Source organism: Bacillus sp. RC240 (genome assembly GCF_044907945.1).
GTDB lineage: Bacteria > Bacillota > Bacilli > Bacillales > Bacillaceae_G > Bacillus_A > Bacillus_A mycoides.
Map to the genome: position 1 here is coordinate 57672 of NZ_JBIYCT010000013.1, position 56311 is coordinate 113982.

Sequence of the window (56311 nt, forward strand, 5' to 3'; positions counted from 1 at the left end):
TATTTCTAACCCCTCTTCACCATCTACAGCTTGTAATACTTCGTATCCTTCATTCTTTAAATAGATAGCGATAAGTTTTCTAATTTCCTTCTCATCGTCCACGATTAGTATCGTTCCTTTACTCACAAAATCTCCTCCAGCATCATTTACCAAACTAAGAATGTTGCTTTATTTCACTCACTACTGCATTCTTCTTATGCATATACACATAAGAAATACTACAAACTACAATAACGATGCCACCAAAATATATACCGTACTCGGTCGCAAGGGTTACTATCACTTCTATATGCTTTCCAAATATAGAACCTAGTACAAAATAAACTAACGTCCAGACAAATCCTGTTACATATGAATAAATCGCATATGTCTTAAAAGACATGTTATTCATTCCTACTAAATACGGTACGATATGCCTCACAACAGGTATAAAATAACTTATAACTAATGCATAATGACCATATTTCCCTATCATCTCTTGCGATTTTAGAAGATACTTCATCTTTTTCTTTTTCATCAATTTATTAAGCACTTTTATGCCAAAGATTTTCCCGAGTATATACCCTAAAGAAAGGCCGGATACAAAGCCTAAATACGTTAATAAAAAGGCGGGAATCAAATTCAATATACCCATCGATGATACAAATCCACCACTCATTACAATCATTTCATCTGGAATCGGCATACCGATAATACCAAGCCATAAACAAAAAAATAGTGCCCAATAACCATACTGCTCAATGTATGACATTAATTCATGTAGCTCCATTATGCATATGCTCCCCTTAGCTCTTTTTTACAGCTAAAGACGTAAGCTGGTGGGAAATTGAACCACACTTTTTCTAGTGTAATTTCAGGGAAGAAATGCTGTATAAATCCTTTTTTCACAAGTGAATATTGGAATGTAATAAATTCTCCATTCTCATGTATCGTTTCCATTACACTGTTTAAAATGCGCTTTGAAACCTCTTCTGGTAAAGAAGTGAAAGGCAATCCCGATAAGACGTAATCAATACATTCTATATTCAATTGTTCCATATACTTCTTTATATTTTCCGCTGAGCCGTGTATAACAATCACGTTCTGCTCATCTTTAAATTTTCTCTTTAACTCTTTGAAAAATACTTCATTAATTTCAATAAGAAGAAATATTGTCTCCTTCTTCTTTCTCTTTATAATTTCTTTCGTAAAGGCTCCTGTACCAGGCCCTAGCTCTACAATGCATTTCGCTCTATTAAAATCAATTACATCTACCATTTTCTTTGCTAATATCTTTGAACTTGGCGCAATCGCACCAGTATGTTTCGGATGTTTAATAAATTCATTTAAGAATGTTATGAGCTGCATATACTCTCTCTCCATTCGTTCAATAGTTTTTAACTTGTGTTTAAGTATAACTATCGTTTCTTAACAAATATTGAGGAGATTTCTTAAGATTTTATGAAGATGAAGGAAATCTTCATCTTTACTATAAACAAACATAAAAAATTGAATTCCAAAGATAAGCGAATCAAACATATACAAATAAGTCAGCTTGTTTATTTACCATGAATGATCATGTTCCTACTCCGATTTTGTATAGCGAAGTTACTATTTTTATGTTAGAATCCTCTAAGATATTTGAAATTAGTATAGAAATCATTTTTGGAGGCTTTATGAATAATCAAAACGATAATAAATCAAATGCATTATTTGCAGCTATACAAATAGTGCTACCACTTTTATTACCTATTCTTGTCCCTACATTTTTAATAGTGGGAATGAAAAAGTGGATGCCCGATGAAGTTAAGTATCCAAGCATAATATCATTGTTCGCATTATGTATGGGATTTTTCATAGTAGGAATTCTCTTCTCTATTGTTTTACGTTTATGTAAATTATCTGAGGAAAAATTAAAGGAATTAGGATTTTTAGGATTTACACTTTCGGCTGTTAGCACATTTCTAAGTTTTTATGTAGGTTACTTTTGGTTGGCAGACCTTAACTTCACATCAGTTGAATTATCACCTCATGCCGTATTAATTTTCGCTATTCTATGTACCTTGCTATTGGAAGGTATTTTTAAAGTAATGGACATGTTTGATAGTTCGGACGAAAATAAAGCTCACGTATAGACAAAAAAGCATTCGACTAACATGTTAGTCGGATGCTTTTTTACTAAGATAAAACAACTCTTTCATTACTTCGCGCTCACAATCTTATAATAAGAGCGAACTGTTAAGAAGTAATATCCGATATAAATAACGCTGTATACTCCGATACTAATTAGAAGCGGAATCATAATTTCAAATGGTAGTATGTTCCCTAAACCTTTTAATGCAAACAAACTGTGTAGAATTCCGATTACTAGTGGAATTGCAAAGATAAAGCTCACTTGTTTTGCAATAGCTTTTTTCATTTCTTGTTTCGTTACACCGACTTTATGAAGGACAACGTAACGCTCACGATCTGCACTTGCTTCTGTTAGCTGTTTGAAGTAAATAATAGAACCTGTTGCTAGTAAGAATACAAGTCCTAAGAACATTCCGATGAACATCATTAGTCCAGTTGCTTCAAGTCCCATATGGAAACCAGTATAGAAGTCTCTAAATGGTGGTGCCATTTCTGATTCACTAGCTGGCATCACTTTTGTTAATTTTTCTGTTAATACTTTACTGTTTCTTTCATCTTTTACATCAATATTTTTTACAACACGTGTTCCAAATGCTTGCTTCGCCTGTTCATACATTTCATCTGAAACGACAACAACTAATTCACCTAAGTTCGTAATTGCATTATTATTTGCACCTTGGATCGTCAATGTCTTCGTTTCATTTCCAATTTGGAATACCGCTTTATTTCCTTTATATTCAGGGCTAAACTCATACCCTTCAATATAAGAACTATCATATATAAATGCTTCGCCAGTAGCTATATTCACTGTTTCCGCATCGATTTTTTTCGCAAGTTTGTTGAATTCAGATTGAGATATAAATTGATATTTCTCTGAGATACTGTAGTTCATATTAAAGATGAAATCGACTTTAGCTCCTTCAAACTTTCCTTTTACAGGAACCATCTCAACTTCAAATTGATCTTTTACAGGGTGATTCTCTTTCTCTTCAGCAAAAATCGCATTTACTTTCTTATCTAGTTCTGCATCTTTCTTCTCATAAGAGTAGCTGTATGGTGCAACTGCTTTTGATTGTGTAAATGTGTTGTAATACATCGTAACTGACGTACCAACCGCCGTTAATGTTACTGCACTTAAAATAGAAATTGTCGCAAGTGACTTTGCATTTCCTTTAATACGATATAGTAACTGTGACGTCGTTATCATATTCATACCGTTATAAAACGATGATTTATTATTTCTTGCACGTTTCAATACGAATACTGTAAAGAACATAAATAGTAAATACGTACCTAATACTGTCGCAAGTAATATATAAAGTGCGACTGCCATAAAGTTTGCATACATAACTGCCTTCATAAACATTAACGCTAAGAAATAACCTGAGCCGATTAAGAAAACTGAAATTAACGCCATAATTACGGATCCTTTTGGCATTGCTTCTCCTTCACGCTCTGCGCGGAAAAGTTCAATTAACTTAAAGCGATAAATTAAACGATACCCTTGAAGTGATGTATATAAAATAATCACAAAGAAAATAATTGCTGTATCAATAATCGCAGCCATCGGTACTTCAAAATGAACATTTAAGTTTAATCCCATCATACTTACTAGTAGTTCAAGGAATAGTTTCGAAAGGACGCTACCGATCGCAATCCCGATAATTAAAGACATTAATCCCATTAACATATTTTCATAAAAGAGCATTTTACCGATCTGTCTTTTTCGGATACCAAGTAACGAATATAGCCCAACTTCTTTTTTACGTTTTCTTGTAAAGAAACCGTTCGAATATATAATAAACACTGCTACGAAAATGATTAGCATTATACTGGAAACTTGGAATGCACCGCTAATCTTTTTTGATGCTTCCGCTGCTTTTTCCATTTGTGAATTATATTGCAGTGCTTTAAATGTAAAGTAAATTACGATACTAAATATCATAGATGCAAAATATACAAAGTAGTCTTTAAAGTTCCGCTGTATGTTGCGGAGGGCAATGCTAGATAAGGTCATCAGCCATACCTCCAGAAATGGAAGACATTACGTCAACGACTTTTTGGAAGAACTGTTTACGTGTTAATTCACCACGGTGTAATTCTTTATATAACTCACCATCTTTAATGAAAATAACTCGTTTACAATAACTAGCCGCAAACGCATCATGCGTTACCATTAAAATTGTAGAATTATCATATTCATTTAACGACTTCATACTTTCTAATAAATCTGTCGCTGATTTAGAATCAAGTGCTCCAGTCGGCTCGTCCCCAAATATCATACTAGGACTTGTAACGATCGCACGCGATGCTGCGCAGCGCTGCTTCTGTCCACCAGATACTTGGTATGGGAACTGGCTTAAAATATGATCAATACCGAATTTCTTTGAGATTTCAAGAACGCGGCGATCAATCTCACTCGCTTTCACCTTCGATAATGCAAGAGGTAACGCAATATTCTCTTTCACCGTTAACGTATCTAATAAGTTATAATCTTGGAAGATGAAACCTAAATGATCACGGCGGAACAACGCCAGCTTATCATCATTCATCTTCACGATATCTTTTCCATCAATTAAAATCTCACCGTTCGTCGCATTATCAATTGTAGAAAGAACATTTAAAAGAGTCGTCTTACCCGAACCAGAAGGCCCCATAATTCCAACGAACTCCCCTTCTTTTACTTGTAAGTTAATACCTTTTAAAGCTGCAAATTTATTCCCACCTGTGTCATATACTTTTTCAATATTTTTTGCTTCTAACACTGTTTTCATCTCGACATCCCTCATTTCTTCTATTCTCTATTTTCAACTATATATACTCTCTACTCTTGCCACTATCGATGTTTCTTACACAAACATGACAGTTATGTAAGGCACATAAGTAAAGACATCAGAATTTAACCTAATGTACTAAAGTACTTTGTTACTATAACATTGGGATATCATGCCATCCATTCATTCTCCTTACATGAACATTACATTTTTGTAAGGTAAAAAACTACCTACAAAGTTGTGCACGAAATGTCGGATGGAGCTATTTCATTCCTGATATTCTATATACAAAGGAGGTCATATAATGGATTCACTTAAAAATATGAATGCGGCAATGCAGTATATTGAAGACAACCTTACACACGAAATTGATTTTAAAGAAGTCGCAAAAATAGCTTTCTGCTCCGAATATCATTTCAAAAGAATGTTTTCTTTTCTAGCTGGCATATCACTATCAGAATATATTCGCTGTAGACGTCTTACCCTTGCTGCCTTTGAACTAACAGATAGCAATGCAAAAGTCATTGATGTTGCTATAAAATATGGATACAACTCACCAGATTCATTTACACGTGCATTTCAAAATTTGCACGGAATAACGCCTTCAGAAGCTCGAAGTACTAGTCGTTCTTTGAAAGCTTATTCACCAATGACCTTCCAACTATCCATTCAAGGGGGAAATGAAATGAACTATCGAATTGAAGAAAAAGGGCCATTTCAAATCATTGGTATACAAAAACGAGTACCGATTGTTTTTAACGGTGTAAACGAAGAAATTGCTTCTATGTGGAAAAGTTTAGACAGCCAATCAATCGAAACATTAAAGTCCCTTTCAAATATTGAACCTACCGGAATTATTAGTGCTTCTACGAATTTTTCTGAAGGAAGAATGGAGGAAAAAGGCGAACTCGATCACTATATTGGAGTAGCCACAACGAAAGATTGTCCAAAGCAATTCAAACAACTTGAAGTCGCAGCTTCAACATGGGCTATATTTGAAGCTGTCGGTCCATTTCCTGATGCATTACAAAATGTGTGGGGACGTATTTATTCCGAATGGTTCCCTTCTTCGAATTATGAACTAGCGGAAGGACCCGAAATATTATGGAATGAAAGTAAAGACGTATCCTCACCAAATTTCAGAAGCGAGATATGGGTACCTGTTTTGAAAAAGTAATATAAGGATCTAAACTGTTTCAAAATAAAGAAGCTGCTCTTCCTCTTTAAAGGAAAAGCAGCTTTTTATTTTATACTTCTTCTCGACTCGTTCTTATACAAGAAAATAGTAATAATCGCAAGCACTATAATAACTACCAAAGTAAATACTCTATAGTTCGAGATCGTAGCAGTACCGATTAACAAGGCAGGTATAACAGCCGTAATTAAGCCACCAAACATACCGACAAACGATCCTACACTTTGTTTTACTATTTGAGTTTCTGATACCCAATCATAATAACCAAATCGATTATTAATAAAAATCCCCCATACTGCCGAAAAGAATGAATATGTTATCGGTGTTATTACGATTAAAAGAGAACTCCAAACATCTAGTTTTAACCCTATTATTAGTAATACGGCACTAATAAGTGATGCAGGTATACTTAATGAAAGATTCATAAGAATTTTACTGTCATAAATCATCTTTGGCGCTATAGGCAACGACTTAATAATCCATACATTTTTTCCTTCTAATGACAATGATACACATGTTGTACACGTCATCGAAATCGCTGCTGCAATAGCAAATGGCGCAACCTTTTGCAACAGGGCCTCAATTCCAGGATACGCTATTAATTGACTTGGTCCTACTACAACTATAGCTAGTGCGAAAGCTAGCGCCATCACAACTCCCATTCCGCTATTTACCACATACACTGTAGAAGAAAAGAAACGCTTCAGTTCTTTTTTATACAATGCGGCCAATACACTTTCTTTTCTCATGCTATGAATTTCATAATTTGAAAGCATATGATAAGTGGTAATCTCTGTATTTATTTGCTTATATTTTAACGAAAGGATTTTTACAAAAAGATAATACCAAATAACCGATATCCCAACGAATAGGATGAAAGCTACAATATCAGCATTAACAATTGCTTTTTGAAACATGTTAGCTAATGGATACACTTTAGTTAGTTGCTCTGAAATAATTGCACCTATTCCGTTCATATCATTAAGACTATATTGAGCATTTCCGCTTTTTAGCATAAAGAAACCGAATGTAATAATTACTATAAAACTTAAAGTCGTAGTTATTTTATTCGTATTTTTAAATTTAGAAGCGATTGCCGTAATAGCAGCTCCAAAAATCGCTGCTATTGTTGTTGGAATTAAAGATGCTATAAACATACTGATGAACCACATAAAGTAAAAAGAAACTGATGGCCTCTCATGTATGCCATAAACAACTCCCATTGGTAGCATGATTATGATTGAAAAGATCGTATTCAGCAAATATAAATACAAAAACCTACTTGTAATAACCGTACTTACACGAATCGGTAATGACATTAAAAGATCGTAATCCTTAAAAGCAAAAATCTCTCCATTTGCCTTAAATATAGTGAAAAACAACGTCAATACACTGCTAATAACTAGTGCATAAACTGGGATAATTTCACTTATTCCTAGTCTCACCAATCCATATGCCGAGGCCCCACAATATAGCATTAACATGACACCAACTAAGGCAATAGATGCTGACAGTAAAATCTTATTCTGCTTCTTCTTTTTATCTTTTTCGTATTTAAAAGTATTTAAACCAAGCTGCGTTATCAAGCGGATTTTTAAAAGACCTAGACTACTAATATTCATTAGCAAGCTCCTTCATAAAGAGCTCTTCCAATGATCCTTCCTTTATTAAAGAATTCACTTCCCCTGAAAGTGCTAATTTCCCTCTATTAATCATCGCTATTTTATTACATAACTTCTCCGCCACATCTAAAACATGCGTAGAAAAGAAAATCGCACTTCCCTTTTCACAAAGCTCCTTCATAATACCTTTCAACACTACAGCAGCCTTTGGATCAAGACCAACGAAAGGTTCATCTAAAACTAATAATTTCGGTTTATGCAAAACCGCTGATATAATCGCCACTTTTTGTTTCATACCATGTGAATAAGAAGATATTAAATCACCTAGGTACGGTGTAATCTCAAAAGCATCTCCATACTTTTGTATCTCCTTTTCCCGATCTTTTGCAGACACTTTAAACACATCCGCAACAAAGTTTAAATATTGAATTCCTGTTAATTGCTCATATAAATCTGGATTATCGGGAATATACGCCACTACTCTCTTACATGCAATCGGATCCTTTTTCACTGAATATCCATCAACAAAAATTTCACCCTCTTCAAAATCTATAACTCCAACTAACGACTTAATTGTTGTACTTTTCCCCGCACCGTTATGCCCAATAAATCCAAAGATATCTCCTGCTTGAACAGTAATATTTAACTGATCTACTGCTTTTTTGCCACCTTTGTATGTCTTGCTAAAATTTATAATTTCTAACATGTGATTTCCCCCAAACTATCCCTTGGATTAAAAACGAAATATTCAGACTGAAAAGCCTTTAATTTTACTCAGTAAGTTTTTTATCCTCACTGAGTATTAGAACCTGTTAACACATAAAAACTATAAATATTAAATTTGATTAGTGTAGTTCAATCGCTTATTGCTCACAATTGCATTTCTTTTTTATAAATAACATATGACTTTATCGTTGATATGAAGATGCATACTAATATTATTCCAATTGCCATAAAAATATTGAATGGATCTGGAAGTAACGCACCAGCATATATACAGAGTGCCCCTATTACAAATACCTTCGAAGCAAATCGATGTGTTTTTCTCCAAACCACAGGATTTTCTAATGTCCAGTCCATTCGAATGCCTACTAAACCGTTCGGCTTCGTTTGTTGCATGTAATTACCGAGTACAAGAAACAGTGTTCCAAGTCCGAAATTAAATGCAATTGAAGCTGAAGCAATATAATTAGACGCTGCTAATAACGCAAATATGTTACAGCCGAATCCTATAAAAAGAATGGCATAGTTAATTGCAGTGAGGACTTTAGCTTTCTGTTTATACTTGCCTTTCGTTATATCAACATACCCAATAGCTAGCCACATCATATAAAGAACCAACATACTACCTATCGAAAAAGAACTTGCCTCCACTTTAGAAAAATATCCATCTACTATTCCTGCAGCATTATAATGACGTGGAATTTGTTCCGGTAAATATGGCCATACAATATACCATCCAATTGCAATTGCAATAATTAAACTCCATGGTAATACGTGTCTTTTCATCCTCTCTCCCCCATAATTTTTTTATTAAGCCCCTATCTCTTTCTTATAAACAACATAGGAATAAACCATTGTACCAACAACCAATACAACAACAACACTTAACAAGCAAATCATTTTCCACATTCCTGGAAGGAACGAGGAAAATATAATTACAATACCGCCAATCATCATAATCTTTGACCCCAGCCTATGCGTTTTTCTCCACACTTCTTCACTACTTAGCGTCCACGGTGTTTTAATACCTATGAAGAAATTTGGTTTACATTGCTGCATATAATTGCCGAGTACTACAAAAAGGATACCGACCATTATGTTCACAACGATTCCAATTGGAACGTTATATCCTAAACCATTTGCTAGTGTCATCATATTAATAGTAAATAAGAAAAATAAAATTGCTCCATTTATCCTTCCAAGTGCTTTAGGAAATTTTTTATAGTTATCGTACTTCGGATCGATCTTAGGTAATACAGTCACTAATGCATATATAAAAACCATAATTGCTACATCAAAAATCAGCATTCCCATTTTTGACATATGTCCATCTACCTCACCATTAATATTCCAATGACTTGGAACTTCTCCCGGTAAATAAGGCCACGCGATGCACCATGCAATAATCGTTAAAGCAATTAATAATAATGGAAATAGATGCTTCCTCATTTCCCCTCTTCCCCCTTATTCGTAAACGTAAACACCCAAGTCAATAAATCCTGAAATACAGTTGTGTTCAAAGAATACACAACGAATTGCCCTTTCTTTTCATCTTGAATAAGTTCAGCATTTTTAAGCGCACTTAAATGATGTGAAATACTTGGCTTTGTCATATTGAACTGTTCAGCAATTTCCCCAGCTGTTAAATCGCCTTCTTTTAATAAATCTAAAATTTTTCGCCTTGTTGGGTCTGCTAATGCTTTGAATGCTTGATTCAATGTCTTTCTTCCTTTCACTAATTAGACATTTAGATATTTATCTAAATGTTAAAATGATTTCAGTCAATTGTCAATTATATATAAGGCCCTTTTTACTTTTTCCACTTTTGACCTATATTGTTTACTAGCTTATATTTCAACATAATGAAAAGACGTGAAACACATGGTACACTATAGCTACAATTGTTTTTTTGAGGAGGAATATACATATGTATAAAATTTTAATCGTTGAAGACGATCCAAATATTTCATCATTATTACAATCTCACATTCAAAAATATGGCTATGATGCTGTTGTTGCGGAGAACTTCGATGATATTATGGAATCGTTTAACGCCGTGAAACCACATCTTGTTTTACTTGATGTAAACTTACCAAAATTCGATGGCTTCTACTGGTGCCGTCAAATCCGTCATGAATCTACTTGTCCAATTATTTTCATTTCGGCACGTGCTGGTGAAATGGAACAAATTATGGCGATTGAAAGCGGTGCGGACGATTATATTACGAAGCCGTTCCACTATGACGTTGTAATGGCGAAAATCAAAGGTCAATTACGCCGTATTTACGGTGATTATGCACCAAATATTTCTGAACGTATCGTTGAGGTTGAAGGACTAAAACTATTCCCTGAGCGTCCAGAAATTCATTTTGGAGCTGAGCAAGTTCTTTTAACGAAGAAAGAAGCAATTTTAGCAGAAATGCTATTATCTAAATTCCCGCGTACAGCGAGTCGTGAAGATTTACTAGCCGCTCTTTGGGACGACGAAAGCTTCGTTGAGGAAAATACATTAAACGTAAACATCACGCGTCTTCGTAAAAAGTTCAATGAGCTTGGTATTGAAAATGCTATTGAAACAGTACGTGGACTTGGGTATCGTTTTAACGCAACTTGGAGTGAATAAACATGAAGCTATTTTTACGTGATCATTTTGCATTTTTCCTACTATATGTATTAAACTTCGGAATCATTTTCGTTCTTTATGATGCAGTAGACGGATTTCAAAATAATAAGTTTTACTTCATCGTTTTAAGCTTATACTTATTCATCTGTTTCCTCGCTTATCGTTACGTTCGTAACCGTAGAATGTACCACAGATTAAGTGAACCACCAGAGAAAATGGAAGATGCGTTTATTGAAAGAGCGACTGCTCCTATGCCCCACAGTGTAAACGAGCTCGTTCGTACGCAATATCGCCTATTCCAAAAAGACCTACAAACATTCGAAGTAAAACAGCAAGAACACCAATTATTTATTAACCATTGGGTACATCAAATGAAAACGCCTGTTTCTGTTATGCAGCTTATGGTGCTTGAAATGGAAGATGAGCATTTAATCCCTAAATTCAAAAAAGAGCTAGAGCGATTAAATCAAGGGCTCGATATGGCTTTATACATGGCAAGATTAAATAACTTCCATGAGGACTTCCATGTTGAGACGATTTCATTAAAAGATGCTGTAACAAAAAATATTAACGGATTAAAAGAACTATTCATTCGAAACGGAGTCTTCCCCGTTTTAGAAGTTCATTCAGATTTAAAAGTTGCTTCTGATGCGAAATGGCTAAAGTTCATTATTTATCAGTTAATGACAAATGCAGTTCGCTACTCTGGTGAGCGCGGAAAGAAAGTTTTCTTATCAGCTTATCGCAATGGTAAAGATATTATTTTGGAAGTTCGTGACGAAGGCGTTGGTATTCCACAAGAAGATATTCGAAGAGTATTTGAACCTTTTTACACTGGAAAAAACGGTCGTGCATTTGGAGAATCTACTGGTATGGGACTTTATATTGTAAGTAAAATTTGTGATTATTTAGGTCACTCTGTGAAACTAGACTCTGAAGTTGGTAAAGGAACGACGATTAAAATCATCTTCCACAACGCTGCAAATAATCAAGCAGAAAATACGGAGAAGGTGACCGAAGCATGATCGTAACATATGCTAGCAAAATGTATGAGATCTCACTCTCATACATTTTTTGCAATAAAACTACATATCAGCCTTCTATCGGGAGGTACTTATTATGACATTTTGGCAATTCGCATTCAAAAATGTAACGCGCAACTCAAGAGCTTATTTTGCTTACTTTATAAGCAGTTCCTTTTCCATTGCTGTTTTCTTTTCATTCGCTGTTTATTTGTTTCATCCAAAATTACAAAATTCCACTATGATCTCTGAAATTTCAGGATTAATGATTTTTTCAGAAGTTGTTATTGTTTTGTTCTCGTTCTTTTTTTTACTCTATTCAATCGGATCGTTTTTAAAGGTTCGTAAAAAGCAATTTGGGATTTTAACTGTTTTAGGTATATCAAAAAAGCAATTACATCGACTCGTTTTCACTGAAAATATGCTAATTGGTATTTTATCTATCTTTTTCGGTATGCAGTTTGGATTTGTATTTTCACAATTTTTCTTATTAGTGACAGCGAAAATTACACACCTACCAGGGATATATTTATATATACCTACGAATGCTTTCATTTTAACAACGATTGTGTTTCTTGGTCTCTTTATCGCTGTATCTGCATTCACACCAATGCTTATTCGAACAAAAAAAGCAGTGCACCTTTTAAAAACAAACAATGTAAAACAAAAAGAAAGAAAACCATCCATATCCATTTCTCTATTTGGTGCTATCTGTTTATTAGGTGGTTATATTTTAGCTGTAAACCCTAAATATTTTTTCTCAATAAACCCGCAAGTAGGCGTTATATATATGGTTTCAAGTATTTTTGTGATTCCAGCACTTGTTACAATTGGGACATATTTTTTCTTTTCTCAAATTAGTTTCTTACTTATTTATATTTTAAAGAAAAGAAGAAATTTTTATATGAAACGTATTAATATGCTTTGGATTTCGGATTTAGCAAGTCGTATTCGCACGAATATCAATATGCTTTTTATTGTAGCGATGCTATCTACAATAGCCTTCACAATGATTACATTTCTATATGGATTTGGAAAGTTTACAAAGCTAGATGTTACGAGTAGTTCACCTTTTCCATTTTCTTATTTTTCATATGACGCAAATCCTTTTGCTAACAAGCATTTAACTTGGCTTGAACAGCAGTTACAAAAAGAAAATTTCTCTTATAAAAAGATAGAAGCTGATTTATATGAAACACCACTGAAAGAAGATGAAGGTATAACGGCTTACAATGACGTCTATGCAATGAAACAAAGTGACTATAATAAACTTGCAGCTTCCCTACGAATGAAACAACTATTCATGAGCGATAACGAAGCATATGTCTTAAGCGATAGCGCTTATTTCACCTTATTTAGCCAATTTGAGCCAAGCTTCAATAGAAAATCCATTACACTTTCTAGCACAAATACGATATTACAAGTAAAGGGCTATGAACAAGCAGGGGCCATTCCATCTAACTTTTCATATCAAACTTTAATTTTACCTGATGTTGTTGTAAACAACTTACCAAGTACAACAAAGCATATATCAGCGTACAATTATAACGTACAAAATTGGGAAAAGACGTATAAAATTGCTAATGATTTTATGAAAAAAATACAAAAAGATCGACAGGAATTCCAATACGAAGGCCCCCTTATCCGCCCCTATGAATCAGCAGACTCATTATATAGAATCACATCAGGAAGTGCTGCATACTTCCTAATCGGGACATTCTTAGGTGTCATTTTCTTTATTGGAGCAGGTAGCGTTCTTTACTTCAGAATGTATACAGATTTAACAAACGAACAAGAAAAATATGTAGCAATTTCAAAAATTGGTGTAACAAATGCAGAGATGAAACGATCTGCAACCATTCAACTTAGCATTTTATTTTTCGTTCCATATGTTATGGCATCCATTCATACAATGTTCGCAACAAAAATGCTTCAAGATGTAATTGATTTATCACTATTCAAAGAAATTTCAGCCGTTCTTATTATTTTTGGCATAGTTGAAATCGTCTTTTTCTTATTCATTCGTTCCTTTTACATGCAAAAGTTATCAGAGTATACGAATGGTTAAGTTTTATGAATATATTAGTACAGGAAAAGGGTATCTCTTATATCCTTTTCTTCTTCACTCTATTAGGAGGTTTAGGTGAATGACATTTTGGCAGTTTGCCTTTAAAAACGTAACAAGGAACGCCAGAGCTTATTTCGCCTATTTTGTAAGCAGTGCGTTTTCCATTGCAATTTTCTTCTCGTTTGCAGTTTATTTATTTCATCCTAAATTGCATATGACAGGCGTGAATGCTGCTCTGAACATATTAATGACAATCTCAGAAGTTGTCATTGTATTCTTTTCATTTTTCTTTTTACTATATTCAATCGGTACTTTCTTAAAAGTACGAAAAAAACAGTTCGGGATTTTAACAGTACTTGGCATATCTCCAAAGCAGTTAAAGAGGCTTGTATTTCTAGAAAACATGTTAATTGGTGGCCTATCCATATTTTTCGGCATTCAATTTGGCCTTGTCTTTTCACAGTTCTTTTTATTAGTTACCGCCAAAATTACGCATGTGCCTGGTTTATATTTATATTGGTGGCCTACAGGTGCTATCATTTTAACTATAATTATCTTTCTTGGACTCTTCATTCTCGTATCATCTTTTACACCGATGCTAATCCGTACGAGAAAAGCTGTACGTCTTTTAAAAGAAGGAACAAAACAAAAAGAAAGAAAAGCATCTGTACTCATCTCTCTCTTTGGTGCGATATGTTTAATATCTGGATATGTTTTAGCAGCAAACCCGCTATATTTTATTTCACTAGGAGATATCGCTGGGCTTTTGTACGCTGCCTCCTGTATATTTGTCATCCCATCACTTGCTGCAGCTGGGACATATTTTTTCTTCTCACAAATTAGCTTCTTACTCATTCGCATATTAAAGACGAGAAGAAAATTTTATATGAAACGTATTAATATGCTTTGGATTTCTGATTTAGCAACCCGTATTCGGACGAATATTAACATGCTCTTTATTGTGACGATGTTATCGACACTCGCTTTCACAATGATTACATTCTTATATGGGTTTGGGAAATTCACAAAGTTTGATGAAATAAGGCAAAACCCTTTCCCGTTTACTTATTTATCACATACTGAAAATACGTTAGCTGATGAACATTTAAATTGGTTAGAACAAAAATTTAACGAAGAGCATTTTACTTATAAGAAATTTAAAACGGATATATATGAAGTATCTTCGGCGGAAGAAAGCCCGCAGCTCTATTATGCAATTAAACAAAGTGACTATAATATACTGGCTAAGGCGTTAAATTGGGAAACTCTCACAGTGAATAAAGACGAGTCTTATATATTAATTAAAGATTTAGATGCTCAAGTCATTGGAACGCTTCATAATAAGGAAAAGAAAAACACTCTTACACTTACTCAAAACTCTTTACCATTGCAGGTTAAAGACTATACAAGTTATAGCCCGTTCCCAATTGGTTTAGTACCTCAATTAATCGTACTATCTGATGAAAATGTAGAAGCATTATCATCTATTTCGAAACAAATGAGTGTATATAGCTTCAAAGTTATGGATTGGGAAAAAGCATATAATATTGGTTCAGCATTTATAACAAAAATCGCTAACGACAATGCGGCGATTCAAGCAGAACATCCACCGTTCCACGCAAGTGAAGCAAGTGACTCTTTATACAACAAGAAACTAAATGTTGCTTCCTTTTTCTTAATCGGAACTTTCCTTGGCGTTATTTTCTTTATTGGTGCTGGCAGTGTTCTTTACTTCCGAATGTATACAGATTTAACAAATGAGCAAGAAAAGTATATAACGATTACAAAAATTGGTTTAACAGAAACTGAGATGAAGCAATCTGCTACAATCCAACTTGCTATTTTATTCTTCGTCCCTTACATTATGGCATCCATCCATACGATGTTTGCGACAAAGATGCTACAAGATGTATTAAATCTCTCGTTCTTCGCTGAAATTACAGTCGTGCTTATGATTTTTGGAACGGTTGAAATTCTCTTTTTCCTTTTAATTCGTTCCTTTTATATGCAAAAGTTATCACAACATATTAAGTTTTAAAAATAGAAAGGTGATTATTATGGAAGAGGTATTACACATAAAAAACGTCTCAAAAGTGTATGAAGGAAAAGTCCCTCATACTGCTTTAAAAAATATAAATTTACACGTAGATAAAGGTGAATTCGTTGCGATTATGGGACCATCCGGAAGTGGGAAATCCACATTTTTAAACGTTATTTCGACTATCGATTCACCTACTTCTGGTGATGTCGTGATTAATGGAAAAAAACCGCACACATTTCGTAGAGAGAAACTAGCTATTTTCCGCCGCCAAGAGTTAGGGTTTGTTTTCCAAAACTTTAACCTATTAGATACACTAACAATCGGTGAAAATATCGTACTGCCTTTAACTTTAGATAATGTTCCTTTAAAAGAAATGGACGAAAAGCTCGATAACATTTCAAAGAAACTTGGAATTGATCATATTTTGGACAAGCGTATTTTTGAAGTTTCTGGAGGACAAGCACAGCGTACCGCGGTAGCACGCGCTGTTATTCATCATCCGTCACTTCTACTTGCGGATGAACCGACAGGAAACTTAGATTCTAAAGCAGCAATTGATGTAATGGAGCTATTTACGAAATTAAATAAAGAAGAGGATGCCACAATTTTAATGGTTACTCATGATCCGTTTGCAGCAAGTTATTGTAACCGCGTTATTTTCATTAAAGATGGTGGGCTTTACAATGAATTACACCGCGGACTATATCGCGAGAAATTTTATCAAGAAATATTAGATGTTTTAGCATTATTAGGAGGAAGGCGTGGATGACGTTTTGGCAATTTGCATTTAAAAATGTCTCGCGTAATTCTAAAGCATATTTTGCTTATTTTGTAAGTAGTGCTTTTTCTATTATGGTTTTCTTTTCATTTACTGTATACGCGTATCATCCACGCTTACAAAATGTACAAAGCTTTCAAGAACGGGATCCTCTAATGAACTTAGCGAGTACAGCACAGCTTGTGATTGTTATGTTCTCGTTCTTCTTTCTCTTATATTCAATTGGAACATTTTTAAATGTACGGAAGCAGCAATTCGGGATACTCACGATTATCGGTATCTCACAGAAACAATTAAAAAGACTGTTATTTACTGAAAACATGATAATCGGGATATTGTCCATCTTTATCGGTATACAAGGTGGCCTAGTGTTCTCTAATTTTTTCTTATTAGTCACTTCAAAATTAACAAGTGCGAAAGGTCTCTATTTATATTGGCCAACAGAAGCGATTATCGTGACAACCGTAACGTTTATCATTTTATTTTTAATCGTTTCTACATTTACACCTATGTTTATTCGGACTCGTAAAACAGTCCATCTTATTAAAGGGAACAAGAAAGTGACAGCCGAAAAAAGGCCGTCTATACTCATTTCGATATTTGCTTTAACTTGTTTAGGGTTATGTTATTATATTGCTGGTTATCCACAAGGCTACGTAACCGAAAAAAATGTGCAAAACGGATCTGTCTTCTTTATTATATTATCTATTTTGCCACTCGTAGTAGTCGGAACATATTTTTTCTTTTCACAAACATTTCTTCTTTTTATCTATATTTTAAAGAAACGTAGAAAGTTTTATTTGAAACAAATAAACATGTTATGGATTTCAGACTTAGTTGCTCGTACCCGTAGTAATATTAATGTACTCTTTATCGTTTCTATGCTATCTGCGCTTGCATTTACGATTATTATCGGACTATTTGCTGCGAATAATAATACAAAAGCGTCGATACTAGAGCGATATCCTATTCCCTTCACATACAAATTAGAAGGGGATCATTCCCTTGAACGAAAGCACGTTAATACTATTGAATCCGAACTTTCCAATGCTCATTTTCAATATAAAAAATATAAATTTACGCTTTTAAAAGATAATGCTTCAAAAGAAGAGATTGCAATTATGAAAATGAGTGATTATAACGAAATTGCTAAGCAGTTAAAGAGACCTACAATCACCCTTGATTCAAAAGAAGTTTACATTATTTCTGGCTATTCACCAGAGCTATTAAACCTTGTATCAAATCCATTTGTAAAACAAAATACAATTACGCTTGAATCCAATAAAAAGGAGTTTTATATAAAGGGATTTATTAACAAAGGAATAGCACCACCATTTGCATTAGCAAATTTAGTTATTATGCAAGATTATGCAATCGATACTATGATTCCTCATATTGAAACCATTACAGTTTATAACTACTTCGTGGATAATTGGGAAAATGCAATTATTCCAACGAAAAATATATTAAAAAGTATTAGTAATGACACCGAAAAATATTATGAGGCACATAAAGATGATAAGCATGCATCTCCCGTCCCTTTTAATATTTATACAGCTACTGATGAGTTACTCCATAATAAAGAAAATGCAGTTGCTCAATTCTTTATTTGGGCATTTCTTGGCTTTATCTTCTTTATCGGAGCGGCTAGCGTTTTATACTTCCGTATGTATAACGACTTAACGAATGAAAAACAAAAGTACATTACGATTACAAAACTGGGCTTAACTGAATCAGAAATGTTTCGCTCCGCAACGATTCAATTAGGAATTTTATTTTTCGTTCCTTACATCGTTGCTGGTGTTCACACGTTATTTGCGGTTAAGTTTTTACAAAGCATGTTTTCTTTCTCGTTACTAAAAGAGTTACTGATTGTACTCACCTTTTTCGGGATTATCGAGATTATTTTCTTTTTCTTAATCCGCTCTCTGTACATTAATAAATTATCACAGCATATAAAAATATGAATAAAATGGCCTTGTGCATATTGCACAAGGCCATTTTCAATAGTTTTTAAATAATTAGCAGCAATATCCACCATAGCCGCCGCCATAACCGCCACCATAACCGCCACCATAACCGCCTCCGCCTCCGCCGAAGCAGCTAGCACCGATAATGATTAATAAAATAAACAATACGATTAGAAGCGCAAAACCGCCTCCGCAGCCACGTCTGCGATCGAAATCATCACATCTGCGGTCGCAATCATCATGTCTGTGTTCACACTTTTCGCCCATTATTCTATTCCTCCTTTAGTATCATTCATAACAAGTTCTTCTTGTTCTAAATGAGGGGATTCCATTTATATTATGTTTTCAGGGCGAATCGGAAGCTTGGCTTTCCTAAAAACGGGCTTGTTTCGTGAAAAGAGCTGCAAAAAAAAGATACCTGTTAAGGTATCTTCTAAAGAAACATATTTAATAAAAGAGCAAAGCCAAATGCAATAAATGATAATAATGTCTCAAGTACAGTCCACGTTTTAAACGTTTCCTTCACTGTTAATCCTAAATACTCTTTTACAAGCCAAAATCCTGCATCATTTACATGAGAAAACATTAATGATCCTGCCCCTGTTGCAATAACGAGTAATTCTAAATTTACACCAGACATGTGCTGAATAACCGGTGAAACAATTCCAGCTGCTGTCGTTAATGCTACAGTAGCTGAACCTGTTGCAATTCGTATTAATCCCGCTACCATGAACGCTAAGACGATTGGTGATAATGAAATATGTTCTGCCATTTGAGCGATGGCTGTTCCAACGCCGCTTTCAATTAATATTTGTTTAAATCCACCGCCTGCACCAATTATTAAAATAATGGAACCGACAGGTAGTAAACTTTCATCTGTTAATTTTTTAATCATCTTTTTATTAATTCCTTGTTTTATGCCAAGCAAATAAAACGCTGCGAAACATGAAATAAGCAAAGCGATTACCGGACTTCCTATAAATACAAAAAATTCCGTCATTTTTTTCGGTAATGAACTATATGGTGCGACTACTGATAAAATCATTAAAACTACTGGCAGTAAAATAATAAAAAATGAAACTTTACGACTCGGTAAATCAGTTGATACTGTCGTAACTCGAACAAGCTCCGGTTCATTTTCAGGTATAACCCTCTTATGTACCCACTTTGCAAATATCGGTCCTGCGATAATGGATGTTGGTAACGCGATAATTAATGAATACAATAATACCTTCCCTAAATTCGCATTATAAATACCAATTGCTGTCATCGCACCTGGATGCGGAGGCACTAGCCCGTGTACAATCGATAATCCGGCAATAACAGGTAACGCAATTAACAATATATTTTGTTTCGTTGTTTTTCGAATTGAAATAACAAGTGGTAATAAAATGACGATTCCCACTTCAAAAAACACTGGAATACCTATAACAAATCCGGCGAATAACATTGCCCAAGGTAATTTTTTCACCCCGAAGAATCGAATGAAGAAATCCGCTACTTGCATGCCAGCCCCTGAATCGGACATCATTTTCCCTAAAATTGTTCCGAGAGCCAAAATACCAACTAAATGCCCTAGTACACTACCAACACCAGTTTCATAGGCAGTAACAATTTTGGTCAAGTTCAATCCAGACATAATAGCTAAAAATAGACTAGCAACTGTTAAACTAATAAACGCATGCCATTTCCACCATGATACCCCTAAAATAACAATTGCGATCGCAATTAACGTGACGATTAATAAGTATATATCCATATCCCATTCCCCTTCGATATGAAATTTTTTTACAAAAAAAGAGGGAATTGGTCCCTCTTCACTTTTTACACATCATAATTTACAACGTAATGCTGCATTTCCGTATTGTAGTAGCCTTCACTATATTCAATTACTTCGCCAACTTCATCGTAAGAATAGCGCATACGTTTTAATAACGCTGTTCCCTCTTTTTCTCCTAACGCTTCTGCAACGAAATTAGGCGCAAATCCAACAGCGAATTCATCTCTGAAGTTTTCTAAATGTATACCACGGTCCTCGACTAGATCATAAAGCGATTGTAAGTCAAAGTCCGCTAAGTCTGTACTTGCCATTTGTGCTGAGAAATAGTGCGTATAATGAATGTACGGAGTATCATTTAAAGCATATAGACGCTCAATACGAAAACTCTCTTTACCAAACAAACGAAATGGTACTGTTCCTTCTTCATTATGAACCACTTCTGCCTTTAGCAATTTCTTTTGTACTTTATAGCCTTCTTCCACTAACACTTCTGTAAATTTCTTTCCCTTTGAAAGCTTTGTCGCAGAAGTATTTCGAATGACTTTCGTTCCTTTACCACTTTTCTTTTCTAAATATCCTTCTTGAACGAGTTCTTTAATTGCGTTTCGCACTGTAATTTTACTCACTTTGAACTCTTCTTCTAATTGTGGTTCAGAAGGAATATTTGTATGAATGGCATAAACACCATGTAATATTCGATCACGAATAATATTTTTAATTTGTAAATATAATGGACCTCTTTTTCTCGTTACGTTCACCGTTACACCCACTACCTTTCTACATCACCTACTGATGCCGTCATTGCCCGAAGTATATCTTTCTCTGATGACATTGGCGTATCACCGACGATTGTATGTGCAAGCATTCCAGCTGCTGACGCAAATGAAACAGCTTTCTCTGGTGCAAACTCTTCTATCTCGCCATGAATAATTCCGCTCGTATAAGCATCTCCAGCACCTATTCTATCATATACAGAAAACGTAAGTGTTTTGGCAAAAGTGAACGTCCCATCTTTACATATGAATCCGCGAAGTGAGTGTGTATTATCGCTATTAATAGAACGATGTGTCCCAGAAATTGTAGCGATATTATATATTTCAGCGACTTTTGGAATAAGATCAACAAGCTGTGCTTCTCGCTCCGTCTCTTCCGTTTTCATTCCAAGAACGAACATTGCATCTTTTTCGTTCATCATTACAATATCAGCTAGCCCTAACATTTCTTCATAATGCGGTTTCGCCTGTTTATATCCATCTTCTCCCCAAAGCGATGGACGATAATTGCAATCAAAGACAACAGTGCCTCCATTTTCTTTAACTGCCTTCGCCAAAGATTTCATATGATGGCGCACAGTATCATTCATCGCAAGGGTAATCCCGCAAAAATGAACGATATCAATTTCTTTTGCGATTTCTTCAAATTGGTACATCTCTTCACATGCCGTATTGAAACTACTTTCTAATCGGTTCGAATATGTAACGCGGCTTGCGCGTGCTCCAAATCCATTTTCTAAAAAGTACATACCAACATATTTACCGCCTCTTGAAATAAACGGTGCTTGAATGCCTAGTTTTTGAATGTGCGATACCGCCGCATCTCCAACCGAATTTTCCGGTAAAGTTGAAATAAGAAGCCCTTCATGCCCTAGATGAGAAAGTGCTGCTGCAACGTTCACACCTGTACCTGAAAATGAGTAATTTAATGAGTTTGCTTGCGATAGCAATTCATACCCTGGCACTTGCAGGCGCATCATAACTTCACCGAATGCTGCAATTTTCTTACGCATATTGATCAACTAACTTCTTCACGACCGCTAGTAATTCACGAACATCTTCTGTTTTCGTATTGCCAGTTTCTTTATCAATAATAGAAGAGTACACATGCGGGATAACTTGCTCTACGTTTGCTTCTAATGCAATACGTACAATTGTTTCAAAGTTTTCTTTATCAATTCCGCCCGTTGGCTCTAATGCAAATCCTTCTTCCGCACATGCTTTCGCAACAGCGCGATATTCTTCTTCATGCGCTAAACCTTTCATTGGGAAGTATTTCAATGAATTCCCGCCCATATCACGTACAAGTGCGATCGCTGTTTTAATTGGAACGATTGCTTTTTCTTCTCCAGCTGCACTAATTGGACCAGTAGAAATATTTACGTACCCTACTTTTCCTGTTGGTGATACTAAACTATTAATCCAGCTATCTTTTCCGCCAAGATTTGCACGTGTTGCTCCAACTGAAGGGAACACTTGGTTAATATGGCTACCTGGATAATGCTTCGCAATTTCAGCTACAACTGCTGCTTGGCGATTATCTCCTGCTCCTAGTCCGATTGATACAGCGTCATCAATTTCTTTTCCGTATGCTTTCATCGCAGTTACTGCTTCTTCTACTGTTGGATAATCTTTTGATAACACTCCAACGACTACATAACCTTCTGCTGCCTCAAAGATATCTTTCGCATTTCGGGTATTGTTCGCTAATACATTTAATGCTACGCGGCCTTTATAAAAACGTTTTTGAATGTTTGTCATTTTAGTTTCCCCCTACAATTTCTCTCATTTTTTCTTCAATTACATGTATGTCATCACCTTGAAGTGGGCGTGGATCAATATCAAAGAATCCTTGTCTTACTCCGTAATCACGTGTGTAAATTGCGATTTCCCCTTCGCGTAATGCTGTTACAACGTCTTTTGCTGATTTATTTAACTCGTTCTCGTTAATATGAATACGTGCTCTAAAGATTGCTCTTCCTGCCTCATCTTGAACGATCGTTACATTTACACCATTTAATTCTTTTAGCGGCATAAGTACTTGTAATAACTCTTTTTCTTGTTCACTCTTATCTTCTTTTACTCCGTACTCATCAAGCGCTTGAAGTAAACCGAAAGTTGTTTCTTTCCCAACTTTCATACTTCTACCACTGCAATGTAATTGCACTTTCAGCCACTCGATATATTTTCGTTTCCCGCCGACAATACCAGAAGTAGGTCCTTCAATTGCCTTTGAACCGCTATAAATGGCTAGGTCTGAATACTTCACATATTTTTGAATATCTTCTTCTGCTGCTGCATCAACGATAAGTGGTACATTATTTCGCTGCCCTACTTCCCACGCTTCTTCAACAGAAATCATATTTTTTTGCACTGCATGATGTGATTTCACATAAAGAATAGCTGCTGTATTTTCGCCAATTGCATCTTCAATATGCTCCGCTTTCCCTTCATTTGCGTAACCTACTTCAACGAGCTTACCGCCGCCTAAATAAATCATCGTTTCAACAGGAGCACCGTATTGAACGTTATGACCTTTTAACATAATCACTTCGTTTTTCGCGATTACTTCTTGATGAAGTCTTTCACTTTTACGGCGATTTCCTTCTGTAACGATACCAGCGATAGAAAGCGCAATTCCGCTTGATGCTGAATTTACAACAACTGCTGCCTCTGAATCTAGAATTCTCGCAATATGGTCTCCCGCTTTATCTACTAAATCAGCAATTTCTACATAATTTTGTCCACCATGTTTCATCGCATCCATAACTGTATCTGTAGGAGCGGATACACCTAAAATACTCATTCTACCGCTCGCATTAATAACTCTTTTTAATCCGTACTTAGCATTCAATGAATGACCCATTGATTACAACCCCTTTCGTATCAATTCTTATTTCAGCAATGCGCTGATCCCCTTCTGAATCAATTAACGTAATCGGTTCATCTTTCACCGTAAATAAAGTTAAGTTTGCAATATCGCCTTCTTGAATACGACCAAGCTCTGGTTTTTTCAGCCACTCTGCCGCATTTTTCGTAACTGCATCAATTACTTCTTCTAGCGGATAACCTAGGTAAAGGAATTTCGAAAGAACGTTAGCCATACTGTAAACTGGACCGTGTATACGATTCTTCCGGTAAATATCTGTACTAATTGTATTAAGGGCAATGCCGTAACGCTTCGCTGCCTCTGCTACTTTAAAAGAAAAACTAGCATTACCATGCCCAACATCTAAATGAACACCGCGTTTCACTGCATCTAATAAAACAGATATCGGTTTTCCTTCTTCATCAAATAAATTATTTTCTTTCCCGTTTAAGTAATGTGTAATGACATCATCTTTTTCTAAAAGAGGTACAACTTCCTCTATACGCGGAGGAGCTGAACCGATATGTACCATAATCGGTAATGATGTTTCACGAGATAAAGAACGCGCTACGTGCAGCGGTTCAATTCCGCTATCACAAACGACACTTTTACTCATTCTCGCCTTTAATCCAACGATTACATCTTTATACTTTTCTACTGCATCTATTACTTTCTCTTTATCTATCCATTCCATATTGGATAATTCATCAATTCGTTTCAAACCGATGCGAGAAATATTTAAAAAGGCAAATAAATTCGTTTTTGCCTGCTCTCTACTTTGTACTAAATCTGCAATACGATCAGCTCCGCAGCTACCCGCATCAACAATTGTCGTTACCCCTTGCTTAACGCCAATTTCATCTACCTCATCGCCATACGGATCAAACTCTGGAAAAGCATGAACGTGCAAATCAATCCATCCACTCGATACGTAAGTACCTGAGTAATCAAGAACCTTTCCACCCTCGCCAGCACCAGCTTTCGTCACCTGTGCGATTTTATTATTTTCAACTACAATGTCAATCTCTTCCCCGTTCACACGCTTCACATTACGTAGCACGAATCGTTCTGTCATTGTATTTCCACCCTTTTCTATAAGAAGCCATAAGAATACGCTTACATTAAAGTTTCATTTTATATCTCTTTCACATATTTAGAGTATCACGAAAAAAAAGAAAAGTAAATATAACGTTATAATGTTTAATGGTAAATAAAAAAACAATCCACAAAATGTTGAGAGTACAGGAAATTATATCAATGATTCGACAAGGAATATCGATTTACCGACAAAAAACGGCAATCCATTTCTTATATGCCAAAAGACTGACCCAAAACGGACCAGCCTTTTTCTCTATTCTTGAACAGTCACAATAACCCCGTCCATATTGTTCCCCGAAATTTCATACTGCTTATTCACCGGAACATTCACGTTCATACGATCTGAAACTTTATAATAAGAAACCGTATATTTCTTACCTTCAACCTCAGTTGAAACTTCTTTTTCCTCTTTTAAGAAGTCCAAATATTCCTCTAACGTAATCTTCTTTTTTTGCATAATTGCGCTATGTGGTAAGCCGACATAACGTATGTGCCACGGCTCATATTGAATGCCCGTAATGTTACTTTTATTTTTCGGATAACGTAAAACAAATCCGTGCTTCCATACGTTCTCTTCAATCCATTTTCCTTCAGGAGCTTTCTCCATTTTCTTTTGAGTAGACCCAACGTCGAGTGATAAACCTAAATTATGTTCACTATATCCTGCTGGAAGTGCATAATCAGATCCCATTTCTTTATATAATTTACTTTGTTCTTGAAAATCTCGGTAACCGCTACTCATTAAGAAATGCTGTACTCCATCTTTCCCAGCTGCATCGACAACGTTCAAAAACTTTTTTACAACACCCTTTGATAAGCGAAGATTTCTATCAAATATTACATAGCCTCTTACTAATTCACTATTGTGATTTACATTTATAATATCGGACCTAACACTATCTTTTTTAACCGGGTAATCTTTATTAACTAATAATAGATCACCTTTATAAATTTGTTCCTCTGTAACCTCTATCTTTTCAGTGTTCGCGGCTTTTACTTTATTATCTTTTTCTGCAATTTTAACATCGATCTCCTTTTGAAATACTGGTAATATATAAAAGCCTACACATGCTGTACATACTATAAAAAGAGAAATAAATACCCACTTTTTCATTTCTAGTTCCTCCTTAACGTAACTTACGTATAGAATAGAAAAAACTATTAAAATAAAAAGTGGGGTAAAGTTTAAATTTTTATTAAATTGCTTTGCTCTCTTCTTTTGGTAATCTCACTTCAAATATCGTTCTAATTACGTTACTTTCAGCAGAGATTGTCCCATCATGCTGCTCGACAATATTTTTCGCAATAAATAACCCAAGGCCTGTACCACCTTGCTGCTCTGATCTTGCCTTATCACCTGTATAAAACATATCAAAAAGATACGGTAAATCTTCTTCTGGGATACTATCTCCGTAATTTATAATTTGTACTACTATCTCTTCACTCTCAATATATCCGTTCACATCAACAAACTTTCCATCGTATCCATAGCGAATCGCATTCGTTAAAAGATTTTCAAATACTCGAGCTAACAATTTCCCGTCACCGTTAATAGGTAAATACGAATCCATATTCACTCTCGCTTCTAAACCTTTTTTTTCTAATAACGGATATAATTCTTCATCTAACTGTATAAGTAATTCACTTATATCAATTGATCTTTTTTCAATTTGCAACATGCCATAATTCATTCTCGTTATTTCAAATAATTCATCAATTAAGCTTTCAAGCCTTTCGGATTTCGTAAAAGCAATTGTGGAAAAATGTTTAATTTGTTCCTTCGTCAAATTCTCATCTTTAAGAATTAAATCTAAATACCCTAAAACAGATGTTAGCGGCGTTCTTAAATCATGAGCTAAGTTAACAATTAACTGATCTTTACTACTTTCCGCAAAATCTCCTCGTTCCACTGCTTCTTTTAGTTTTTCACTCGCTACATTAATTTCGCCCGCGATATATCCAAACTCATCATTTGATGAAACGCGAACTTGATTTGTAAAATCACCGTTCGCCAAATGATGAATCCCGTTCGAAATCTCATCAAAATATTTTAAGTATGGTCTAGTAAGGAAGAAGAAAAACATAATGGATAGAGGGATGAAGATAATTAAAAAGAAATTAATATCCCCAATTTGTCTTACCATTGAACGAAATTGGGCTAATGGATCCTCATAACGAACTACTAGCTTATAATAAATCCGTAATCCTTCATAAAGTAAATACGTTATGCCAGCAGCAAATATCATACTTAGCGCAAATAGCATAACCATCTTTGAGCGAAAGCTTCTCATCTTTTTAGCCATTGAAAGTATAACCTACTCCCCACACCGTTTTTATTAACTTATTCTTTCTTTTATCTTCTCCAAGTTTTTTTCGCAAAGTACGAATATGTACCATAACTGTATTTCCACTTTCGTAATACCCTTCAGCCCATACTTGCTGAAAAATATTTTCCACACTGTACACTTTCTTCGGGTGACTCGCTAATAAATATAAAATGTCAAACTCTTTAGGTGTTAATTCAATTGGCTCTCCGTACACATTTATTGTTCTTCGCTCAGGATCAATAGCGACTCCGCCTATTTCTAAAGCAGATTTATTCTCCGCTACTTTCGGCTGATTTAACGTAAGAAATCTACGCAGTTGTGCATTTACACGTGCAACTAATTCAATCGGTGTGAAAGGCTTTGTCATATAATCATCCGCGCCTAATACAAGACCTGTCACCTTATCAAAATCAGATGTTTTCGCGCTTAAGAAAATGATTGGCATGTGGTGCTTGCCGCGAATCTGCCTCGTCACTTCATATCCATCCATTTTCGGCATCATAATATCTAAAACCACTAAGTCAATTGGCTGAGTTTGAATAATATGCATGGCTTCTTCTCCATCAGCTGCTTTAACGACGTGGTAACCCTCTTTTTCTAAATGTATCTCAATTAAATCAGCAATTTCCGCTTCATCATCAGCTATTAAAATTGAAATGCGCTTCATTTTAGTCCCCCTACTTTATTCTGTTTTCATACGCTCGATTGTAAACTAGTCTATCCAATTTGTACAATAAGAAAAGGCTACCCGTAAGAGTAACCTTGATAAATGAAATTATATCAGCGATTTTTTAAATATATCGACTTACCGACAATTAACGACAAAATCATCCCGCTATTTGCAGGTAGTCAGTACTAATAAAAACTCCCATTCATCTTTCAAACACAATCCGCTGCTTTGTTATTTCTTCCAACCTGCCTCGATCTACTTCATACTCAAGTTCAATACTTTGCGGTACCCTTACTTTTCCGCCTTCAAGCATCACTTCTGGTGAAATGATATCCTTCTCCCAATGTCTACTAGAAGCAGATATATCTCCAGGAATCGTAAAGTTTGGCAATGAAGCGAGTGCAACATTTTGAGCTCGTGAAATCCCCATTTCTACCATGCCACCGCACCAAACTGGTATGTTATGCTCCATACAATAATTATGGATTTGAACGGACTCTGTTAATCCGCCCACTCGCCCTGGTTTAATATTAACGACGCGGCAACTGCCAAGCGTAATCGCAACACGTGCGTCTTCTAAACTATGGATGCTTTCATCTAAACAAATCGGTGTTTCAATTTTCTTTTGCAACTGTGCATGATCAAGAAAATCGTAATCCGCTAACGGTTGTTCAATCATCATAAGTTGGAATTCATCTAGTCGTTTCAACTTCTCCGTATCCGCTAATGTATAAGCTGAATTTGCATCAGCCATTAACGGGATATTCGGAAACTCTTTACGAATTTCTTTCAGCAATTCGTAATCATGTTCTGGCTTTATTTTCACTTTAAAGCGCTCGTATCCTTCTTCCGCGTACTCCTCGATTTGTTTTAGCATAACTGGAATCGTATTGATCCCAATCACAACGCCGACTCCAATTTCAGACCTATTTCCGCCAAGCAATATCGCTAACGACTGCTTTTGACGCTTCGCATATAAATCCCAGACAGCACCTTCAATTCCGGCCTTTGCCATTCGGTTTCTCTTTATATGTTTGAACAAAGACGGTACTTCATTCGGATGAGAAATTTCAGCTTTCAATAAATCTGGTAATAAAAAATCCTGAAGTACATGCAGCGCTGTCTTCACCGTTTCTTCCGTATACCACGGTTCAGAAAATGCAACGACTTCACCAAAACCAATGTATCCATCTGTATCTTCTAATTCAATGACGATACTTTCACGCTTTTCATAAGTCCCGTAACTTGCCGCAAACGGGATAATGAGCGGCATTTCCGTTATATAAAGTGTCGCTTTTTTTATTTCCACCTACATCTCCTCCACTAATTGTCTTAACTCTCGTCTTAACAATTTCTTCGAAGCATTTCGTGGTAATTCCTCTAAGAAACATGCTTTCTTCGGCACTTTATATTTCGCTAATTTCTCTTCGCAAAAACGAAGAATTTCTTCTTCTGTTACCTCTCCACTTTTTACAACAAAAGCAGCTGGTACTTGTCCCCAACTTTCGTCAGCCATACCGACAACACCCGCTTCTGCTACCGCCGGATGAGAGAGCAATACTTCTTCAATTTGAGCTGGATATATGTTTTCTCCGCCAGAAATAATTAAATCACTGCGTCGATCTAATACGTATAAAAATCCTTCCTCATCTAAATAACCGAGGTCACCAGTATGAAGCCATCCATTTCTGATCGCCTCATGCGTCGCATCTTCACGGTTAAAGTAGCCACCTGTTACGTTCGGTCCTTTTACTACAATTTCTCCTTCAGCACGGGGCGGCACAACTACGCCGTCTTTTTCAATACGAAGCTGACACTGAAATAGTGGTTTTCCGGCTGATCCTACTTTCGTTAACATGTAATCTGCTGTTAACGTACAAATTTGCGATGATGTTTCTGTCATACCGTACGTTTGGTACACAGGAATTCCTTTTTCCACACATGTTTCTAATAACGGCTTCGGTGCTGGTCCTCCCCCAAGTAACATGCATCGTAAAGAAGATGGATATGTACCTTCGCCAAGTCGTTCTAATAAATCTGTTAGCATTTTAGAAACGACAGAAATAATCGTAACGCCTCTCGTTTGAAGTGCTTTATGAATAAAATTAGCATCATATTTTGGAACGAGTAAAATGCGCATACCGTACATAATATTTTTCATTAAAAGAGATAACCCGCCAACGTGGAACATTGGTATACAAGCTAACCAACAATCATCATCACGAAGCCCTAAATTAAGCGAAGAACCGACTGCACTTGCCCAGTGGTTACCGTACGTTAAAACAACGCCTTTCGGTTTCCCTGTCGTCCCTGACGTATAAATAATTGTCATCGCTTCTTCTAAAGAGAATTCTTCTTGTATAAATGCTTCCGCCTTCGGTCCTTGCATCACTTCAGCAAATGAACATACTGGAACATTTTCCGTCTCAAACTCTTGATCCGTCACTAAACAAACAACTTCCGCATCATCCATTTGCCAAAGTAGCTCTTCTCTTGAAAGACGCGTATTTAAAAGCACAGCTACTGCACCTATGTAAGATAGGGCGTGAATAACTGTAATCATCTCCATACCATTTTTCATCAGAACAGCCACCTTTTGCGCCCGCTTCACTCCTACATGCGTGAGGTATTCACAAACAGATACTACTTTTTCATGCAGCTGCACGAAAGTAACCTTCTCCTCTTCAATTTCAATTGCAGTGCGATCAGGTGTTAAAAATGCACGTTGCATTAACCAATTCGGCATCGTCTCCATCACTCATTCTCCTTTCATGAAAGAAAGAGACCTGATATGACATCAAGTCTCTTAGTTGTTTTGTTTCCGGTGTGATCTTTTGGTTGCGTCTCACATTGTGTGCGAGCTGCTTCCGCTTTTCATCACATCCAGCTGCGCCTCCTAGCCCCTTCCGTCTAAGAACCTTCCGCACGAGAAAGTAAAAAACACTTTCTGTGCGAAAGAACCTTAGCCTACGTGGCTAAACAGTCGGCTCCGCTTTTGAGACATCCAGCTACAGCGGCTAGAACAGTCGGTCGTTTCACGCCTTCCTACGAGGCAAAAAGCGCCTCTACGTCAGGAGTTCCAACGCCCTCTTGTTCTAAGCGAGCCGCTTTCGCTTTTGGTTTCATCCAGCTACAGCGGCTAGAATGTTCGGTGGCTTTACTTCTTCCTACGAGGCAAAAAGCGCCTCTTTGTCAGAAGTTCCATCCCCCTCACATTCTAAACGAGCCGCTTCCGCTTTTGGTTTGATCACGGGAAACGAGGGAATTGACCGAAGTCCGGAGTGCGTTTTTCTTTGAACGCGTCGCGGCCTTCTTTTGCTTCGTCAGTTGTGTAGTACAATAACGTTGCGTCTCCAGCTAGTTGTTGAATACCAGCTAAACCGTCTGTGTCTGCGTTGAATGCAGCTTTTAGGAAACGAAGTGCCATTGGGCTGTTTGCTAAAATTTCTTGTGACCATTGTACTGTTTCTGCTTCAAGTTCTTCTAATGGTACTACTGTGTTTACTAAGCCCATATCAAGTGCTTCTTGTGCACTATATTGACGGCATAGGTACCAAATTTCACGAGCTTTCTTATGGCCTACCATACGAGCTAAATAACCAGCTCCGTATCCACCGTCAAAGCTTCCTACTTTAGGACCTGTTTGCCCGAATACAGCGTTGTCTGCAGCGATTGTTAAGTCACATACGATATGAAGTACGTGTCCACCACCGATTGCATAACCTGCTACCATTGCGATAACCGGTTTAGGGATTGCGCGAATTAGACGTTGTAAGTCTAATACGTTTAAACGTGGGATTTGGTCGTCACCTACATAGCCACCATGACCGCGAACTTTTTGGTCGCCGCCAGAACAGAATGCACGTCCACCTTCACCTGTTAAAATGATAACGCCAACATTTGCATCATCACGAGCGTGTGCAAAAGCATTGATTAACTCCATTACCGTTTTAGGACGGAATGCATTATGTACTTCAGGGCGGTTAATCGAAATCTTTGCGATGCCATTGTATGTTGAATAAATAATATCTTCGTAATTGCCTTCTTTTACCCATTCAATAGTCATTACTATTACCTCCTTTTATATTTCTGATCTCCGCTATAAGTGCAACTTCCTTCTTGCTGAAAAAAGTATCACTGCATAGTTTTTAGAAATCCCTTTACTATTGTATCAAACTTTTCCGGTTGTTCCACATGAATTGCATGGCCAGCCCCATCAATTTTGACAAATTTCGCATGAGGGATGCATTTTTCGATGTTTTTTAATAGGCGAAAGAACTTTTCATCGCTTTCTCCATTCAGTAAAAGGACAGGCATTTTTAGGTTTTGCAATTCGTTCCACCATGAAGGTTGAGCCCCTGTTCCCATGCCACGAAGACTATTTGCAAGTCCTTTTGGATTATTAGCAAGTCGTTCTTTTCGCACCGCTTCTTTTACGTTTTGCACTAAACGTTTTTGCGTTTCAAATAGCGGAATATTTTCCCACATCGATACAAAACTTCGGATGCCTTCTTGCTCAATTTTATCGGCAAGTCGTTCATCTTTTTCCTTGCGTTCTTTTCGCTCCTTTGCACTCTCAAGTCCAGCTGTACAGTTTTCTAAAAGAAGCGAACGCACATATTCTGGATATAAGCATGCCATCGTAATCGCAAGTCTACCACCCATTGAATAGCCAAGTATGTGCGCATTTTCAATATGAAGATGATCCAGTAGTTCTTTCATTTGCAGTGCCACATTTTGAATATCATAATGCATCACATCTTCAGGACTTTCCGTTTTCCCGTGTCCAACAATGTCTACTAGAATGACTTGAAACTGCTCGCTCCAAGAAGGAATAAAGGAACCCCACGTTTCCATGCTTCCCGTAAAACCATGAAGAAGTAGAAGTGGTTCCCCGCTTCCGGCTACTTCATATTCATACGATACACCTTGCAATGTTACTTTCATTTTGATTCACCTTGCAAAGATGTAGTAATAACGTCCATTGTTTTTGCCCATAGTTCACGATGTAATTTCAAGTTTTCTTCGCGATTCGTACAAATTTCCACGACGTGTAATCCATTCGTTTTCGTTCCAGTTTGTACTTCTTCTCGGAAGTTTTCCCAACCATTTACACGGCTAAATGAACCACCATACATTTTGACAACATGTTCATAGTCAAGCCCAATTGGTGTTCCAAATAATGATTCGAAATGTTCCTTTTTCTCGTATTGTGGTAAGAATGAGAAAATACCTCCACCATCATTATTTACAACAACAATCGTTATATTTAACTCATGTAGTTTCGCGGCTAATAGTCCGTTTAAATCGTGATAAAATGATAAATCACCGATTACTAATACGAGCGGATCACAAATAATACTCGCTCCTAAAGCTGTTGAAATGATTCCATCAATACCATTTACACCGCGGTTCGCCATTACTTGAATGTTTTTATCCGATGTGAAGAAAAATGAATCGGTATCGCGAATTGGCATACTATTACTCGCAAATAACGTTGCCCCTTCTGGTAATACACTTACAATATCCGTAATTACTTTTCCTTCAAATGCCGTTTCATATGTTTCCATCTCACGAAGCGTTTCTCTCGTTTTCTCGTTTATTTGTTTCCACATTCCGAACCAATCATTCTTTTTCATAACTGGCATTTTCTCTAGTAATGCTCTGCAAAATTCACTGTCACTAGCTTGTACAACTTCTGTCGCAACTAGAGCTGGATCTCTCCATTGTCCAGATTCATCGACAACGATATGAACAGCTTTCGTTTGTTTTTTGATGAACTGCGTTAATGCTTTAGAGACAGGCATTCCTCCGAAACGAATTAAAACATTCGGCTTCCACGTTTCTTTTAACAATTCATTTCGTAAAAATGTATCGTAACAATCTATAACCATCGTTTTATCATGATTACCACTACGGAGGTTAGAAAGTGGATCTGCTAAAATTGGATACCCTGTTTTCTCAGCTACTTTCATAACAACTTCTGTTATTTCTGGATGACTGCCGTCTCCACAAATAATAAGCCCCTTTTCCATATGTGAAAGGCGCCCTACAAGAGAATCTACATATTCACTCGGCATCGTCACGTTCCCTTGCTGAACTACTCCTGTATATTCACCACGCCCTTTATCCCATAAACTTTCTAATGAGAAATCCGGTATAAGCGGCTCGCGAACTGGAAAATTAAGATGAACAGGTCCTTGCGGCGCTAGAAGTGCGCTTGCTATCGTACGCTGCGTCGTCATACGGGCGTAATGATACATTGCTTCACTCGCTTCAGGAAGTGCCATCTCTGTAAATTGCTTCACAAAAGTACCGTATAAATTAAATTGATTCATCGCCTGTGGTGCACCCACATCTCTTAATTCATGCGGTCTATCCGCTGTTAATACGATAAGCGGCACTCGTGAATGAAACGCTTCACATACAGCTGGATAATAGTTCGCTGCTGCCGTCCCTGACGTACATAATAGTGCAACAGGACGTTTTTTTGCTTTCGCAATACCGAGCGCAAAAAATCCTGCTGATCTTTCGTCTACATGTAAATATGTTTTCATTCCGTCATGTTGTTCCATTAGTAAGGCAATCGGCGTTGACCGTGACCCAGGACTAATGACAACATCACATACATTTAGACGCGTCAGTTCGTCCACGAATGCGCCTAAATAGTATGATAATGCTTCTATATGATTGTTCATTTCATTAATTCCTCCAAAGCACCAAGCATCGGTCTAAACTTCAAACTTGTTTCTTCATATTCAAGCTGAGCTACTGAATCAATTACGATACCACAGCCGGCAAATAAGGATGCCTTCTCGCCATTTAATAATCCACAGCGAAGTGCAACCGCAAATTCACCATTTCCTTCATCATCTATAAAGCCAATTGGTGCACCATATAACCCTCTATCTAAAAGCTCTACATCACGGATTAATTTCAACGCCTCATGACGAGGTGTACCACCAAGAGCTGGTGTTGGATGTAATTCTTCTACCATCGTTAAAAGACTTGCATCACCTTTTGCTTCTACTGGCGTATATAAATGGATTAAATTTTTCGTCGTTAATAAGCCTGGGCTCTCCGGAATATTAACAGATTCACAATGCTCACTTAGCACACCTCGAATCATGTTAACTACATAACCGTGTTCAGCCAAATTCTTTTCATCATGAAGAAGCGTCTCACCATTTTGTTTACTTTCTTCTATAGAATTGCCATGACCAATTGAACCAGCAAGGCACATCGATGTAAACTTCTCGCCTTCTTTTCGAATCAATCGCTCAGGTGTCGCCCCTAAGAAGCATGCTCCTTTATAATCAAAAGAAAATACGTAACAATCCGGTTGCCCAATGCGAAGCGCTTCTAAAACAAGAACGGAATCAATATGCTGATCCATCGTTAATTTTAGCTCCCTTGCTAATACAACCTTCTGCACGTTCCCTTGCTTCATTTCATGCTGCACTTTTCCAATCGCATTCATCCAGCCCTTCGGATCAACTTCTACTTTAGAAGTAACTGTTAATTTTGACCCTACTAGTGCACATTTACTCTCTTGTAAAATTCTCTCTTCTACAGAAATAATTTCGTTATAAAGAGTTTCTGCACAATCTTCAGCTGAAACGAACTGATTAATCGTTAACCACGCCTTTTCATTTTTTACAGTTAATAAAAATGCTGGTAGTGAAAATGTGGTATCATCAAATTCTTTCCAAAGATTCGTTTTTTCTTTTTCTTGGTCAAATGAAAATCCACCAAATAAAAGAGGACCTGTTCCAAATTCGTATCCTTCTCTTTGTACGAATGCTTTCTCTTTTACTTTATCCCACTCGTCACGAGCAGTTTGAAAGCGTTTGTGAGAAGAATTTGCTATAGTGAAAACAGAGCCAATTCCAGCAAATATTACATGCTGAGCTGGGTCTGCAAAATAACATCTATTTTCGAATGCGATCCTTTTTCCTGCTGCATAAAACAGAAGTGGATCCACCCAATCTATTTGTTTTACAAAACTAACTAATGTTTTTTCATCAGTCGCACGCTTAATAGCTGTAACAAGAACTTCTTGTAAGCCTTTTCGTTTCGTTTGAATCACAATTGTCTCCCCCCTATGGGCGAAAAATAGTCATAATTACGCTTGATTTTAAGATACACCTCAAAGGAAAGGCCTGTCAACGTTTAGCATTTCTGAGAAATTCACCTTCTCTTCCTAGAAAATAAACGTTGACACTAAATGATGCTTTTTCTACACTTAATTGTGTACAATATGTGACCAAGGAGGATTCAACATGGAAATGAACGTCGAAACGAATTCCTCTCCTACGGCGCCAAAGCCAAGTAAACAAACAGGCTGGCGAATTTGGTGGAGTTTATTACGTCCCCATACATTAACAGCAGCTTTCGTTCCTGTTTTCATCGGAACAGCTTTTGCAATGCAGGTCGGAGGTATAAATCAAATACATCTTCCTCTTTTCTTTATGATGCTTCTTGCTTGCCTTCTCATTCAAGCAGCAACGAACATGTTTAATGAATACTTTGATTATAAAAGAGGACTCGATCATGAAGGTTCAGTTGGAATCGGCGGTGCTATCGTCCGCGATGGCATTAAACCAAAAACCGTTCTTAACTTAGCATTCGGATTTTTAGGCATCGCAACGCTATTAGGTGTTTATATTTGTATGAACTCTAGCTGGTGGCTTGCTGCAATCGGTCTTGTTTGTATGGCCGTTGCTTACCTTTACACCGGTGGCCCTATTCCAATTGCGTACACACCATTTGGAGAGCTAACAGCAGGATTATTTATGGGTGTCATTATTATTGGTATTTCATTCTTTATCCAAACAGGGGCAGTAACATCAGAAGTGATTTTATTATCTATTCCAAGCTCCATTTTAATTGGTGCAATTTTACTATCTAACAATATTCGTGATTTAGATGGTGATAAAGAAAATGGTCGTAAAACGTTAGCAATTCTCGTTGGACGCGAAAGAGCCGTTGGTGTACTTGCTTCTATGTTTATCGTTGCCTACATTTGGACAATCGCTTTAATCATCGTTAACATCGTATCACCATGGATGCTTATCGTATTCTTAAGTGTACCGAAAGCATTTAAAGCGACGAAAGGCTTTATCGGCAAAAGCATTCCAATGGAAATGGTACCTGCGATGATTTCAACAGCAAAAACAAATACAATTTTCGGTCTCCTAATGGGAATCGGATTATTGCTTGGATACTTCCTATAGAAAGGAGCTGCTTATGCGGCTCCTTTTTTCATATACCGACTTCCCGGCTGAAATTCACCTCATAATTCCTACTCTCAACGCTCATACTATGTAAAGAAACTGAATTGTAGGAAGGTGGACGACTATGTTAACTCCACAACAAATAAATCAATTTAAATCTATTCTAGAAAAACAACAGCAAGAAGTTGAACAAACGATACAAAATCATGAAGATGAAAACCGTGCATCTGAACGTGATTCAGTAGGAGAATTATCTAGCTATGACAACCATCCAGGTGATATGGCTACAGAATTGTACGAACGTGAGAAAGATTTCGGACTCATCGAATTTTGGCATAAACAGTTAGAAGATACGAAACATGCTCTGCAAAAAATTGAAGCTGGTACGTACGGAATTTGCGAAGTGTCTGGTGAGGAAATTCCATTTGAAAGATTAGAAGCAATGCCAACTGCTACAACGTGTATTCAGCACACTACAAATAAATTAGATATGAAGACGCGCCCAGTTGAAGAAGAGGTGCTAGATCCTTCGTTTCATAAGCACGACGAAGATCATTCTGTAGAGTACGATGCTGAAGATGCTTGGCAAGACGTCGCAAATTACGGAACATCAGAAACACCATCCGATTTAGAAAGACAGGATTCAAAAAACTATAATGGCATGTACGTAAATAGTGAAGAAAATGTTGGGTATGTAGAGGATTTCGAAAACTTTATTGGAACAGATATGTATGGAAAAAACCCACAAGTTTTCGCAACAGAAGAACATGAAGAATATGAACAATTGCTTGATGACTTTGAAGAACGCACCTTTAAAGGTGAATTATCTTCAGATGAGTCTGGTTCTAAAGCATAAAAAAAGCATTCCGAAATTCGGAATGCTTTTTTTCGCTAGCTAATTAGTTTTTTGTAACGTTAGCTGCTTGTGGTCCGCGGTTTCCATCAACGATTTCGAAAGAAACTTCTTGACCTTCTTCTAAAGTTTTGAAGCCGTCGCCTTGAATAGCTGAGAAATGTACGAATACGTCTTCTCCGCCTTCAACTTCGATGAAGCCAAAACCTTTTTCGCCGTTAAACCATTTAACTTTACCTGTTTGCATGTCATGTACCTCCTAAATAAAAATGAAACTATGAATCCACATGAAAAGGTGGATATAAAGGACATGAATGTATAACAAGCTTACAGCCTTTAATACAACGTGCTTTATTTCCGTACCACATTATGTAGCTCAATAGTGTTTTCACTATATCATGCTATATCAAAAACGTCAAATGAGAACACTTTCGTCCCATCGTTTTTTATAATTCTAGTATAACCTTAAATTTTCATTCTATTTTTATTCAAAAATTAATAAAACTACAGTATTCTAATTCCTTTGATTTCTGTACAATATAATTACTACATATGATGAGGTGAAAAAATGCAAGCACATGAAATCGAGTATAAATTATATGGCGATGATATGCAGTTTGTTGAAATTGAATTGGATCCAGAAGAAAGCGTTGTCGCAGAGGCTGGCGCAATGATGATGATGGAAGATCATATCGAAATGGAAACGATTTTCGGTGATGGTTCTGGACCATCTAATGGTCTATTCGGTAAATTAATGGGCGCAGGTAAACGTCTCGTTACAGGTGAAAGTATGTTTATGACTGTATTTACAAATACAGGTCATGGCAAACGACACGTATCATTCGCCGCTCCTTATCCTGGAAAAATTATTCCTGTTGATTTAACAGAATATCAAGGAAAAGTAGTCTGCCAAAAAGATGCATTTCTTTGTGCCGCAAAAGGTGTTTCTATCGGAATTGAGTTTACTAAAAAAATAGGAACTGGCTTCTTCGGTGGTGAAGGTTTCATCATGCAGAAACTTGAAGGTGATGGTCTAGCTTTCATGCATGCAGGCGGAACTGTATATAAGCGTGAATTAAAACCTGGTGAGAAACTTCGCATTGATACAGGTTGTCTCGTTGCAATGACGAAAGATGTTAACTACGATGTTCAATTCGTTGGAAAAGTAAAAACAGCTCTATTTGGCGGCGAAGGTTTATTCTTCGCAACGCTAGAAGGTCCTGGAACGGTTTGGATTCAGTCCTTAACACTTAGCCGCTTAGCAGCACGTCTTACAAGCCCAGCAGCTCAAAACAGCGGTGAAGGTAGCGTTTTAGGCGGACTTGGTCGTTTATTAGATGGAAAAGAGTAAGAAGTGCCCTTATAGGGCACTTTTTATTTAGGTGGACTATACAAACCATTTTGGATCATAAAGTATTTCATCGCTTCATTAAGCCACGCCTCTTCTTCTTCCGTATAAGGAGAAGGCATCATATTATTATATTGTTCTTCTACATTCTCTAATTTACCTAGAGAATACATTGTCTCTTCACCGACATACTTAAGAGTCGCTTTCATATGTTCATCAACCAATTTTTGCACTTCTGAATCCTCAATTTGTCTTCCAAATAACCTTTTCACTTCTTTTGCTAAACGCATAAACTCTTTATCAAGTGCTATGTCCTCTTCTTCCGGCTTATTATATAATCCATCAGCCACTTCTTTTGGTACATATTCTTCAAGCCATAAACGCTGTTCGTTTTCTTTTTGGATACTATTAATTAAGCTCATTAATATATTACTATCTACCTCTTCATCTTCCTCAAGGTATACCATTGTTCGTTCAATCGCCTTTATCGAAACTTCAAGTTGTTTTTTCTTTTCTTCAAAGGCTACTCTTTGATTTTGTAATGTTTCTTTTAAGCTTATATTCAAACTTTTCACATTGAGCATGACACGAATTTCTTCTAAACTATATCCTAATACTTTAAGACTCACTATTTTTTGGAGCGCTAATATATCTCTATCTTTATATACACGGTGTCCTGAACTTATATTTTTTTCAGGTTTAAGCAGGCCAAGTTCATCGTAATATTGTAGTGTCCGTATTGATATACCTGTTCTCTTTGAAAACTCACCAATTGAATAGCCTTCCTTTTTTCTCACCCTACACTCCTCCTAACAATATGTTTACAAAAATCATACTTCCTCACGTAACTGTAGGTTCAAGCCTTTTTTCAAAAAAGAATGAATCAAGTCCCTCACTGCATATATTGAACTATACCTTTTCTTAAGGAGGGCTTGCTTGATGCGTACTCCTTTATCCTTTGATAAAGATACTGCCATATTGTTAGCATCTTGCTGCGATCTAACGTATGAACAATATAAACAAAATGGGATTTTTGAAATACCTGATGGATTCCAATATGTACAAGGCTTTCAAGGAAAAGCGATTCAAACGATGGAATGGTTTGGGTTCATATTAGAATCTGAAGATACGATTATTGTAGCTTTTAGGGGCACACAAACAGATACAGATTGGATTATCGATTCACTCGTCAACCAAAGACCATACCCATACGCTTTAAATAGCGGAAATGTTCATAACGGCTTTCTTTCAATTTATGAATCTTGCCGGGATTCTATTATGGATATGCTCGTGTCATTACCAGCCCATAAGAAACTTCTTGCAACAGGTCATAGCTTAGGCGGTGCACTCGCTACACTACACATACTAGATGCACGTATAAATACTGCCTTCGCACAGTACGGTCTTTATACCTTTGCCTCTCCAAAAGTTGGAGATATCGCCTTTCGAAATTATTATAAACTGCAAGTAGCTAGTAGCTTTCGTTTTGTCAATTTATTCGATGTCGTTCCTCTTCTCCCTCCAAGAAATGTCCATTTTAATGATAAAGACTGGGAATATGCACACGTCCATCACAACATGACATTTACGAAAAATACAAAATCCATTACGAATAATCATTCCATTACAACATACAAAACATGTCTGACCTCTCATTTTTAACCAGTAAACATTTGGAAAATAAATATTTATATACTATAATAATCTATGAAATTACTTTCGGATGAGGGGACCTTACATGCTAAAATTTTTCTTTGCACTTTTTCTTATAATAATTTTTTCGTTTACAGGTTTCTTTACATTTTCATACTTTGCGACAGGGGAATATGACGGAACGGCTATAATATATACCGCTATCCCATTTCTTTCTTAAGCAACATAAGTAAAACGAGCTTAATCTCATTAAGCTCGTTTTATTTTTCTAAGCAAGTGTATCCCTGTTTTAAAAATAAATAAAAGCCCCTTCAACAGGGGCTTTCATCTAAAATAGTTTAACAGTATTACCAATACCCCAAATTTCATTACTGTACTGCAAAATTGTTCGATCACTCGCAAAATGCCCAGATTGTGCAATGTTCAAAATCGACATTTCCAGCCATTTCTCCCTATTTTCATAGGTCCTTCCGACAGCTTCTTGCCTTTCTGCATATGGACCAAAATCTCGCAAAACGAAGTATTCATCATTTTGAATTACAAGTGAATCATAAATCGCTTCAAATTCAGCTCCCGACTGTGCAAAGAAACCATTCGTTAACTGATCTACTACTTTTTTAATATGCATATTGTGGTGATAATAATCACTTGCACGATATCCACCGTTTTGGTAGTAATGAAGGACCTCATCCGCCGTTAAGCCAAAAATGAAGCAGGCATCATCACCGACCCGGTCTTTTATTTCAATATTAGCTCCATCTAACGTTCCGAGTGTAATTGCACCATTCATCATGAATTTCATGTTACCTGTTCCCGATGCTTCTTTACTCGCAGTTGAAATTTGTTCACTTACATCTGCCGCTGGGAATATATCTTCCGCTAAAGAAACTCGGTAGTTTTCTAGAAAGATAACTTTCATAAATTGACTTACGTACGGATCGGTATTTACTTTTCTTGCAAGCTCATTTATTAATTTAATAATTTTCTTCGCATAATAATAGCCAGGTGATGCTTTCGCTCCAAAAATAAAAGTACGCGGGTAAAATGAAAAACTAGTATCCTCTTTTAAACGGTTATACAAATACAAAATATGAAGAACATTTAATAACTGTCGTTTATAGGCATGCAACCTTTTCACTTGCACATCAAAAATAGAATTTGGATCAATAGTGATCCCCATTTTATTATGAATGCTCTCCGCTAAAATAATCTTACGCTCTTGTTTTACCCCTGCAAGCTTTTCTTGAAAACTAGTATCATGTATGAAGTTTTGCAGTGCTTGCAGCTTAATTGGCTCTTTCTTCCATTCTTCACCAATCGCTTCTGAAATAAGATTCGTCAGCTGCGGATTCGCCTTCATTAGCCAGCGCCTATGAGCAATTCCATTCGTTTTATTATTAAACTTATCTGGATAAAATTCATAGAACAATCGCATTTCACGCTGCTTTAAAATTTCTGTATGAATTTTCGCCACACCGTTAACGCTATGGCTACCAACAATCGCTAAATGAGCCATTTTTACAAGGTCATGCGCAATAATGGCCATGTCCTCAATACGCTTCCAATCGTACGAATAACGGTCCCAAAGCTCATGACAGAAACGTTCATTAATTTCTTCAATAATCATATAAATTCTCGGTAATAACGGTTTAAAAATGCGAATTGGCCATTTCTCAAGCGCTTCTGATAACGTCGTATGATTCGTATAGGAAATCGTCTGCGTTGTTATGTGCCAAGCCTCTTCCCATGTCAATTTTTCTTCGTCTAATAAAATACGCATAAGTTCTGGAATTGCTAGAACCGGATGTGTATCGTTTATATGAATCGCGATTTTTTCATGTAACTGACGAAGACTACCGTGTCTCTCCCTATGCATACGAACGATATTTTGCAAACTTGCTGATACGAGGAAATACTGTTGTTTTAAACGAAGTATTTTCCCCTCATCATGCGTATCATCTGGATATAAAAACTCCGATACGGCCTCTGTTTCACGCTTATATTTCAAAATATCTTTACAATTTTGCGGGAAAGGAACTGGCTCCGCATTCCAAAGTCGAAGCGTATTTACAGTACTCGTTTCATACCCTACAACTGGAACGTCATATGGTACTGCCATAATAACTTCTGCATTTGTATGCCTGAACTCTAAACGTCCATCAATTTCTAGTGGTTCAACGTTTCCAAAATAACTTACTTCTACGGCTTGGTCATACCTTCTTACTTCCCAAACGTTTTCATGAAGAAGCCACTGTTCTGGAAATTCTACTTGATAGCCATCAACAATTTTTTGATCAAACAGACCATGCTTATAACGAATACCACAGCCATGTCCTGGTAAGTTTAAAGAAGCGAGTGAATCGAGGAAACAGGCTGCTAAACGTCCAAGTCCGCCGTTACCAAGGCCAGCATCTGCTTCAATCTCTTCTAACTCGTGCAAAGAAATTCCAAGTTCAAAAAGTCCTTTTTCACATACATCTCGAATGCCTAAATTTAATATGTTACTGCCTAGTAAACGCCCAAGTAAAAATTCAATGGATAAATAATACATTTGTTTTTGATCTCCAGAACGATAACTTTCATTCGTTGCAATCCATTGACTATTCATATACTCACGTACCATATGACCGAGCGTATTATACTGATCACGAGTTGTAGAATCTTTGAAACTTTTCCCATACATCGTTTCTAATTTTTCTAGAAAAGCGGATTTGAAGCTTTCAACATGAGTAAACATTTTTTCACCACCTCAATGTTATTCCATGAGACTTTTATACAATTTCTTGTATGCAAGAGCAGATTTCCCCCAGCTATAATCTTCAGTCATCGCTTGCTTTACAAGCTTATCCCATACCGGTTTATCTTGATAAAACTCAATTGCACGAAGAATCGTATGTAACATGTCATGCGCATTAAAATTCGTAAAGCTAAAGCCATTCCCAATTCCAGTGTCCTCATCGTAAGAATGTACAGTATCATTTAATCCGCCTGTTTCTCTTACAATTGGAATCGTGCCATATGCTAGCGCAATAAGTTGTCCAAGTCCACACGGTTCAAACAGCGATGGCATTAAAAACAAATCGCTTCCCGCGTACACTTGGTGCGCTAACGCTTCATTAAACCCAATATATACTTTTACCTTTTCTGGATACTCGTATGCCATCCATTCAAAGAACTGCTCGTATTCAGAATCGCCTGACCCCAAAATAATACATTGTACATCTTCTTCCATTATTTCACGGAATACAGTACGTACTAGATCAAGCCCCTTTTGCTTCGTTAATCGTGTTACCATCGAAATAACTGGTGTATCTTCTTTTTCTGGTAAACCAAAATAACGCTGCAATGCGCGTTTATTTTCACTCTTTTCCTCTAATGACTCTGCACTATACTGAGCCATAATATATGGATCTGTTTCTGGATTATATACACTCGTATCAATTCCATTTACAATGCCACTAAGCTTATCGTTATGCTTTCGTAGCAATCCATCTAACTTCTCACCGAAAAACTCATATTGAATCTCTTCTTTATATGTCGGGCTAACCGCTGTAATTTGGTCAGATGCGATAATACCGCCTTTCATAAAGTTCACGTTTCCATAAAACTCAAGCTGTTCACTATGAAAATATTCATGACCAAGCTCCAGTAAGTCGTACATCACTTCAGGAGGAAATACACCTTGGAACTGCAAGTTATGAATCGTATATACCGTTTTAATATGCTCATATAACGGGTTATCTTGATACTTTTCACGAAGTAAGAAATTAACCATAGCTGTATGCCAATCATGGCTATGAAGAACATCTACTTCGAAATCAAGATGCGGAATACACTCTAAAACTGCTTTTGAAAAATAAGAAAAACGCTCCCCATCATCATAATGGCCATATAGAGAATCTCTCTTAAAATAATATTCATTATCTATTAAGTAATACGTAATCCCGTCCTGCTCACCTTTTAAAATCCCGCAATATTGATTTCTCCATCCAAGAGGAACGTTAATTACTTTATGAAGCGTACATCCTTCTCTTAACTCTTTCGGGATAAGACTGTAGTTTGGAAGTATAATGCGAACATTCACTCCTAATTTTTTTAATTCTTTTGGAAGCGCTCCTGCTACATCAGCTAGACCTCCGGATTTAATAAACGGTACACATTCTGATACTGCAAATAAAATATTCACCTGTTGTTCCACTGCACGAAAAGCGTATACATCATAAATCGCTCCTCTTACAGCTTCCTCCCTTCAAGTTTTCATATAGAGTAAAACCTTAATTAGTGGGGGTTTTAAATCCCCCACTAATTATGCACCTGCTATTTACGAATAACTATTGATTGTACTATTTTGTACACTACCTTTTTCTACAACATATGGCTTATCAGCACTTCCTTTTAACACTACGCCGTCGCCAAGTTTCACATCTTTATCAATAATAACACCGTCTATTATACAATTATCTCCAATTTGGCTCTTTTGCATAATAATACTATTACGTACAATTGAACCTTTTCCAATTTTAACAGAACGGGCGACAACACTATTTTCCACTTCCCCTTCAATAATACTGCCGTTTGCAACCATTGTATTTTTCACTACTGCACCCTTCATATAACGAGTTGGTGGCTCATCTTTTACTTTCGTAAAGATCGGTGCTTCTTTCTTAAATAATTGCTTCCAAATAGAAGGCTGCAAAATTTCTAGACTATGTTTATAGTAACTTTCAATCGAATCAATAATAGCTACATACCCTGTATGCTCATACGTAGCAATATGCAGTGATTCCCCTCGCTTTTCTCTCACTACATCAAATAAACTGTATTGCTCCACATCTTTATATGTCTCAAATAAGTCTAGCAATAATTGTTTCTTTAACACATATGTTTGAAGCGAAACCCCTTCATGACAAACTTCAGTAATATCTGCAGACGTATGTATATGTCGCTCTAACACCGCTTGAAAGTTTAACGCTGTTACAAGATGGCTATTCGTAATAACAACATATTCTTCTCTGCTTCTTAGAAAATAATCAATATGTCTTCTAAAATGTGCAAAAGATCCAAATTCGTCATGATCACATTGGCAGTTCGGTGGGAATAAAAACAGGCCATCACGCTTTCTATCTAAATCCCACTGTTTTCCTGAACCGACATGATCCATTAAAGAACGATTTTTATGACTTGTAAAAACCGCCACGCTATGAATATTAGAATTCACCATATTTGAAAGCATGAAATCAATGAGTCGGTAACGGCCTCCAAACGGTAACGCCGCTAATGAACGATGCCCTGTTACTTTCTTTAAGGAAGGAAAACTTCCCGTTGCATTAATAATCCCTAACATTTTTTCTCCCATTCATTTCATCCCCCTTTTCTATTTTCCTTCAGCAATTAGTACTACATCGTCAACATTTTTTTCTGGGCGAATTATTGTCCCATCTTCAATAACCATTTCTGATCCAACAATCGCTCTTTCAATCACAACGTTTTTACCAATCTTTGCCCCAGGCATAACGACGGAATCGATTACCATACTACCTTCTTCTACCGTTACTCCTTGGAATAAAACAGAATGCTTCACGTCCCCTTCAATGACGCATCCTTCATTAATAAGTGACTCTTCTACTTTTGCCTGCTGTGCAATATATTGAGGTGGCTCATTTGGATTCACAGAATAAATGCGCCAATTACGATCGTTCAAGTTCAACGATGTTTCATCACGAAGTAAATCCATATTCGCTTCCCATAAGCTTTTCACCGTTCCAACATCTTTCCAATATCCTTCAAATGGATACGCCATCAACTTCTTCCCTTCATCTAATAAAAGCGGAAGTACATCTTTTCCGAAGTCATTACTAGATTCAGGATTTCTCGCATCCATCTCTAAATATTCTTTTAAAATAGCCCAGTTAAAAATATAAATTCCCATTGATGCAAGATTACTTCTTGGAAATTGCGGTTTCTCCTCAAATTCAACAACTTCCATCTCTTCATTTGTATTCATGATGCCAAAGCGACTTGCTTCATCCCAAGGCACTTCAATAACAGAAATTGAAACGTCCGCTTCTTTCTCAACATGATAATCTAGCATTTTACTGTAATCCATTTTATAAATATGGTCACCAGATAAAATAAGAACATATTCTGGTTCATACTGACTTAAATAGTTTAAGTTTTGATAAATAGCACTTGCCGTACCTGTATACCACTTCACACCTGAAGACTCCGCATAAGGAGGTAACACAGTGACTCCACCGTTTACACGATCAAGATCCCAAGCATTTCCGATTCCAATATAATTATGAAGTTCTAACGGTTGATATTGTGTTAAAATCCCCACCGTTTCAATACCGGAGTTTGCACAGTTACTTAACGTAAAATCAATAATGCGATATTTACCACCAAATGGAACAGCTGGCTTGGCTAAATTTTTTGTTAATGCACTTAAACGACTACCTTTTCCCCCTGCTAGTAACATTGCTACGCACTTTTGTTTTTGAGCCATCTTGTTTTTTGCTCCCCTTTCTCGTCTTCACTGGTCGTAATATGGATACGCCAAATGGTGGAATTGTAATTTCTACATGTGCCGCTTGATTATGATATGGCTCTAGAATCGTCTTGAGACGTTTCTTATTAACTTGCCCCGATCCGCCATATTGCGCCGAGTCACTGTTTAAAATTTCGTTATAGTACTCGAAATCTGGTACACCTACTTTATAGTTTTCATATGTAGCTTTCGTAAAATTACATACGACAACTAACGCATCTTCCTGCTTATCCCCTTGGCGGATAAACGAGAAAATACTTTGCTCATTATTATTAGCATCAATCCACTGAAATCCTTCAGGAGAGTGATCTAACTGCCAAAGTGGTTTTGAGCGCTTATACAATGCTATGAGCTCTTTAAAGTAATCATGCATATTACGATGCATTTCAAAATCATGTAAATTCCAATCTAAATCTTCAAGGTCTTTCCACTCATCAAATTGCCCGAATTCTCCACCCATAAAGAGTAATTTCTTACCTGGATGAGTAAAGAAATATCCATATAATAAACGAAGCTGAGCAAACTTATCCCAGTAATCTCCCGGCATTTTATTTAATAACGACTTTTTCCCATGAACGACTTCATCATGAGAAAGCGGCAATATGAAGTTTTCAGAGTGAGCATATATTAAAGAAAATGTCATTTTCTCATGAATGTATTTCCGGTACTCTGGCGCACATTCCATATATTTCAGCACGTCATTCATCCAACCCATATTCCATTTATAATTGAATCCAAGTCCACCCTCGTATGTTGGAGCTGTTACAAGTGGCCAAGCTGTTGAATCTTCCGCTGTCATAAGAAACTCTTCATCTTCTGCAAACACGGCTTCATTTAACTCTCGTAAGAAAGAAACGGCGTGTTCATTGCTTTGCTCTTTTCCTTCTTTATTCCAGTACAGCATATTCGCAACTGCATCTACTCTGAACCCATCAATATGGAAATACCTCATCCAAAATAACGCATTTGAAATTAAGAAATTACGTACTTCCCTCTTTCCTAAATCAAAATTAACAGTTCCCCATACCTGGTTTTCTTGTACATCTATATCTTTATATTCATAAGTCGGTGTCCCATCAAACAAATATAAACCGTGAGCATCTTTACAAAAATGCCCCGGCACCCAATCTAAAATGACACCGATTCCATATTTATGACATTCATCGACAAAATACATCAAATCATGTGGCGTGCCGAATCTACTTGTCGCTGCATAATATCCTGTTCCTTGATATCCCCAAGAACGATCATATGGATGCTCAACAAGCGGCATAATTTCAATATGTGTAAATTGATGTTCCACCACATACGGAATGAGCTCCTCGGCCATTTCTCTGTAAGAATACAGAGCGCCATCTTCTTTCTTTTTCCAAGAACCGAAATGTAATTCATAAACTGTCATCGCTTCTTTATAAATCGATTTTTTCTTTCTCTTACGAATCCAGTTTTTATCATTCCATTCATATCCCTCTATATCAAAAACTACAGATGCCGTATTTGGTCTTACTTCTGCATATACAGCGTAAGGATCTGCTTTTAAAATAACGGCATCGTCCATCGTTTCAATCGCATACTTGTATATCTCATTCTCTTCAATATGCGGTACAAACAAGGACCAAATCCCCTCTTCTGTCACTTGTAGCATCTTATGTTGCTCATAATCCCATTCATTAAAATTCCCAACAACACTCATTGCTTTCGCATGAGGAGCCCATACTGTGAATCGTACACCTCGCATCCCATCTTCCGTCACAATATGTGCCCCAAAGATGTTATAACTGTCATAGTACTTTTCTGTATGAAACTCATCTCGTTTCACTTCTTCACAATTTATTACATCCAATATGTTCACCTCACTAAGATGACAGAATTTTTTTACTCTTTATCATTTCTGCGAAAAACTGAAATATCCTTGTTATTTTTTAAAAAATATTCGTTTTTTTCTTTAATTCCGCTTAAAATATTCAAATTTACTGTGTAAAATATCGAATTTTGACGAATATTCATTGCAAACGCTTCATTTCCTACTAGTCTTTCATCCTATTATTTATTTCTCAACCTTTATTTCATAAGATTTATCCTATTTTACTCGCTATTTATCACTTAAAATCGTAACAAAATAATCTGTCATAAAAAAATGTTTCTCAACATTTTTTGTCACAATTTTATTGAAATGGAAAATTCATAAGCATATACTTGTTCTCAATAAAGAACGTTGAACCTCCGCAAATATAATTCATACTGAAACACTATGTTTACTCTATCGATGCTCCAGGCGAAAGTTTGATAAAAATTAAATTAGGGGGGCTTTCTTATGTCATTGAAACAAAAAGTAGGAATGGGAGTTGTCACTGCATCACTAGGCTTATCACTTACATTTGGCGGTGTATTCGCCTATTTCAGTGATTCTGAAACATCGGGTAATTCATTTCAAGCCGCCTAACAACGAAATTAGGTACTGAAAAAGATGGTAAGCTGCTTGGCCAGTATTATTACGCACGAACTGATGAAAACCTTGCAGGTGATGTAAATGGAGATAAAGTAATTGACATTAAAGATGCTGAAATTATCGCTAGCAACTATGGTAAAAAAGGACTATCTGTGAAAGACGGCGACCTTAACAAAGATGGCATTGTCGACGAAAAAGATATTCGTTTCGTTGAAAAGAACTTCTTGAAAAAAGGACCGGATGCATCTAAATCACAAACACCTGTTGAAAAATCAAAAAGCGGTACACTGGCAAATATTTTAAAGAAATTAGGATTAACACCTAAAAAATGATAAAGTGAAACTTTAATCAGTGGGGGTTTTGTTCATCCACCACTGATTATTAGTTGAACAAATCGGGCTTTTACGGGCAGTTGATCCCCCACCTAACTTCTTTGCTTTCGCTGCATTTTGAGGTGGGGGTCTTACTGCCCGTTAATGCGGGATAATAAAGAGCACTCTATATAAAGTAGAGTGCTCTTTTCTATAAACGACCCTTATCCAGCAAAAGGGGTATATTGGGGATATACAAGGGAAACCGGAAAAGGAATTTATATTAATTTATATTAACTCAGAGGTAGGAAGCAGTTTCCCGCCTCTGAATTATTTAGCAATTATTATAGTACTGGTGCCATTGTTTCTTTTAATACTTTTACAGAATGAGCGAATTTCGCTTTTTCTTCTTCATTTAGCTCAAGTTCTACGATTTCACGTACACCTTCGCGGTTAATAACAGCTGGAACACCTACGAAAGCATCTTTCTCACCATATTGACCTTCAAGGTATGCCGATACAGTTAATACGCTGTTCTCGTTGCTTAAGATTGCTTTAGTTACACGAAGTAGTGACATACCGATTCCGTAGTAAGTTGCGCCTTTACGCTCAATAATGTGGTAAGCTGCATCGCGTACATTTTCAAAGATTTTATCTAAATCTTCTTGGTTATACTGTTCGTTGTTCGCTAAGATTGTTTCTAGTTTTTGTACACCTACAGTAGCGTGGCTCCATACTGGAAGTTCAGTGTCACCGTGCTCACCAACGATGTAAGCATGAACGTTACGTGGATCTACATCTAAGTAGTCACCTAACATGTAACGGAAACGAGCAGAGTCTAAAGTAGTACCAGAACCGATTACGCGCTCTTTCGGTAAACCAGATTCTTTCCAAGTTACGTAAGTTAAAATATCAACTGGGTTAGTTGCGATTAAGAAGATTCCATCGAATCCGCTATCCATAATACCGCGAACGATTTGTTTAAAGATCTTTGTATTTTTCTCAACTAAGTCTAAACGAGTTTCGCCTGGCTTTTGTGGTAATCCAGCAGTGATAACTACTAAATCTGCATCTTTACAATCTGCATAGCTACCGCTCCAAACTTTTGTTGGTGCTGGAGAGAATGGTACCGCATGGCTTAAGTCCATTGCTTCTCCTTCTGCTTTTGCTTCATTAACATCTACTAGTACGAATTCTTCAGCTACACCTTGGTTGATCATTGAGTAAGCGTAACTACAACCTACAGCTCCTGTTCCTACTAATACTACGCGATTGATACCTTTTTTCATGTTAATTTCCCCTTTCAATTGTTTACATCTATTTTTTATTATTGTTTAAGTAATTAATTAAAATACTAATTTAATGTTGTTTAACTTCTTTACATACATATTGTAGCACGGATTATTGTGAATTCCTTCACAAATTATGACCTATTTGTGAACTTTTTCACATAGAGTGTAAAGTTGTTAGAATGCGGGTGAAATCCATCTCAATGGAGGCGTTTTCTTTAGATTGTGAAAGGTTTTTTCTTAAAGTTTTCTTGGTAAGTGAAATTATATCGAACACAACTTTGGTTATATCGACGTTTCGACAAGAATAGCTTCTTCTATCTATATTATTTATCCCGCTATTTGTGGGTAGTAAGACTCCCACCTCAAAATTTGGCTGGAGCGAAGAAGTTAGCCTTCACATAATTCTCATCATTTAACTTTTGTAAATCCGCAGCAATACTTTTAGAGGTTTTTATAAGGGGTCACCATACATTGCCATCAACTTAAGAAATTGGTATTTCCCCATATCGAAAAAAATGAGCTGAATTATTATAAATAACTCTGGAAAGATAAAATTTTCATTTTGGGGATACTTCAAAATATTAGCCTGATGGACATAGGTATCACCACATGTCCATGGATTAAAGAAAGAGCCTATTATTAAACTGTACCCTACTCTTTGGGTCGGAAGAGGTGCTATAGATGAATGTAAAGACATATAGGGCTCAAGTGTTTTCTTGGTCTAAGGAGGCCAAGGTAGAAATAGTAGAACTCATTTCCGCCGGCATAGGTATGGCCGGACCCGTTCTGTTCGCCACAGTTCTAGGCTATCCCGCTCTTGGTTTTGCTGCATCGGTCGGCAGTTTGGCAGTCAGTAGCGTGAAAGTCGGTTCGAGTTTTATAAATCACGGGAAAAGGTTGGCATCAGCGCTGATATCAGTAGTGCTCGCTGCGATTGCTGCTGTTCTCTCTTTCGGACATGGCTATCTGACATTTGGAGTCTTGATCCTGCTGGTAAGCCTTGCTGCGTTAATTGGCGGATATAGTCGTGCCTTGGCGGTGGCAACAACACGCTTTGTCGTATTCCTGATTATCATCCTCAATATGGTCGACCAGACGGAGTACCGGATGGAACTAATTTTTTCAATCTTAGCAGGGGCGATTTGGACCGTCAGTATCAGCTTGGTGCTAGGCATCTGGGTACACCGTTGTTTTAAATCATCGCTGGATGGAGCTGTGAAAGGGCCAACATCGAAAAAAATCATTCTATGGTGGAACTCTCTTGCACACCTATCCAGTTGGCAATTCCCAATCAGGCTCGCATTATGTCTAGGTATAGCTGAGGGATTGCGAATACTTTGGCCCGAGCACCACTTCTATTGGATTGCAATTACCGTAGCAATCCTTACTCAGCGGAAAATAGAACTCTTTCCAATCAAAACAACACAACGAGTGCTTGGTACAGTAATCGGCGTGATTGTTGCGAGCTTGCTTCTCGCAACTAGTCTACCAATTTTGGGGTTAGTTATAAGTATCGGGCTATTCGCAGGTGCTCGACCTCTTCTAAAGGTTCGAAATTATCTTGTATACTCTGCAACCATGATCCCGCTCATTATTTTGATCATGGAAGCCGGCAAGCCGTTCCAGTCTATCATTCTGTTCGACCGTGTATTTGCAACCCTTATCGGTGCAGTCATCGTGATTGCAGTGAACTTGATATTCAGTAGAGCGATGGCGAAATCAGTGTAAAGGTGGTTATCTAGCGAAAGATGCTTTAACATTTTAGGTATCTTTTCCAGTAGAACACCCCCCCTATAATGACCTTTTCATACTCCATCTTTTATAAAAAAAGCAGACTACTAAAAGTTCGCTTTAGATAACATATATACAACAAAAAAGAGATAGCAGATTATGCTATCTCTTTTAGTATGACCCGTACGGGATTCGAACCCGTGTTACCGCCGTGAAAGGGCGGTGTCTTAACCACTTGACCAACGGGCCAAAATCTGGCAGAGAAGAAGGGATTCGAACCCTCGCACCGCGTTCGCGATCTACTCCCTTAGCAGGGGAGCCCCTTGAGCCACTTGGGTACTTCTCTATAATATGGCTCCGCAGGTAGGACTCGAACCTACGACCGATCGGTTAACAGCCGATAGCTCTACCACTGAGCTACTGCGGAATAATTATGGTGGGCCTAAATGGACTCGAACCATCGACCTCACGCTTATCAGGCGTGCGCTCTAACCAGCTGAGCTATAGGCCCATAAAAAGCGGGTGAAGAGAATCGAACTCTCGACCAGAGCTTGGAAGGCTCTTGTTTTACCACTAAACTACACCCGCATTAAATTAAAAATGGTGAGCCATGAAGGATTCGAACCTTCGACCCTCTGATTAAAAGTCAGATGCTCTACCAACTGAGCTAATGGCTCATTTTGAAAGTGGTGCCGGCTAGAGGACTTGAACCCCCAACCTACTGATTACAAGTCAGTTGCTCTACCAATTGAGCTAAGCCGGCTTGCGATTTCAAAATGGTGGCTCGGGACGGAATCGAACCGCCGACACGAGGATTTTCAGTCCTCTGCTCTACCGACTGAGCTACCGAGCCTTTATGTAAAAAAATGGCGGTCCCGACCGGGGTCGAACCGGCGATCTCCTGCGTGACAGGCAGGCATGTTAACCACTACACCACGGGACCATTTGGTTGCGGGGACAGGATTTGAACCTGCGACCTTCGGGTTATGAGCCCGACGAGCTACCGTACTGCTCCACCCCGCGATGATATAATATTTAATTTAGAAAAAATGGAGGAGGTAGAGGGATTCGAACCCCCGCGCGACTCTCGCCGCCTGTCGGTTTTCAAGACCGATCCCTTCAGCCGAACTTGGGTATACCTCCGAGATATGAACTTTGAGTGGTGGACCTTGTAGGACTCGAACCTACGACCGGACGGTTATGAGCCGTCTGCTCTAACCAGCTGAGCTAAAGGTCCTTTATGGTAGCGGCGGAGGGGATCGAACCCCCGACCTCACGGGTATGAACCGTACGCTCTAGCCAGCTGAGCTACACCGCCATAAGTTATATTCAAATAAGTGGAGCCTAGCGGGATCGAACCGCTGACCTCCTGCGTGCAAGGCAGGCGCTCTCCCAGCTGAGCTAAGGCCCCATATTTTGAAAATATCGGGAAGACAGGATTTGAACCTGCGACCCCCTGGTCCCAAACCAGGTGCTCTACCAAGCTGAGCCACTTCCCGTTAATAAAAAACGCGCCCGAGAGGAGTCGAACCCCTAACCTCTTGATCCGTAGTCAAACGCTCTATCCAATTGAGCTACGGGCGCATATGGTGCCGAGGGCGGGGGTCGAACCCGCACGGTGGTCACCCACCGCAGGATTTTAAGTCCTGTGCGTCTGCCTGTTCCGCCACCCCGGCATGTCATACTGAAAATTGGAGCGGAAGACGGGATTCGAACCCGCGACCCCAACCTTGGCAAGGTTGTATTCTACCACTGAACTACTTCCGCAAGACATGTTTGAGTTATTTTATTAAAAGTGCGGGTGAAGGGAGTCGAACCCCCACGCCAAAGGCGCTAGATCCTAAGTCTAGTGCGTCTGCCAATTCCGCCACACCCGCATGTTATAATTTAAAAAGAAAAAATGGGGCGACTGATGGGAATTGAACCCACGAGTGCCGGAGCCACAATCCGGTGCGTTAACCACTTCGCCACAACCGCCATGATTTTCTGGTGCCGACTAGAGGACTTGAACCCCCAACCTACTGATTACAAGTCAGTTGCTCTACCAATTGAGCTAAGTCGGCTAAATGGTGGAGGATGACGGGATCGAACCGCCGACCCCCTGCTTGTAAGGCAGGTGCTCTCCCAGCTGAGCTAATCCTCCGAATTGCCTGGCAACGTCCTACTCTCACAGGGACAAGGTCCCAACTACCATCGGCGCTAGAGAGCTTAACTTCCGTGTTCGGTATGGGAACGGGTGTGACCTCTCTGCCATCATTACCAGACTGTATTCATTTAAGACAAGAATTATCATAACTTATTCGACATTTAAAGTCAATAAGTTTTTTATATTCTTTCAAAACTAGATAACATTGCTTCATATTATATGGTTAAGTCCTCGATCTATTAGTATTCGTCAGCTCCACATGTCACCATGCTTCCACCTCGAACCTATCAACCTGATCAT

At 37.3% G+C, this 56311-nt stretch carries 47 protein-coding genes, 22 tRNA genes, 1 rRNA gene and 2 pseudogenes (1 of these 72 running past the window's edge); 15 read left to right on the forward strand and 57 right to left on the reverse strand.

The window, feature by feature from the left end; genetic code table 11:
• The 3 genes in view from ABH955_RS26325 to ABH955_RS26335 are tightly spaced (at most 28 nt apart) and all read right to left on the reverse strand, a layout consistent with a single transcriptional unit that may run on beyond the window.
• Positions 1 to 126, reverse strand: partial view of a response regulator transcription factor gene (locus ABH955_RS26325; protein ID WP_113938189.1) — the 5' end (the start) only. 576 nt of this gene lie to the left of the window's left edge; the window shows 126 of its 702 coding nt (coding positions 1–126); its start codon is at positions 124 to 126; its stop codon lies off the left edge, out of view.
• Positions 127 to 154: 28 nt separating this feature from the next.
• A complete protein-coding gene (locus tag ABH955_RS26330) occupies positions 155 to 769 on the reverse strand; it encodes a DedA family protein (RefSeq protein ID WP_404491842.1) in 615 nt (204 codons plus the stop codon).
• Entirely contained in the window at positions 769 to 1347 is a 579-nt protein-coding gene (locus ABH955_RS26335; RefSeq protein ID WP_002129619.1) for a class I SAM-dependent methyltransferase, read from the reverse strand. The genes ABH955_RS26330 and ABH955_RS26335 overlap by 1 nt, the downstream gene beginning before the upstream one ends.
• Before the next feature lie 308 nt (positions 1348 to 1655).
• Between ABH955_RS26335 and ABH955_RS26340 the strand changes: the two genes are divergently transcribed.
• Positions 1656 to 2114, forward strand: a complete 459-nt coding sequence (locus tag ABH955_RS26340) for a hypothetical protein (protein ID WP_001064712.1) — start codon at positions 1656 to 1658, stop codon at positions 2112 to 2114.
• Between the two features lie 65 nt (positions 2115 to 2179).
• Here ABH955_RS26340 and ABH955_RS26345 read toward each other — a convergent pair whose 3' ends face one another.
• Together ABH955_RS26345 and ABH955_RS26350 are read right to left on the reverse strand one after the other, a co-directional pair.
• The gene (locus ABH955_RS26345; protein WP_404491843.1) at positions 2180 to 4129 is read right to left on the reverse strand and encodes an ABC transporter permease; all 1950 of its coding nucleotides are present in this window, start codon (positions 4127 to 4129) and stop codon (positions 2180 to 2182) included.
• Positions 4116 to 4886 (reverse strand): ABC transporter ATP-binding protein, encoded by a 771-nt coding sequence (locus ABH955_RS26350; protein WP_000859658.1) that lies wholly within the window; start codon positions 4884 to 4886, stop codon positions 4116 to 4118. Before ABH955_RS26350 ends, ABH955_RS26345 begins: the two co-directional genes overlap by 14 nt.
• A 304-nt stretch (positions 4887 to 5190) precedes the next feature.
• On the opposite strand from ABH955_RS26350, the gene ABH955_RS26355 reads away from it, so the two are divergent.
• The gene (locus tag ABH955_RS26355; protein WP_002191023.1) at positions 5191 to 6063 is read left to right on the forward strand and encodes an AraC family transcriptional regulator; all 873 of its coding nucleotides are present in this window, start codon (positions 5191 to 5193) and stop codon (positions 6061 to 6063) included.
• Between the two features lie 65 nt (positions 6064 to 6128).
• Here the strand turns inward: ABH955_RS26355 and ABH955_RS26360 are convergent, their stop codons facing one another.
• The 5 genes from ABH955_RS26360 to ABH955_RS26380 all read right to left on the reverse strand — a co-directional run bounded on the left by ABH955_RS26360 (position 6129) and on the right by ABH955_RS26380 (position 10144).
• Positions 6129 to 7703 carry a permease gene (locus tag ABH955_RS26360; RefSeq protein WP_404491844.1) on the reverse strand — a complete coding sequence of 525 codons (1575 nt, stop codon included), beginning with the start codon at positions 7701 to 7703 and terminating at the stop codon, positions 6129 to 6131.
• Positions 7693 to 8409 carry an ABC transporter ATP-binding protein gene (locus tag ABH955_RS26365; RefSeq protein ID WP_002167491.1) on the reverse strand — a complete coding sequence of 239 codons (717 nt, stop codon included), beginning with the start codon at positions 8407 to 8409 and terminating at the stop codon, positions 7693 to 7695. The genes ABH955_RS26360 and ABH955_RS26365 overlap by 11 nt, the downstream gene beginning before the upstream one ends.
• 164 nt (positions 8410 to 8573) lie before the next feature.
• Positions 8574 to 9212, reverse strand: coding sequence for an SdpI family protein (locus tag ABH955_RS26370; protein ID WP_404457729.1), 639 nt, complete (start codon positions 9210 to 9212; stop codon positions 8574 to 8576).
• Between the two features lie 24 nt (positions 9213 to 9236).
• Positions 9237 to 9875, reverse strand: a complete 639-nt coding sequence (locus ABH955_RS26375) for an SdpI family protein (protein ID WP_078180952.1) — start codon at positions 9873 to 9875, stop codon at positions 9237 to 9239.
• The gene (locus ABH955_RS26380; RefSeq protein WP_002067754.1) at positions 9872 to 10144 is read right to left on the reverse strand and encodes an autorepressor SdpR family transcription factor; all 273 of its coding nucleotides are present in this window, start codon (positions 10142 to 10144) and stop codon (positions 9872 to 9874) included. The genes ABH955_RS26375 and ABH955_RS26380 overlap by 4 nt, the downstream gene beginning before the upstream one ends.
• Positions 10145 to 10353: 209 nt before the next feature.
• Here ABH955_RS26380 and ABH955_RS26385 point away from each other — a divergent pair, with 209 nt between their 5' ends.
• The 6 genes from ABH955_RS26385 (at position 10354) to ABH955_RS26410 (ending at position 18925) form a co-directional block, all read left to right on the forward strand.
• Positions 10354 to 11049: a response regulator transcription factor gene (locus ABH955_RS26385; protein ID WP_000276730.1), complete on the forward strand. Its 696-nt coding sequence runs from the start codon at positions 10354 to 10356 to the stop codon at positions 11047 to 11049.
• 2 nt (positions 11050 to 11051) lie between these two features.
• Positions 11052 to 12074: a sensor histidine kinase gene (locus ABH955_RS26390; protein WP_002167488.1), complete on the forward strand. Its 1023-nt coding sequence runs from the start codon at positions 11052 to 11054 to the stop codon at positions 12072 to 12074.
• A 94-nt stretch (positions 12075 to 12168) separates the two neighbouring features.
• Complete coding sequence (locus ABH955_RS26395) at positions 12169 to 14139, forward strand: FtsX-like permease family protein (protein WP_404457733.1); 1971 nt, start codon at positions 12169 to 12171, stop codon at positions 14137 to 14139.
• 79 nt (positions 14140 to 14218) lie between these two features.
• Positions 14219 to 16177 carry an FtsX-like permease family protein gene (locus tag ABH955_RS26400; protein WP_016127570.1) on the forward strand — a complete coding sequence of 653 codons (1959 nt, stop codon included), beginning with the start codon at positions 14219 to 14221 and terminating at the stop codon, positions 16175 to 16177.
• Positions 16178 to 16196: 19 nt separating this feature from the next.
• Positions 16197 to 16949 (forward strand): ABC transporter ATP-binding protein, encoded by a 753-nt coding sequence (locus ABH955_RS26405; RefSeq protein WP_000393251.1) that lies wholly within the window; start codon positions 16197 to 16199, stop codon positions 16947 to 16949.
• Positions 16946 to 18925: an FtsX-like permease family protein gene (locus ABH955_RS26410; protein ID WP_404491845.1), complete on the forward strand. Its 1980-nt coding sequence runs from the start codon at positions 16946 to 16948 to the stop codon at positions 18923 to 18925. The genes ABH955_RS26405 and ABH955_RS26410 overlap by 4 nt, the downstream gene beginning before the upstream one ends.
• Before the next feature lie 54 nt (positions 18926 to 18979).
• Here ABH955_RS26410 and ABH955_RS26415 read toward each other — a convergent pair whose 3' ends face one another.
• The 16 genes from ABH955_RS26415 to ABH955_RS26490 all read right to left on the reverse strand — a co-directional run bounded on the left by ABH955_RS26415 (position 18980) and on the right by ABH955_RS26490 (position 36534).
• Complete coding sequence (locus tag ABH955_RS26415) at positions 18980 to 19195, reverse strand: YjcZ family sporulation protein (protein ID WP_404491847.1); 216 nt, start codon at positions 19193 to 19195, stop codon at positions 18980 to 18982.
• A gap of 166 nt (positions 19196 to 19361) precedes the next feature.
• Positions 19362 to 20687, reverse strand: a complete 1326-nt coding sequence (gene gntP / locus ABH955_RS26420; RefSeq protein ID WP_078178324.1) for a gluconate permease GntP — start codon at positions 20685 to 20687, stop codon at positions 19362 to 19364.
• A gap of 65 nt (positions 20688 to 20752) precedes the next feature.
• Positions 20753 to 21478, reverse strand: a complete 726-nt coding sequence (locus ABH955_RS26425) for a GntR family transcriptional regulator (RefSeq protein WP_002015828.1) — start codon at positions 21476 to 21478, stop codon at positions 20753 to 20755.
• Positions 21478 to 22494, reverse strand: coding sequence for a sugar kinase (locus tag ABH955_RS26430; protein WP_404448431.1), 1017 nt, complete (start codon positions 22492 to 22494; stop codon positions 21478 to 21480). Before ABH955_RS26430 ends, ABH955_RS26425 begins: the two co-directional genes overlap by 1 nt.
• The gene (dagF, locus tag ABH955_RS26435; protein WP_002191030.1) at positions 22487 to 23242 is read right to left on the reverse strand and encodes a 2-dehydro-3-deoxy-phosphogluconate aldolase; all 756 of its coding nucleotides are present in this window, start codon (positions 23240 to 23242) and stop codon (positions 22487 to 22489) included. Before dagF ends, ABH955_RS26430 begins: the two co-directional genes overlap by 8 nt.
• A 1-nt stretch (position 23243) precedes the next feature.
• Positions 23244 to 24347 (reverse strand): DgaE family pyridoxal phosphate-dependent ammonia lyase, encoded by a 1104-nt coding sequence (locus ABH955_RS26440; RefSeq protein WP_404491848.1) that lies wholly within the window; start codon positions 24345 to 24347, stop codon positions 23244 to 23246.
• Complete coding sequence (locus ABH955_RS26445) at positions 24325 to 25425, reverse strand: amidohydrolase/deacetylase family metallohydrolase (protein WP_016120965.1); 1101 nt, start codon at positions 25423 to 25425, stop codon at positions 24325 to 24327. The genes ABH955_RS26440 and ABH955_RS26445 overlap by 23 nt, the downstream gene beginning before the upstream one ends.
• Before the next feature lie 276 nt (positions 25426 to 25701).
• Positions 25702 to 26562 carry a D-Ala-D-Ala carboxypeptidase VanY gene (locus ABH955_RS26450; protein ID WP_002167478.1) on the reverse strand — a complete coding sequence of 287 codons (861 nt, stop codon included), beginning with the start codon at positions 26560 to 26562 and terminating at the stop codon, positions 25702 to 25704.
• An 82-nt stretch (positions 26563 to 26644) separates the two neighbouring features.
• Positions 26645 to 27751 (reverse strand): HAMP domain-containing sensor histidine kinase, encoded by a 1107-nt coding sequence (locus ABH955_RS26455; RefSeq protein WP_404457742.1) that lies wholly within the window; start codon positions 27749 to 27751, stop codon positions 26645 to 26647.
• The gene (locus tag ABH955_RS26460) at positions 27744 to 28442 is read right to left on the reverse strand and encodes a response regulator transcription factor (protein WP_404457745.1); all 699 of its coding nucleotides are present in this window, start codon (positions 28440 to 28442) and stop codon (positions 27744 to 27746) included. Before ABH955_RS26460 ends, ABH955_RS26455 begins: the two co-directional genes overlap by 8 nt.
• Positions 28443 to 28647: 205 nt before the next feature.
• Positions 28648 to 29754 carry an o-succinylbenzoate synthase gene (menC, locus tag ABH955_RS26465; protein ID WP_404491849.1) on the reverse strand — a complete coding sequence of 369 codons (1107 nt, stop codon included), beginning with the start codon at positions 29752 to 29754 and terminating at the stop codon, positions 28648 to 28650.
• Entirely contained in the window at positions 29755 to 31200 is a 1446-nt protein-coding gene (locus tag ABH955_RS26470; protein WP_404491850.1) for an o-succinylbenzoate--CoA ligase, read from the reverse strand. It lies immediately after the preceding gene.
• A gap of 492 nt (positions 31201 to 31692) precedes the next feature.
• Positions 31693 to 32511 carry a 1,4-dihydroxy-2-naphthoyl-CoA synthase gene (menB, locus tag ABH955_RS26475; RefSeq protein WP_002089233.1) on the reverse strand — a complete coding sequence of 273 codons (819 nt, stop codon included), beginning with the start codon at positions 32509 to 32511 and terminating at the stop codon, positions 31693 to 31695.
• A gap of 68 nt (positions 32512 to 32579) precedes the next feature.
• Positions 32580 to 33392: a 2-succinyl-6-hydroxy-2,4-cyclohexadiene-1-carboxylate synthase gene (gene menH, locus ABH955_RS26480; RefSeq protein WP_002129651.1), complete on the reverse strand. Its 813-nt coding sequence runs from the start codon at positions 33390 to 33392 to the stop codon at positions 32580 to 32582.
• Complete coding sequence (gene menD / locus ABH955_RS26485; RefSeq protein ID WP_404457755.1) at positions 33389 to 35143, reverse strand: 2-succinyl-5-enolpyruvyl-6-hydroxy-3-cyclohexene-1-carboxylic-acid synthase; 1755 nt, start codon at positions 35141 to 35143, stop codon at positions 33389 to 33391. The genes menH and menD overlap by 4 nt, the downstream gene beginning before the upstream one ends.
• Positions 35140 to 36534: an isochorismate synthase gene (locus ABH955_RS26490; protein ID WP_404457758.1), complete on the reverse strand. Its 1395-nt coding sequence runs from the start codon at positions 36532 to 36534 to the stop codon at positions 35140 to 35142. Before ABH955_RS26490 ends, menD begins: the two co-directional genes overlap by 4 nt.
• 193 nt (positions 36535 to 36727) lie before the next feature.
• On the opposite strand from ABH955_RS26490, the gene ABH955_RS26495 reads away from it, so the two are divergent.
• Positions 36728 to 37681 (forward strand): 1,4-dihydroxy-2-naphthoate polyprenyltransferase, encoded by a 954-nt coding sequence (locus ABH955_RS26495; RefSeq protein WP_002015811.1) that lies wholly within the window; start codon positions 36728 to 36730, stop codon positions 37679 to 37681.
• 124 nt (positions 37682 to 37805) lie between these two features.
• Complete coding sequence (locus tag ABH955_RS26500; RefSeq protein ID WP_219301108.1) at positions 37806 to 38537, forward strand: yteA family sporulation protein; 732 nt, start codon at positions 37806 to 37808, stop codon at positions 38535 to 38537.
• A 43-nt stretch (positions 38538 to 38580) separates the two neighbouring features.
• Here the strand turns inward: ABH955_RS26500 and cspD are convergent, their stop codons facing one another.
• Positions 38581 to 38781 carry a cold-shock protein CspD gene (cspD, locus tag ABH955_RS26505; protein ID WP_001193051.1) on the reverse strand — a complete coding sequence of 67 codons (201 nt, stop codon included), beginning with the start codon at positions 38779 to 38781 and terminating at the stop codon, positions 38581 to 38583.
• Between the two features lie 321 nt (positions 38782 to 39102).
• On the opposite strand from cspD, the gene ABH955_RS26510 reads away from it, so the two are divergent.
• Positions 39103 to 39885, forward strand: a complete 783-nt coding sequence (locus tag ABH955_RS26510) for a TIGR00266 family protein (RefSeq protein ID WP_002015806.1) — start codon at positions 39103 to 39105, stop codon at positions 39883 to 39885.
• A 23-nt stretch (positions 39886 to 39908) separates the two neighbouring features.
• On the opposite strand, the gene ABH955_RS26515 is transcribed toward ABH955_RS26510, so the two are convergent.
• Entirely contained in the window at positions 39909 to 40679 is a 771-nt protein-coding gene (locus ABH955_RS26515; RefSeq protein ID WP_404457761.1) for a MerR family transcriptional regulator, read from the reverse strand.
• Between the two features lie 142 nt (positions 40680 to 40821).
• On the opposite strand from ABH955_RS26515, the gene ABH955_RS26520 reads away from it, so the two are divergent.
• Complete coding sequence (locus ABH955_RS26520; RefSeq protein ID WP_002138843.1) at positions 40822 to 41544, forward strand: lipase family protein; 723 nt, start codon at positions 40822 to 40824, stop codon at positions 41542 to 41544.
• A gap of 319 nt (positions 41545 to 41863) precedes the next feature.
• Here ABH955_RS26520 and glgP read toward each other — a convergent pair whose 3' ends face one another.
• From glgP to glgB, 5 genes are all read right to left on the reverse strand, one after another.
• Positions 41864 to 44272 carry a glycogen phosphorylase gene (gene glgP, locus ABH955_RS26525; RefSeq protein ID WP_404457764.1) on the reverse strand — a complete coding sequence of 803 codons (2409 nt, stop codon included), beginning with the start codon at positions 44270 to 44272 and terminating at the stop codon, positions 41864 to 41866.
• A gap of 18 nt (positions 44273 to 44290) precedes the next feature.
• On the reverse strand, positions 44291 to 45721 hold the full coding sequence (gene glgA, locus ABH955_RS26530) for a glycogen synthase GlgA (RefSeq protein ID WP_404491851.1): 1431 nt from the start codon (positions 45719 to 45721) through the stop codon (positions 44291 to 44293).
• 135 nt (positions 45722 to 45856) lie between these two features.
• Entirely contained in the window at positions 45857 to 46891 is a 1035-nt protein-coding gene (gene glgD, locus ABH955_RS26535) for a glucose-1-phosphate adenylyltransferase subunit GlgD (RefSeq protein WP_002138850.1), read from the reverse strand.
• Between the two features lie 18 nt (positions 46892 to 46909).
• Positions 46910 to 48040: a glucose-1-phosphate adenylyltransferase gene (gene glgC / locus ABH955_RS26540; protein ID WP_404448449.1), complete on the reverse strand. Its 1131-nt coding sequence runs from the start codon at positions 48038 to 48040 to the stop codon at positions 46910 to 46912.
• The gene (gene glgB / locus ABH955_RS26545) at positions 47988 to 49925 is read right to left on the reverse strand and encodes a 1,4-alpha-glucan branching protein GlgB (protein ID WP_404491852.1); all 1938 of its coding nucleotides are present in this window, start codon (positions 49923 to 49925) and stop codon (positions 47988 to 47990) included. Before glgB ends, glgC begins: the two co-directional genes overlap by 53 nt.
• Before the next feature lie 471 nt (positions 49926 to 50396).
• On the opposite strand from glgB, the pseudogene ABH955_RS26550 reads away from it, so the two are divergent.
• Together ABH955_RS26550 and ABH955_RS26555 are read left to right on the forward strand one after the other, a co-directional pair.
• Positions 50397 to 50519, forward strand: a pseudogene (locus ABH955_RS26550) (TasA family protein); the annotation flags it as partial.
• A pseudogene (locus ABH955_RS26555) lies at positions 50510 to 50863 on the forward strand (dockerin type I domain-containing protein); the annotation flags it as partial. The pseudogenes ABH955_RS26550 and ABH955_RS26555, both read left to right, overlap by 10 nt.
• A gap of 323 nt (positions 50864 to 51186) precedes the next feature.
• Here the strand turns inward: ABH955_RS26555 and ABH955_RS26560 are convergent.
• Positions 51187 to 52131 (reverse strand): L-lactate dehydrogenase, encoded by a 945-nt coding sequence (locus ABH955_RS26560; RefSeq protein WP_002129674.1) that lies wholly within the window; start codon positions 52129 to 52131, stop codon positions 51187 to 51189.
• Between the two features lie 684 nt (positions 52132 to 52815).
• Between ABH955_RS26560 and ABH955_RS26565 the strand changes: the two genes are divergently transcribed.
• Positions 52816 to 53862: an FUSC family protein gene (locus ABH955_RS26565; RefSeq protein WP_404457776.1), complete on the forward strand. Its 1047-nt coding sequence runs from the start codon at positions 52816 to 52818 to the stop codon at positions 53860 to 53862.
• 180 nt (positions 53863 to 54042) lie between these two features.
• Here the strand turns inward: ABH955_RS26565 and ABH955_RS26570 are convergent.
• The 23 genes from ABH955_RS26570 to rrf form a co-directional block, all read right to left on the reverse strand.
• Positions 54043 to 54114 (reverse strand) — tRNA-Glu (locus tag ABH955_RS26570).
• Positions 54115 to 54120: 6 nt separating this feature from the next.
• Positions 54121 to 54211 (reverse strand) — tRNA-Ser (locus ABH955_RS26575).
• Between the two features lie 6 nt (positions 54212 to 54217).
• Positions 54218 to 54292: transfer RNA gene (locus ABH955_RS26580), tRNA-Asn, on the reverse strand.
• A gap of 7 nt (positions 54293 to 54299) precedes the next feature.
• Positions 54300 to 54376, reverse strand: a tRNA-Ile gene (locus ABH955_RS26585).
• A 6-nt stretch (positions 54377 to 54382) separates the two neighbouring features.
• Positions 54383 to 54453 (reverse strand) — tRNA-Gly (locus ABH955_RS26590).
• A 13-nt stretch (positions 54454 to 54466) separates the two neighbouring features.
• Positions 54467 to 54542 (reverse strand) — tRNA-Lys (locus tag ABH955_RS26595).
• A gap of 10 nt (positions 54543 to 54552) precedes the next feature.
• Positions 54553 to 54628 (reverse strand) — tRNA-Thr (locus ABH955_RS26600).
• A 14-nt stretch (positions 54629 to 54642) separates the two neighbouring features.
• Positions 54643 to 54718 (reverse strand) — tRNA-Phe (locus tag ABH955_RS26605).
• A 14-nt stretch (positions 54719 to 54732) separates the two neighbouring features.
• A tRNA-Asp gene (locus ABH955_RS26610) sits at positions 54733 to 54808 on the reverse strand.
• A 3-nt stretch (positions 54809 to 54811) separates the two neighbouring features.
• A tRNA-Met gene (locus ABH955_RS26615) sits at positions 54812 to 54888 on the reverse strand.
• A 27-nt stretch (positions 54889 to 54915) separates the two neighbouring features.
• Positions 54916 to 55008: transfer RNA gene (locus ABH955_RS26620), tRNA-Ser, on the reverse strand.
• 17 nt (positions 55009 to 55025) lie between these two features.
• Positions 55026 to 55102: transfer RNA gene (locus tag ABH955_RS26625), tRNA-Ile, on the reverse strand.
• A 4-nt stretch (positions 55103 to 55106) separates the two neighbouring features.
• Positions 55107 to 55183 (reverse strand) — tRNA-Met (locus ABH955_RS26630).
• 20 nt (positions 55184 to 55203) lie between these two features.
• Positions 55204 to 55276 (reverse strand) — tRNA-Ala (locus tag ABH955_RS26635).
• 14 nt (positions 55277 to 55290) lie between these two features.
• Positions 55291 to 55364: transfer RNA gene (locus ABH955_RS26640), tRNA-Pro, on the reverse strand.
• Positions 55365 to 55375: 11 nt separating this feature from the next.
• Positions 55376 to 55449, reverse strand: a tRNA-Arg gene (locus ABH955_RS26645).
• Positions 55450 to 55452: 3 nt separating this feature from the next.
• A tRNA-Leu gene (locus tag ABH955_RS26650) sits at positions 55453 to 55541 on the reverse strand.
• Between the two features lie 16 nt (positions 55542 to 55557).
• Positions 55558 to 55632 (reverse strand) — tRNA-Gly (locus tag ABH955_RS26655).
• A 29-nt stretch (positions 55633 to 55661) separates the two neighbouring features.
• Positions 55662 to 55742: transfer RNA gene (locus tag ABH955_RS26660), tRNA-Leu, on the reverse strand.
• A gap of 24 nt (positions 55743 to 55766) precedes the next feature.
• A tRNA-His gene (locus tag ABH955_RS26665) sits at positions 55767 to 55842 on the reverse strand.
• A gap of 10 nt (positions 55843 to 55852) precedes the next feature.
• Positions 55853 to 55928 (reverse strand) — tRNA-Thr (locus ABH955_RS26670).
• A gap of 4 nt (positions 55929 to 55932) precedes the next feature.
• Positions 55933 to 56008 (reverse strand) — tRNA-Val (locus tag ABH955_RS26675).
• A gap of 5 nt (positions 56009 to 56013) precedes the next feature.
• Positions 56014 to 56129: ribosomal RNA gene (gene rrf / locus ABH955_RS26680) — 5S ribosomal RNA — on the reverse strand.
• Positions 56130 to 56311 lie beyond the last annotated feature (182 nt).

What these genes read in the sequence shown, in the direction of transcription:
- ABH955_RS26330 (WP_404491842.1), bottom strand. Translation starts at nt 769, where the DNA reads ATGGAGCTACATGAATTAATGTCATACATTGAGCAGTATGGTTATTGG.
- ABH955_RS26335 (WP_002129619.1), bottom strand. Translation starts at nt 1,347, where the DNA reads ATGCAGCTCATAACATTCTTAAATGAATTTATTAAACATCCGAAACAT.
- ABH955_RS26340 (WP_001064712.1), top strand. Translation starts at nt 1,656, where the DNA reads ATGAATAATCAAAACGATAATAAATCAAATGCATTATTTGCAGCTATA.
- ABH955_RS26345 (WP_404491843.1), bottom strand. Translation starts at nt 4,129, where the DNA reads ATGACCTTATCTAGCATTGCCCTCCGCAACATACAGCGGAACTTTAAA.
- ABH955_RS26350 (WP_000859658.1), bottom strand. Translation starts at nt 4,886, where the DNA reads ATGAAAACAGTGTTAGAAGCAAAAAATATTGAAAAAGTATATGACACA.
- ABH955_RS26355 (WP_002191023.1), top strand. Translation starts at nt 5,191, where the DNA reads ATGGATTCACTTAAAAATATGAATGCGGCAATGCAGTATATTGAAGAC.
- ABH955_RS26360 (WP_404491844.1), bottom strand. Translation starts at nt 7,703, where the DNA reads ATGAATATTAGTAGTCTAGGTCTTTTAAAAATCCGCTTGATAACGCAG.
- ABH955_RS26365 (WP_002167491.1), bottom strand. Translation starts at nt 8,409, where the DNA reads ATGTTAGAAATTATAAATTTTAGCAAGACATACAAAGGTGGCAAAAAA.
- ABH955_RS26370 (WP_404457729.1), bottom strand. Translation starts at nt 9,212, where the DNA reads ATGAAAAGACACGTATTACCATGGAGTTTAATTATTGCAATTGCAATT.
- ABH955_RS26375 (WP_078180952.1), bottom strand. Translation starts at nt 9,875, where the DNA reads ATGAGGAAGCATCTATTTCCATTATTATTAATTGCTTTAACGATTATT.
- ABH955_RS26385 (WP_000276730.1), top strand. Translation starts at nt 10,354, where the DNA reads ATGTATAAAATTTTAATCGTTGAAGACGATCCAAATATTTCATCATTA.
- ABH955_RS26390 (WP_002167488.1), top strand. Translation starts at nt 11,052, where the DNA reads ATGAAGCTATTTTTACGTGATCATTTTGCATTTTTCCTACTATATGTA.
- ABH955_RS26395 (WP_404457733.1), top strand. Translation starts at nt 12,169, where the DNA reads ATGACATTTTGGCAATTCGCATTCAAAAATGTAACGCGCAACTCAAGA.
- ABH955_RS26400 (WP_016127570.1), top strand. Translation starts at nt 14,219, where the DNA reads ATGACATTTTGGCAGTTTGCCTTTAAAAACGTAACAAGGAACGCCAGA.
- ABH955_RS26405 (WP_000393251.1), top strand. Translation starts at nt 16,197, where the DNA reads ATGGAAGAGGTATTACACATAAAAAACGTCTCAAAAGTGTATGAAGGA.
- ABH955_RS26410 (WP_404491845.1), top strand. Translation starts at nt 16,946, where the DNA reads ATGACGTTTTGGCAATTTGCATTTAAAAATGTCTCGCGTAATTCTAAA.
- ABH955_RS26415 (WP_404491847.1), bottom strand. Translation starts at nt 19,195, where the DNA reads ATGGGCGAAAAGTGTGAACACAGACATGATGATTGCGACCGCAGATGT.
- gntP (WP_078178324.1), bottom strand. Translation starts at nt 20,687, where the DNA reads ATGGATATATACTTATTAATCGTCACGTTAATTGCGATCGCAATTGTT.
- ABH955_RS26430 (WP_404448431.1), bottom strand. Translation starts at nt 22,494, where the DNA reads ATGCGTAAGAAAATTGCAGCATTCGGTGAAGTTATGATGCGCCTGCAA.
- dagF (WP_002191030.1), bottom strand. Translation starts at nt 23,242, where the DNA reads ATGACAAACATTCAAAAACGTTTTTATAAAGGCCGCGTAGCATTAAAT.
- ABH955_RS26440 (WP_404491848.1), bottom strand. Translation starts at nt 24,347, where the DNA reads ATGGGTCATTCATTGAATGCTAAGTACGGATTAAAAAGAGTTATTAAT.
- ABH955_RS26445 (WP_016120965.1), bottom strand. Translation starts at nt 25,425, where the DNA reads ATGACAGAACGATTCGTGCTACGTAATGTGAAGCGTGTGAACGGGGAA.
- ABH955_RS26450 (WP_002167478.1), bottom strand. Translation starts at nt 26,562, where the DNA reads ATGAAAAAGTGGGTATTTATTTCTCTTTTTATAGTATGTACAGCATGT.
- ABH955_RS26455 (WP_404457742.1), bottom strand. Translation starts at nt 27,751, where the DNA reads ATGGCTAAAAAGATGAGAAGCTTTCGCTCAAAGATGGTTATGCTATTT.
- ABH955_RS26460 (WP_404457745.1), bottom strand. Translation starts at nt 28,442, where the DNA reads ATGAAGCGCATTTCAATTTTAATAGCTGATGATGAAGCGGAAATTGCT.
- ABH955_RS26470 (WP_404491850.1), bottom strand. Translation starts at nt 31,200, where the DNA reads ATGGAGACGATGCCGAATTGGTTAATGCAACGTGCATTTTTAACACCT.
- menB (WP_002089233.1), bottom strand. Translation starts at nt 32,511, where the DNA reads ATGACTATTGAATGGGTAAAAGAAGGCAATTACGAAGATATTATTTAT.
- menH (WP_002129651.1), bottom strand. Translation starts at nt 33,392, where the DNA reads ATGAAAGTAACATTGCAAGGTGTATCGTATGAATATGAAGTAGCCGGA.
- menD (WP_404457755.1), bottom strand. Translation starts at nt 35,143, where the DNA reads ATGAACAATCATATAGAAGCATTATCATACTATTTAGGCGCATTCGTG.
- ABH955_RS26495 (WP_002015811.1), top strand. Translation starts at nt 36,728, where the DNA reads ATGGAAATGAACGTCGAAACGAATTCCTCTCCTACGGCGCCAAAGCCA.
- ABH955_RS26500 (WP_219301108.1), top strand. Translation starts at nt 37,806, where the DNA reads ATGTTAACTCCACAACAAATAAATCAATTTAAATCTATTCTAGAAAAA.
- cspD (WP_001193051.1), bottom strand. Translation starts at nt 38,781, where the DNA reads ATGCAAACAGGTAAAGTTAAATGGTTTAACGGCGAAAAAGGTTTTGGC.
- ABH955_RS26510 (WP_002015806.1), top strand. Translation starts at nt 39,103, where the DNA reads ATGCAAGCACATGAAATCGAGTATAAATTATATGGCGATGATATGCAG.
- ABH955_RS26520 (WP_002138843.1), top strand. Translation starts at nt 40,822, where the DNA reads ATGCGTACTCCTTTATCCTTTGATAAAGATACTGCCATATTGTTAGCA.
- glgP (WP_404457764.1), bottom strand. Translation starts at nt 44,272, where the DNA reads ATGTTTACTCATGTTGAAAGCTTCAAATCCGCTTTTCTAGAAAAATTA.
- glgD (WP_002138850.1), bottom strand. Translation starts at nt 46,891, where the DNA reads ATGGGAGAAAAAATGTTAGGGATTATTAATGCAACGGGAAGTTTTCCT.
- glgC (WP_404448449.1), bottom strand. Translation starts at nt 48,040, where the DNA reads ATGGCTCAAAAACAAAAGTGCGTAGCAATGTTACTAGCAGGGGGAAAA.
- ABH955_RS26560 (WP_002129674.1), bottom strand. Translation starts at nt 52,131, where the DNA reads ATGAAAAAAGGTATCAATCGCGTAGTATTAGTAGGAACAGGAGCTGTA.
- ABH955_RS26565 (WP_404457776.1), top strand. Translation starts at nt 52,816, where the DNA reads ATGAATGTAAAGACATATAGGGCTCAAGTGTTTTCTTGGTCTAAGGAG.